Annotated in this window: 33 protein-coding genes and 3 pseudogenes; 18 read left to right on the forward strand and 18 right to left on the reverse strand. The window is 48.9% G+C overall.

What is annotated here, in order from left to right:
• The first annotated feature begins 205 nt into the window (after window positions 1-205).
• The 7 genes from IC229_RS30875 to IC229_RS30905 all read left to right on the forward strand — a co-directional run bounded on the left by IC229_RS30875 (window position 206) and on the right by IC229_RS30905 (window position 6,157).
• A complete protein-coding gene (locus IC229_RS30875; RefSeq protein ID WP_190892166.1) occupies window positions 206-1,696 on the forward strand; it encodes a hypothetical protein in 1,491 nt (496 codons plus the stop codon).
• A gap of 170 nt (window positions 1,697-1,866) precedes the next feature.
• Entirely contained in the window at window positions 1,867-2,394 is a 528-nt protein-coding gene (locus IC229_RS30880; RefSeq protein WP_190892168.1) for a hypothetical protein, read from the forward strand.
• Window positions 2,395-2,412: 18 nt separating this feature from the next.
• Entirely contained in the window at window positions 2,413-3,192 is a 780-nt protein-coding gene (locus tag IC229_RS30885; RefSeq protein ID WP_190892170.1) for a DUF4440 domain-containing protein, read from the forward strand.
• A 22-nt stretch (window positions 3,193-3,214) separates the two neighbouring features.
• On the forward strand, window positions 3,215-3,970 hold the full coding sequence (locus IC229_RS30890) for a DUF4440 domain-containing protein (RefSeq protein WP_190892172.1): 756 nt from the start codon (window positions 3,215-3,217) through the stop codon (window positions 3,968-3,970).
• Between the two features lie 142 nt (window positions 3,971-4,112).
• On the forward strand, window positions 4,113-4,505 hold the full coding sequence (locus IC229_RS30895) for an NHL domain-containing protein (RefSeq protein WP_190892174.1): 393 nt from the start codon (window positions 4,113-4,115) through the stop codon (window positions 4,503-4,505).
• Window positions 4,471-5,433: a putative Ig domain-containing protein gene (locus IC229_RS30900; protein ID WP_190892176.1), complete on the forward strand. Its 963-nt coding sequence runs from the start codon at window positions 4,471-4,473 to the stop codon at window positions 5,431-5,433. The genes IC229_RS30895 and IC229_RS30900 overlap by 35 nt, the downstream gene beginning before the upstream one ends.
• Window positions 5,423-6,157 carry a putative Ig domain-containing protein gene (locus IC229_RS30905; RefSeq protein ID WP_190892177.1) on the forward strand — a complete coding sequence of 245 codons (735 nt, stop codon included), beginning with the start codon at window positions 5,423-5,425 and terminating at the stop codon, window positions 6,155-6,157. Before IC229_RS30900 ends, IC229_RS30905 begins: the two co-directional genes overlap by 11 nt.
• A 348-nt stretch (window positions 6,158-6,505) precedes the next feature.
• On the opposite strand, the gene IC229_RS30910 is transcribed toward IC229_RS30905, so the two are convergent.
• The gene (locus IC229_RS30910) at window positions 6,506-6,766 is read right to left on the reverse strand and encodes a hypothetical protein (RefSeq protein ID WP_190892179.1); all 261 of its coding nucleotides are present in this window, start codon (window positions 6,764-6,766) and stop codon (window positions 6,506-6,508) included.
• Between the two features lie 79 nt (window positions 6,767-6,845).
• Here IC229_RS30910 and IC229_RS30915 point away from each other — a divergent pair, with 79 nt between their 5' ends.
• The gene (locus tag IC229_RS30915) at window positions 6,846-8,783 is read left to right on the forward strand and encodes an ATP-binding protein (protein ID WP_190892180.1); all 1,938 of its coding nucleotides are present in this window, start codon (window positions 6,846-6,848) and stop codon (window positions 8,781-8,783) included.
• Between the two features lie 172 nt (window positions 8,784-8,955).
• Here IC229_RS30915 and IC229_RS30920 read toward each other — a convergent pair whose 3' ends face one another.
• From IC229_RS30920 to IC229_RS30935, 4 genes and pseudogenes are all read right to left on the reverse strand, one after another.
• Window positions 8,956-9,366, reverse strand: coding sequence for a formylglycine-generating enzyme family protein (locus tag IC229_RS30920; RefSeq protein ID WP_190892182.1), 411 nt, complete (start codon window positions 9,364-9,366; stop codon window positions 8,956-8,958).
• Window positions 9,288-9,620, reverse strand: a pseudogene (locus IC229_RS36210) (SUMF1/EgtB/PvdO family nonheme iron enzyme); the annotation flags it as partial. The gene IC229_RS30920 and the pseudogene IC229_RS36210, both read right to left, overlap by 79 nt.
• 682 nt (window positions 9,621-10,302) lie before the next feature.
• Window positions 10,303-10,647, reverse strand: a complete 345-nt coding sequence (locus IC229_RS30930) for a hypothetical protein (RefSeq protein ID WP_190892184.1) — start codon at window positions 10,645-10,647, stop codon at window positions 10,303-10,305.
• A 52-nt stretch (window positions 10,648-10,699) separates the two neighbouring features.
• Complete coding sequence (locus IC229_RS30935) at window positions 10,700-11,929, reverse strand: exo-beta-N-acetylmuramidase NamZ family protein (RefSeq protein ID WP_190892186.1); 1,230 nt, start codon at window positions 11,927-11,929, stop codon at window positions 10,700-10,702.
• Window positions 11,930-12,774: 845 nt separating this feature from the next.
• Here IC229_RS30935 and IC229_RS30940 point away from each other — a divergent pair.
• The 4 genes from IC229_RS30940 (at window position 12,775) to IC229_RS30955 (ending at window position 16,973) form a co-directional block, all read left to right on the forward strand.
• Window positions 12,775-14,103, forward strand: coding sequence for a family 1 glycosylhydrolase (locus IC229_RS30940; RefSeq protein WP_223834289.1), 1,329 nt, complete (start codon window positions 12,775-12,777; stop codon window positions 14,101-14,103).
• A gap of 184 nt (window positions 14,104-14,287) precedes the next feature.
• A complete protein-coding gene (locus IC229_RS30945; RefSeq protein WP_190892188.1) occupies window positions 14,288-15,592 on the forward strand; it encodes a sensor histidine kinase in 1,305 nt (434 codons plus the stop codon).
• A 121-nt stretch (window positions 15,593-15,713) separates the two neighbouring features.
• Complete coding sequence (locus IC229_RS30950; protein ID WP_190892189.1) at window positions 15,714-16,130, forward strand: response regulator; 417 nt, start codon at window positions 15,714-15,716, stop codon at window positions 16,128-16,130.
• Between the two features lie 60 nt (window positions 16,131-16,190).
• The gene (locus IC229_RS30955; RefSeq protein WP_190892191.1) at window positions 16,191-16,973 is read left to right on the forward strand and encodes a LytTR family transcriptional regulator DNA-binding domain-containing protein; all 783 of its coding nucleotides are present in this window, start codon (window positions 16,191-16,193) and stop codon (window positions 16,971-16,973) included.
• A 15-nt stretch (window positions 16,974-16,988) separates the two neighbouring features.
• Here IC229_RS30955 and IC229_RS30960 read toward each other — a convergent pair whose 3' ends face one another.
• Entirely contained in the window at window positions 16,989-17,477 is a 489-nt protein-coding gene (locus tag IC229_RS30960; RefSeq protein ID WP_190892193.1) for a response regulator, read from the reverse strand.
• Window positions 17,478-17,713: 236 nt separating this feature from the next.
• On the opposite strand from IC229_RS30960, the gene IC229_RS30965 reads away from it, so the two are divergent.
• Both IC229_RS30965 and IC229_RS30970 read left to right on the forward strand, forming a co-directional pair.
• Entirely contained in the window at window positions 17,714-18,946 is a 1,233-nt protein-coding gene (locus IC229_RS30965) for a glycosyltransferase family 1 protein (protein ID WP_223834290.1), read from the forward strand.
• Window positions 18,947-19,009: 63 nt separating this feature from the next.
• A complete protein-coding gene (locus tag IC229_RS30970; protein WP_190892195.1) occupies window positions 19,010-19,738 on the forward strand; it encodes a DUF72 domain-containing protein in 729 nt (242 codons plus the stop codon).
• Window positions 19,739-19,946: 208 nt separating this feature from the next.
• Here the strand turns inward: IC229_RS30970 and IC229_RS30975 are convergent, their stop codons facing one another.
• From IC229_RS30975 to IC229_RS31020, 11 genes are all read right to left on the reverse strand, one after another.
• Window positions 19,947-20,606: a DUF6766 family protein gene (locus IC229_RS30975; protein WP_190892228.1), complete on the reverse strand. Its 660-nt coding sequence runs from the start codon at window positions 20,604-20,606 to the stop codon at window positions 19,947-19,949.
• Window positions 20,607-20,625: 19 nt separating this feature from the next.
• Complete coding sequence (gene glf, locus IC229_RS30980; RefSeq protein ID WP_190892197.1) at window positions 20,626-21,747, reverse strand: UDP-galactopyranose mutase; 1,122 nt, start codon at window positions 21,745-21,747, stop codon at window positions 20,626-20,628.
• Window positions 21,748-22,053: 306 nt separating this feature from the next.
• The gene (locus tag IC229_RS30985) at window positions 22,054-22,299 is read right to left on the reverse strand and encodes a hypothetical protein (protein WP_190892199.1); all 246 of its coding nucleotides are present in this window, start codon (window positions 22,297-22,299) and stop codon (window positions 22,054-22,056) included.
• Between the two features lie 38 nt (window positions 22,300-22,337).
• Window positions 22,338-22,859, reverse strand: coding sequence for a hypothetical protein (locus IC229_RS30990; protein WP_190892201.1), 522 nt, complete (start codon window positions 22,857-22,859; stop codon window positions 22,338-22,340).
• 12 nt (window positions 22,860-22,871) lie between these two features.
• Complete coding sequence (locus IC229_RS30995) at window positions 22,872-24,023, reverse strand: zinc-dependent alcohol dehydrogenase (RefSeq protein ID WP_190892203.1); 1,152 nt, start codon at window positions 24,021-24,023, stop codon at window positions 22,872-22,874.
• 36 nt (window positions 24,024-24,059) lie between these two features.
• A complete protein-coding gene (locus IC229_RS31000; RefSeq protein ID WP_190892205.1) occupies window positions 24,060-24,407 on the reverse strand; it encodes a hypothetical protein in 348 nt (115 codons plus the stop codon).
• A gap of 201 nt (window positions 24,408-24,608) precedes the next feature.
• The gene (locus IC229_RS31005) at window positions 24,609-26,444 is read right to left on the reverse strand and encodes a glycoside hydrolase family 2 protein (RefSeq protein ID WP_190892207.1); all 1,836 of its coding nucleotides are present in this window, start codon (window positions 26,442-26,444) and stop codon (window positions 24,609-24,611) included.
• A 218-nt stretch (window positions 26,445-26,662) separates the two neighbouring features.
• The gene (locus IC229_RS31010; protein WP_223834295.1) at window positions 26,663-27,151 is read right to left on the reverse strand and encodes an NUDIX hydrolase; all 489 of its coding nucleotides are present in this window, start codon (window positions 27,149-27,151) and stop codon (window positions 26,663-26,665) included.
• Window positions 27,043-27,342 carry a hypothetical protein gene (locus IC229_RS35515; protein WP_223834292.1) on the reverse strand — a complete coding sequence of 100 codons (300 nt, stop codon included), beginning with the start codon at window positions 27,340-27,342 and terminating at the stop codon, window positions 27,043-27,045. Before IC229_RS35515 ends, IC229_RS31010 begins: the two co-directional genes overlap by 109 nt.
• Window positions 27,339-27,857 (reverse strand): DUF2231 domain-containing protein, encoded by a 519-nt coding sequence (locus IC229_RS31015; RefSeq protein ID WP_190892209.1) that lies wholly within the window; start codon window positions 27,855-27,857, stop codon window positions 27,339-27,341. Before IC229_RS31015 ends, IC229_RS35515 begins: the two co-directional genes overlap by 4 nt.
• 482 nt (window positions 27,858-28,339) lie before the next feature.
• Entirely contained in the window at window positions 28,340-28,801 is a 462-nt protein-coding gene (locus tag IC229_RS31020; protein WP_190892216.1) for an SgcJ/EcaC family oxidoreductase, read from the reverse strand.
• A gap of 465 nt (window positions 28,802-29,266) precedes the next feature.
• Here IC229_RS31020 and IC229_RS31025 point away from each other — a divergent pair, with 465 nt between their 5' ends.
• Together IC229_RS31025 and IC229_RS31030 are read left to right on the forward strand one after the other, a co-directional pair.
• Window positions 29,267-33,412, forward strand: a complete 4,146-nt coding sequence (locus IC229_RS31025) for a hybrid sensor histidine kinase/response regulator transcription factor (RefSeq protein WP_190892218.1) — start codon at window positions 29,267-29,269, stop codon at window positions 33,410-33,412.
• Between the two features lie 387 nt (window positions 33,413-33,799).
• Window positions 33,800-43,912 carry a choice-of-anchor Q domain-containing protein gene (locus IC229_RS31030; RefSeq protein WP_190892220.1) on the forward strand — a complete coding sequence of 3,371 codons (10,113 nt, stop codon included), beginning with the start codon at window positions 33,800-33,802 and terminating at the stop codon, window positions 43,910-43,912.
• Window positions 43,913-44,119: 207 nt separating this feature from the next.
• Here the strand turns inward: IC229_RS31030 and tnpA are convergent.
• A pseudogene (gene tnpA, locus IC229_RS31035) lies at window positions 44,120-44,626 on the reverse strand (IS200/IS605 family transposase).
• Window positions 44,627-44,752: 126 nt separating this feature from the next.
• Between tnpA and IC229_RS36325 the strand changes: the two are divergent.
• Window positions 44,753-45,658 (forward strand): annotated as a pseudogene (locus IC229_RS36325) (IS982 family transposase).
• 46 nt (window positions 45,659-45,704) lie between these two features.
• Entirely contained in the window at window positions 45,705-45,890 is a 186-nt protein-coding gene (locus IC229_RS36215; RefSeq protein WP_190892224.1) for an IS3 family transposase, read from the forward strand.
• The last annotated feature ends 174 nt before the right edge of the window (window positions 45,891-46,064 follow it).

The following is a 46,064-nucleotide window of genomic DNA, read 5'->3' on the forward strand; positions in this document are numbered from 1 at the left end:
GTGAGTGTAATTTTGAGCATGGCAGAGGAGATGAAAGGTCCTCTAAAATACACTAAAATATTTGCTTAACCCCTTAAAAATATAACTGTGGCCCACTTTTTGGTCGATTAATAGAAAGAAAACTAAAATCTACTAAATACCTTATGACGTATGTGGTAATAAAATGTAAATTCGTTCATTCCTAGTCCTTTACATATAGATAGGTATGGCTCCAGAATCACCGCTCGATAAAGATGCGATCCTACTGGTGGCGCTACGACATGAACTGGTTATCAAGCTGCAGGAAGACTGGGATGTTCTGTGGAAACCCAGGGGCCACGGGGATTCCTTTTCGACGATAGCCAATCTGCCCAATCAAGCCCGGTTCCTAAGCCAACTCTTCGAGGATATTTATGACACGTTGACGAATCACTTTGAGAGCCGGGCCGCTGCCAATGATTACATGATCGATCATGAACGAACCTTAGCCCGGTTCCTTTCTGAATCCTACACCAAAGGCTTTTCCCTGAAGACCCGCAATACCATTGCTACGTATGTAGGCTATCGGGACTACGCTGATTTTGTCCGGCAGTATCGCGAGACGCATGAGCCACCGCCTTCTGTCACGGTCGTGTCGCTGTTACCCGTGCCGATACGTCGCGAACTCGTTCACCTGCCCAGGTATGCAACGACTCATCGACCGTGGAAGCCGCTCTCGCTCCGACGAAAATTGTTTTGGTGGGTTGTTCTAAGCGTGCTACTACTGGCATGGTTCATTTGGGGGTATCAGCAGTATCGTCAGCTACGTTACCTGACGGCTTCCGAAACAGCAGCGGTTGTTTTTCGGGAAGTGGGTCGTAACGCCCCGACGAACCCTTGCTGGGTACGTTTTGAGTACGATTTTTCAGCATTAGGGCTTGATTCACTTATGTTGCATTATGGCGGCTCTTTGGGAGCAGAGGAGGAAAGCCAGCGGTCTATTACCCGGCCCAAAGGAAATCTCAGTGTGGCCTTTTATAAAGGCGGCATTAAGCTAATGACACTACGTCATCGAGACCAAATCATCAAACGCATCATTGTCATGGTGCCAAGTGATAACTGGGGTTGCTTCGTGGGTGGACCAGACTGGACACATCCCGATTTTACTCCTCGCCAATACTACCGGGATAATTGTTTGTTCGTCAATCCAGACATAAGCATTATTGACCCTAAGATACGCTCGTATTTTATGACCCACCTCTACAAGGCGCACCACTGGTCGATTGACATGGACAGCCTGACAGCGGAGTGTCGGATACAGAACAAACCTGATGCCTTTGGTATCAGTTGCTTTGATACCCGATTGACCTTTGCTGACACGAAAGTAAATCAGTTTGCTATTGAGTTTCGCCGTCCGGGATGCCTGGAATTTACCACGCAATCAGGCGATACGCTTCTGCCACAACCCTTGCCTGACCGCAAAGCCTTTGAGGTAAGTTTCCCTAAGATTCTGGACCGTTTTTACAACGTTAAAGTGGTTCTGGCCAACGGCGTCGCAACAACGTATATGGATGGTAAGTTAGTCTCTCGCAACCCATACCGCCACTCGTTTAATCACTTGCGTCAACTCGAAGTTAAATTTAAAGGCTCAGGCAAAATAGACTTCTTCCGCCTGACCAACTCCTACACGGGCCAGCCAGTTTATACTGACGACTTCGGCGGACCTGCCGTTGACTAGTTTTATTTCCTTCCTGTCATCCTTGTCATAACGGCTGTCATAGTTGTCAGGGCTTATCCTGCACAAATTAGGCCATATGACAAAAATCGATCAATCTAAATCAGGTAATTGCCCACAAGTATTCTTTCGCTTAGTGAACTGATTTTTAATCCATTAACCATATCTTATGTATGAAAAAATACTTATTTTACTTTTTGGTATTTAGTGGGCTGCAATTCTCTGTATCTGCCCAGCCTAAACCCGATCTACCCAAACTTACCGAGGCCCAGAAAGCAGAGACACTCGCTTTCAATAGTACGGCTGTTCATGCCGGAAGTATCGCGTATGCGAAATCAATGGGCAAAACACCTAAGGAATATGGCCGGGCGATTGGAAAGTTATTTATCCCATCCTGGAAACAGGGCGCTAAATCTGGCCAGGAATTACGGGGGCTTGTCGAGCATATGAATAGTGTTGCTCAGGCTTTTAACTGCCCCTTTAAACTCACTAGCTGGTCAGCCAGGGAAGCTATTATCAGGCGCGGTAAGTTGCTTCAAGACCCACGAACGGCTAGTCTGTTTACCAGTCTGGGCGTCACGGCTCAGGACATGGAAGCCTGGAATGAAGGGGTTATGGGCGAAATCTCAACCAGCCTCGGCTATTCTCTGTCACAACGGCAAGAAGGGAAGGACGTAGTGGTTACTGTGAAAAAGTTATAAGTGTTAACCATTTGTAGCATGAATAAACGGGTTCCCCTTTTTCTGTTTTTTGTCTGTTCAGTCGGACAATCTTACGCTCAGACTTCGCCGGCTTCCGCTTCTTTATCTCCAGACCAACAAACCATTTTACAACTCGAACGTGAACTGGTCAATGCTTATAATACCGCTGACGCAAAAACGTATGAACGGTTACTGGCCGACGATATGGCTGTCTACATTACTAATTCAGGACGGGTTCGCACTAAACAGCGCCTGCTGGCTGGCTTAACTACAGTAACCCCAGACGATAAATGTGAGATTATGGACATGAGCGTCAACGTATGGGATAATTCGGCGGTAACCTCAGGAATTTTAATCTATACGCCTAAGAATCAAAAAGGTGCAGCAACCAGGTATTCCCGGGTGACAAATATGTTTCTGAAACGGCCAGGCGGATGGCAATTAGTGGCTGCTCACTTTACGCCTATGCTATGGTGGCAAGTGCGACCACCGGAAGATAAGCAACTAATTGTACTGAAAGCACTGGATTGCAGCCAGGAATCGGCATTACGTTCGCCGGTCGAGGTTGACGTGCGGGCGTATATGAAAACCACCAATTTGACTGATAAGCCGATTTCTTCGCAATGGATTACGTATGACGGAAAGCGAGATTCTACTCAAAAGGTCACCATTGAACCCGGTCAGTCGCGGGATGTCTATACGTTTCTGAATAATGCCTTTATCGTGACGGACACTGATGGCAAATGCCTGGCTATTTATAAAGCCCAGAAAGAACCGGGTCTTATGGCAGTTAAATAAAACCTTCACAATAATACCTACTATGAGAAAACAACTCCTCATGCTGCTGATTTTAAGCCCGCTAACCCTAACTCTATACGCTCAGACATCACCCGCATCGACCAGTCAGACGTCTTCTGATGCAGAAGTTATTGAGCAACTTGAGAAAGATTTAATAAAAGCCTATAATACAGGAGATACCCAAATAATCGAACGTATCGTGGCTAATGATGCTACGCGAGGGTTGAACAAAACGGCATTGATTCTTCACAAAAAACCCTACGATGCAGACGCTTTTGAGATGGGACGCCCTGTGGTGAGTGTGTGGGAGAACACAGCCGTTGCAACGGGCACGATGACTGTTTCGTCCAAAGAGCCAAACCAGACAACGTCTCGATACTATCGTGTTACCGATACGTTTATTAAGCGAAAAAATACCTGGCAACTCGTAGCAAGCAGCCGGGCAGAGGTTTCCGTGTGGCAAACGCGTGAAATGAAAAATACGGAATTAACTGACTTGACGGCCCTGGATTGCAGTGGTGAAGCAACAGCGAAGTCATTGAATAGTAACACTGCGGCTTTTATCAAGTTCACAAATGGTACGTCCAAGCCAATAACTATTCGGTGGATTAACCGGGAAGGGAAACCAGACCCCCGCTTTACCTGGACGTTGACTCCCGGTAATTCGTATCCTATGCAAACGTATCTGACTCATCCGTTCATCGTTACGGACGAGATTGGCAAATGTCTGGGCCTTTATACCGCAAAAAAGGAACCTGGTTTAGTAGTTGTTAAATAAAGCGTCAACTCTTTTTCACGGTTTAAAAAGTTGCTTTGGGGATCAATGATAACCTTCCTGGGTCTTCGGCCAAATTCTAGTTAAAAAAAACAGATGATTTTTCTGGGCGGCCTATGCTCGGTCCGCCAACTATTTCCTTTTTATGAACCGAATTCTCCGTAACTACCCGTTCTGTAGGTATTGCATTAGCGCTCTTTTGGTGTGCATATGGATCGCCCTGCCTTTTCAGCTTCCTGCCCAAATTATTCGTACCGTGGCAGGCTCTGATTCGAACGGAGATGGTGGTCCGGCGCCGGATGCTAATCTATATTTCCCTAGTGGCGTAACAGTGGATGGCGATGGTAATCTCTACATTGCCGATAAGAATAACAATCGAATCCGCAAAGTGGGATTAGATGGCGTCATAAGTACGGTAGCGGGTACGGGTATGCCAGACTATAATGGCGATGGAATACCGGCCACCCCTGCCCAGTTGAACTCTTCTTACGGTATGGCGGTGGATGGTAATGGGAGGTGGCAGCGCATATCTCTTTAGTGGCCCAGGTCTGGGAAGTCAGTCGGGCAACGTAGCAGTGGTGAATCAGGCGGGGAATTACTCGGTGACAGCAACGGGCGCCAACGGCTGCACGGCTACTCAAAACACAGTAGTCGCTTCTAATATAGTAGTCCCTACAGCAACCCTGTCGGCCAGTGGCACCTTAACCTGCGCTCAGAACAGCATTACGTTGACCGCTGGGGGTGGCAATATGTATAGTTTCGGTGGGCCGGGTGTAGTGAGTCAGTCCGGTAACGTAGCAGTAGTCAACGTAGCAGGTAGCTACTCAGTAACGGCTATAGGCACGAACGGCTGTACCGCTATCCAGACCACTACCGTAAGTAGCAATACTACGTCCTCCCCTCTCAGTCTAACAGTGAATGTACCCTTAAGCTGCTCCACAAGTAGTGTAACCTTGACGGCCACATCCGGTTTCAGTAGTTACGTCTTTAGCAGTGGGGCCAGCCAGCAAGGTGGCCCCGGAGGAAATACAGCTACTGTCAATGTCGCTGGAGTATATGGAGTAACCGCCATCAACTCGTCAGGTTGTTCTTCCACGGCTACTATAGCGGTCAACTCTCAGAATTGCCCTCCTTCCGTGGCGACTCCCATCGGTCCTCAGGTGGGGACTATTAATCAGGCAGTTTCGTTGACAATTCCAGCCAATACGTTTACTGATGCCGAAACACCCAATAATTTGACGTTGTCGGTCAGTGGGTTACCGAGCGGCTTAAGTTTCAGTGCTCCAGCCACTATCTCCGGTATGCCTTCGACAACGGTAGGCTCCCCCTTCAGTGTGACGGTGAGTGCGACTGATCCGAGCGGACTGTCGAGCAGCACTAGCTTTCAGTTAACGATACGTCCTGCTTCCTCTAGCATTTACCATTACGGGAGTAACCCTGTTAAGTTGCTCGGCTGTGGCTCCTGATCGGCGGCTCATTCAGGTTAATCCAATCTATAGTGGCGTCAATGGCCAGCCCATCAGTTTCTCGGTGGTCAATGAACAGATTGCCACGACCAATCCAGGTCCCTACCAACTAAGTTTATACACCGACAACCCGGTGATTGTGCTGAAAGCCAGCCAACAGGGGACGCCGGGAGAGGTTAGCTTCAACTATAACTGGCTGTTTGCCTGCTCTGGACCCAACAACCCTCCCACCGTCGCGAATCCGATTAGTCCGCAGTCGGCCACGGTGAATCAGTCATTCAGTTTCGTGATTCCGACCAATATATTCACCGATGCCGAAACCCCCAGTAGTCTAACGTTTACAGTTAGTGGTCTACCGGCGGGGTTGAGTTTTGTCTCACCGACGACCATTACGGGTACACCTTCAACAACAGTGGGTTCACCCTTCAGTGTAACGGCACGAGCAATAGACCCGGGCGGATTGTCTGCGTATGCAATTTTCCAGTTAAGTGTGAGTCCTACCACAGGTAATTGTTCAAATATGGTCAGCGTGAAAGTCGGCAATTGGAATGATGCGACTGTCTGGTCGTGTAGTAGGGTTCCTATAAGTTCAGATGTGGTAACGTTGAATCATGCGGTAACGTTGCCGGGAAGTTATCAGGGGCAGGCGTTACGAGTGCGTTACAATTCGGGAGGGCGACTCTTGTTTAGTATAGGAGGTCGGCTACGATTGGCAGGGATTTAGAGCAGAACATGAGTTGGAGCATACCTAACTTGAACGTACTTCAAAGTGTAAATTCTTTCATGGCTGTTTCAATGCATAATTCCCTGTTCAATCCGCTAATTACTATGCGTTTCGAATAGGTATTGTTCTGGTTTACAATTCGTCCCGGAGCATCACCGTCGAGAGCCAGGAAGGACAGGGTACTATTTTCACGGCTGTTACGTTGCTCGCCGAAGTTTTTTGTCAGCCAAACCAATCACTTTCCAAAAAATACTATTGGCGCTGCTACGTTTCCATTAGCGCACAGGAAAATTATGCTTATGACAGGCTGGAAAGGAGTATATGAGACTGGTAATCAGTTTCGTATATTTACTGAATTTGTCCGTATTTTGCTTCTTTACTCGCCTGCCGGTTCATGGAATCATTTATCTTCACTTTGCTGCTGTTGTCGGTGGTTCCATTGGTAGCCGTACCCACCGATTGGCAGATGCTGTTGAAATTCGAATAAAAGCAATGGCACGGGCATTCCAGACTCGGTAAAGGCCGGAATCTTCCAGCCTTTTTCACTACCAGACTAGTAGGAGAAGGAACAGCATTGGACCTGTCATTGTGCCATGATATCGTCGCCACATGGAGGCAGAAACAAGAGATGGAGAATGCGCCAAAATGATTGTATGCGTGCCGTTGCTGGCTTAAACCAATTCTATCTATGACCCCCTCTCTATTCGATAGTGAATTCTACCGGCTTCATCCGGTTACCATCGCAGCAATGGCCGAGTTCACGCTCTCTTTTCTTATCCTGGTTTACTTCCTAAGCCTGCGGGGAAAGACCCGAGACACGTGGCTGATGGTAGGGTACGTGGGTCTTGCCCTGATGATCTACCTGATTGACATTGGCGTGACGACCAGTAGGCCACCCCTATACGCCTACTTCAGAGCGAGTCATGCGATCTTATTTGCGATATGGACACTCTTCTGGACTTGGTGCGCTTACACCTATCAAGACTACCCGTTACGACGCGAAGCGATCAGCGTAATCCTTATTGTGGGATGTGTACTGGCTGGGCTAATCGCTATCAGAGTGGCATCTGGCCTGTCTATCCGCAACTATTTTTCCTTCGCGAGTTTGTATTATATGAGTATGGGATTACAGGCCTGGACCATCGTTGTGTTGGTAAGAAGGTCCGTCAACGCTTCCAAACGTTGGGATAATTCTTCGGGAAGGAAAGGGAATCATCTGCGCACACCTGTTGGTCAGCCGGCTCAATCCCAGCGGGCATTCGCCCTTTTAATCGCCTTCTGGGTTGGCTTTATGGTATGTTCATTTCTCATAAGCGACGAGGGTTCTGCATTTACCTATCACATTAGCCAACTGGTGTTATTGCTGGGCGTGCTGGTGGTCCACGTCACGCACGCCAGCGAAATAACCACCTTCCAGGTGAAGTTGGTCGCCCTACCGCTTACGACCATTCTGATTCTGCTCGGAATACTTCCCTTCCTGCTCTACGGCACCACATCGCCTGAGAGTGACTGGGGCGTTACCAATGTGGAAGTGCAACCAAAACTGCGCGTATTTATGTGGTTAATTCCCGGCTCGGCCCTGTTCACGCTGGTGGCCTTTATTCTGTTTTATCGAGTCGGATTGCTTAAACCACTTGCATTGCTAGTAGAGGGCGTCCAACGCATCGAAGAAGGAGACCTTCAGGCACGAGTACCCGTTCAAAGCCGGGATGAGATCGGCTTTCTGGCACAAAGCCTGAACAAAATGGCTCTTTCCTTACAAGCCGCGCAGGAGGAGCTGGAGAGAAGGGTTGCTGAACGCACAACCGAACTTCAGCATTCGCTCGAAAACCTGCGCGCCACCCAAACCCAACTTATCCAGCGCGAGAAAATGGCGAGTTTAGGCGAGTTAACGGCGGGCATCGCTCACGAAATCCAAAATCCGCTCAACTTTGTCAACAACTTTTCCGAAGTCAGTGCCGAACTATTGAGTGAATTAAAAGACGAACTCGAACGTGGCGATCTTACTGAAGCCAGAGCCATCAGTGACGACCTTACTCAAAACCTCCAGAAAATCAGCCAGCACGGGGGCCGGGCTTCGGCTATTGTCAAGGGCATGTTGGAACATAGCCGCACGGCCACCGGCGAACGGCAGCCTACCAATCTAAATGCGTTGGCCGATGAGTATCTGCGGCTGGCTTATCAGGGATTTCGGGCCAAAGATAAGCTCTTCAATTGTGAGCTGGTCACCCACTTTGATTTGACTTTACCCACAGCAGACGTAGTACCGCAAGAAATCGGGCGGGTATTGCTGAACCTCTTCAATAACGCCTTTTATGCCGTTTTGCAGAATCAGAAAACAGTGCGAGCTAATTATCAACCCACACCCACCGTCAGCCTCAGCACGCAACGTAGCGAATCGGGTATTGAAATTCGCATCAAAGACAACGGCACGGGTATTCCTGAGTCCATAAAAGCTAAGATATTCCAGCCTTTTTTCACCACTAAGCCCACAGGAGAAGGAACGGGCCTGGGTTTATCGCTCTCGTATGATATTGTGACCAAGGGTCATAACGGGTCATTGCTAGTAGAAAGCCAGACAGGACAGGGAACACAGTTTGTGCTTCAATTACCGGCTAAGAGTTAAGCGAATAAGCTAATAAACGTAGTCGCAAGAAACGCCTTATCATTGGAGCAGACACAGAAACGCTCTTTCGTCACACAGGAAGGTTTATTGATATTGAGCCAAAGACCGTTTACTGGCTAACTGGCTTGCTATTATTTTCGTCCTTTACTTCCCAAAGGACGAAAAGGCAGCATTACGGCATGACAAACACGCGAAAGCCTGTATAACTATAACGGCCATCCGGCCTGGAAAAACCCCGGTATGCGCATCGGCAAGTCTGAATACTGAGATTGTAAGAACCGCCCCGAAGCACTCGCTTGGACGGAGTACTCTCAACAATCTTATCAGTACACCATTCGAGCACGTTGCCTAACATATCCTGTAAGCCCCAGGTGTTGGCTTTAAACTGTCCTACGGGAGCGGTAAAAGCATAGCCGTCATCAAACCCGAACAGCCCGTTGCTTGCAGACTCGCCTAATTTTACCCGCAGATCCTCATCGGGTACGTTGGCGTAGCCCTTCAGACTCAGTGAGTCATCGCCGGTAAAAAAACGAGTCGTGGTGCCCACCCGGCAGGCATACTCCCACTCCGCTTCGATGGGCAAGGCGCCAATTTACCCGTTTTTTTACTGAGCCACTCGCAAAATTTTGTGGCATCGTTCCAACTCACGTTGCCAACCGGATAAGTGGCCAATTGAGGCCAGCCCGGATTCCGCCAGGTGTATTGAGGGAACAACCCCTCAAATTTATGTTTATCAGTATTAAACCCGTGCCCACCCCGCCAGGCAGGCCGTAGTTCTTTTTCCGCATCGGTCAGATACCCCTCCTCTAAGATGAACTCCTGAAATTGCCCGAAGGTTACGCTCGTTCGGCCAGGTGAAACCCATTCTCGATACGGATTTACTTTTGTGACTTTTCGTTGTCATCCGCTAGTGGATTGGAGGCTGGTGAGCTCATGAGAAACTGCCTTGGCTCGATCCAGATACAATCAATCGTCTGATTGTTTTTAAAGGGGGATGGTCAGTGATTTTGGCTGAACATTGTTCTGTTGTGCCGTAGCGAAGCGGATAGATACAATCAGGATCAACATGATCGATTTAATGTGCATCCTGAATAGTGATTAACCAAGTTGGTAATCTATCCCGTTCAATAAGTGGCTATTTGTCAAGAAGGCATCAACCGACTATATATAATTGATCATTCCAGAAGAAAACGCTCTATCGACTCAAATGGGAACATTTTCTGCGAATGGGTAACTGCCAGTTACAGGATCAAATTCGAGTAATCGATCTAGCAGGTGAAGTCGCGACTAGCACACCCGACGTTTTCTCCTGCTAAATTCACGCCAGTTCACCATCTCTCCCCCAATCAGTATGCCAACCTGGGGCTGGCTAGACAGTCAGTCTTTTACCGGACAAAAAGCCAAGAAATATGCATCTGATACAAGATAAGAGGGCCAGAAAAGACGCTTGTCAATTCCCGTTCAGTTTCAAACTACTGCTCATGCTTACGATCAACCGCCCACTTGCGCTATAAACCACTCACTTGGCCAGTCCCTGATAACTGGTCGGCAAACTCACCACATGGTTTACCGTTACTACTTCCATTGCCACCGGCAATCGCCCGCACGTCCACACACTTCTATCATTCCAACTACCCGTTTTTACGGCAGACATCGAAACACAATTACTCACCAGGCGAATGCGTTGGTTATTCGTATCAGCAATGTAGAGATTGCCGTTAACGTCAAACGCCAACCCTCCAGGCGAATTTAACTGGGTGGAGGTAGCAGGACCCCCATCTCCATTATAACCACCAGTGCCAGTATTCCTTCTACCTAATCTGGAACAAATACAAGTAGTAAATTCTCCGATTGATCCCAGCAAATCGCTAACAGATTAACGGGTTAGACCTCTCCAGTTTAGAAAAGACAACTGATTAATCCGGATATAAAAGATACTTGGCCCGTATACCTTTAAACTTTTGCAAGCCTGGCTCCCAGCTTTTCCTGATGTCAGCTTCAGAAACGCCCGCTATGATCTGCTTTCTGAGTTGATCGGTGCCAATGCGCAAATCAAAGGCGGATACATCCTTGCTTCGACCCGGTGCAAAGAAATTGGCTTTGTCCGGATAAGCCTTATAGAGTTCAATTACCCAGGATAAATTAAGCTGACGGCTCTTGCGCAACTTGTTTATATCATAGTTACGAAGGTCCAGACCATAACAAACAGAGTCCCGGTGATTGGGCCGTTCACTCATACCGGGAATACTAACCGGTTTGTAGGAAAACGAATACTTGCCTTTTAAAGCAGGCGCTCCCAAGATCGTAAAGGGCATGTAAGTGCCCCGGCCTTCATTGATGGCGGTTCCTTCAAACATACATAAGCTCGGGAAAAGCAGCACCGCTTGCTGGGAGTTTAAGTTGGGGGAGGGTTGTATGGGTAGTACATAGGCCATGTCATGCGTGTAATTGGCCACTTTGATAATCTTTATATTGCATGGTTTCTTTAGATACCCTTCCCCGTTAAGATACTGGGCAAACTCGCCGATGGTCATGCCATGGGTCATGGGTATATAATGAATCCCGATTACTGATTTAAATTTATCATCCGTCATCACCGGCCCGTCTACTACATAGGCATTCGGATTGGGCCGGTCAAGAATGAGCAATTCTTTGTTGGTTTCTGAACAAGCTTCCATGACATACTCGAGCGTATTGATATTGGTATAGTATCGGCAGCCTACATCCTGAATATCAAATACCATCAGATCGATATCCGCCAGCTGTGCTGGGGTTGGTTTCTCATTTTTGCCGTACAAGGAGATGATTGGAATACCGGTTTTGGCATCTTTCTCATTGCTTACTGCAGCACCATTACTGGCATTGCCTCTAAATCCATGCTCGGGTCCGAACACTTTGACAATATTGATCCCAAGGCTCAATAAACTGTCGACACTGCTTTTCTTGCCGATCATCGAACTCTGATTGGCCACCAGGCCAATTCGTTTTCCTTTTAGATACGGCACATATTGTTGTGTCCGGTCGGCCCCTGTACTAATTCCTTTCTCATTGGATGTAGTATGGATTGAGGAGGCAAGTTGGGTGGGCCTTTTACTGAGGCTAATGGTCAGTAGTGTTACCAAAAGTAAGACAGTCAATCGTATCATTTTAGCAAGTGTATATTTTCGCTATTGTTCCTGGTGCTAGGTCGGATGACTCCAGGCCAGCAGGGCTAATTTAGTTGAATTAACTGAAGTATCATCCATATATATTGCTGCAGCTTGTCTACTACTCAACCAAAGTTGCCGACTAAAAATATGGTTACCTTTTAGGCAGATGATACAACCGACGACCGGCAAGCGGGAGTTTATTAAATTCAAACGGATCGAAGCCAGACTTTGTAATACCTATGTTGGGATATTAAATACGTTACAGGGTGAACGGCGAAATTACTATCTGCTAAGTGTTATGGATGTTTATACCCGCAAAATTCTAGACTGGGTCTTCCAGGACAGTACTCGTCAAATGTGTCCAGCACATATACGTCCCGGGGAAATGCCTGGACGGTGAAAGGCTGCTCGGCTATTAACGTAGTGATATAGCGAAGTAGAGGAGCCTCGCCCTTCGGCAGTTCGATCGTAACGACGTACTGACCCAATGGTTCTTCTACCTGGCGTACTGAATCTGGCTGGGACTTTGTTAGGCTGACAGCCAACTGATTGCTCCCTTCAAGAGCTGTACCACTTAGAGTTAGCCTGGTCCCGACTGCTACGTTCCTTCCGAACTTAGGTCATTGTTAACAGTAAATCGCAAGCGGGTGGAAGCAACGTATCAACTATAGGAAGTTCCAGTGAAGCAGCTAACCTGGCAGTCAGGTACCGTTCCCTCATTTTAGTAAAGACTTAGTTAGCCGGTTGGCTACACAAGCAGTATAAGTTATCAGATTCGTTTACGCCGAAAACCGATTAGTCGATAAACGTATGTCCTGGAATTTTACCTGAACCTATTTTTTATGATTTACCCAATGAACGTAAATCGATTACGACCACCGGCTCACTCTTTGAATCTGGAGATTTGGGGTGGTATCGAATGCACGGTAAATCGGGTAAATGACCAGTATCAGGATCAGGTAAAACGTAGCGGACATCACAACCGGATAGAGGATATCGACTGCATAGCTGACTTGGGTATCAGCGTGTTACGTTATCCTGTTCTATGGGAACGGACTGCCCCTGAACACCCTGAGCATTTGGACTGGCGTTGGGCCGATGAGCGGTTAAACCGGTTACGAGACGTAGCAATCAGGCCAATTGTCGGTTTGGTTCACCATGGTTGTGGTCCTCACTATGCTACCTTCGACAGCCCGGCTTTTGCGCCTGAGTTAGCGCGTTATGCCCGACGTGTTGCGGAACGGTATCCCTGGGTGATGGACTATACGCCCGTGAATGAGCCGTTAACAACAGCCCGTTTTGCTGGCTTGTATGGACACTGGTACCCACACAGCCGGTCTGATAAAGGATTTGTGCGGTTGCTTCTCCGGCAGGTTCAGGCAACGATTCAGGCGATGGCCCAAATCCGGATCGTTCAGCCGGGAGCGCGATTGATTCAGACCGACGATTTAAGTTATGTGCATAGTACACCCGGCGTTCGGTATCAGGCCGATTTTGAAAATGAACGGCGCTTTCTGACCTGGGATTTGCTTTGCGGGTATGTCACACCAGACCATGCTCTCTGGAATTACTTGCTGGAGTCGGGAGCTACTGAAGCGGAGTTACGGGCCTTCGTTGAAAACCCTTGTCCGCCATCGGTAATTGGTGCCAATCACTACGTTACCAGCGAACGCTTCCTGGATGAGTATACCGCAGGATACCCTGACTGGATACGGAGCACAAATGGAACGCACGAGTATGTTGATACAGAAGTCGTTCGGGCGGCTCCTGAACAGCGACTCGGAATAGGAAAACTGTTGATGCAGGTCTGGGAACGGTATAAACTACCAATCGTGGTGACCGAAGCCCACCTGGGAGATTGTGTGGAAGAGCAAAAACGCTGGCTGGGTGAGGTATGGCAGCAATCGCAGGAGGCTAAGTTGGCCGGTGCAGATGTACAGGCTGTTACAATCTGGGCGTTATTCGGTTTATACGATTGGCACTGCCTATTGACGCGTCAGGAAAATCATTACGAACCTGGTGCTTTCAACGTCAGTAGCGGCCGGGCAATCCCTACGGACCTGGTTGAGATGATCGTTCAACTGGCCAAGGGAAGACCAGCTGACGAATTGATTCCATCGGGAGAAGGCTGGTGGCAGATGGAGCAGGAATCGCTCCAGTTAATCTCTTAGTAAATCCATTATGTCTTGAAAATCAACTCATTGCTCTAATTTTTATGATGTATAAGTTGGATTTAACTCGTAAGTCGATAAAGATAATTAATTGAATATCTGAGATTTACTTTCGACCAGACAGGTTGTATTCTTTTTTCATAAAAGCAAACAATCGGTGTTAAAGTCGGCATGTATACGTATTATGGAATCCTTGAACACTGACAGCTCTCCACCTTTATCGGCCCTCGTTTTCTATTTGTTCGCGCAACGGGAAACCATCCTGAACAACTGGCGAACGGCTTGTCAGGAAGATGCTACGTTAAGCAAAGGCCTTTCATTAAGTCGTGAAGAATTTAATAACTTACTTCCGCTGATTTTAGATATTCTGGAGGCACGACTGCTTGGAAAACCACCTGAGGCCGAACCATCCCTGACGGCTCAGGCGCATGGACTGCATCGCTGGCAAAAATCGTTTTCCCTGATTGATACGATGCGGGAAATAGCTTACTTAACGCAAATACTGTACAATGAGCTGAAGATCTATCAGGGCCTTTTCCCCCAAACAGATGCGCAAATTCTCCTGAATGTCAATCAGCAGGTTTCCCTGATTATGCAGGAGGCCATGGAGGGTAGTGTCGTCAAATATGACGAGCTGCAACGGCTGGAAGCCGCTCAACGGTCATCTGCCCTTCAGCAGGTTGTGGATAAAATGACCGTTTTATCCGAAGAACGGACCAATATGCTGCGGACGTCTGCTCATGACCTGCATGGGGGGCTAGGCATTATCAATGGAGCCGCTTATATGCTCAAGCTGGAGGGATTATCGGAAGAGCAGCGAGAGCAGTACGTGGATATGTTAAACCGGAATCTGGCGAGTGTTGAGGTGATGCTGACGAGTTTAATGAACCTCTCCCGACTGGAAGCAGGTGAAGAAAAACGTCAGGTTGAGTCTTTGGACGTAGCGCCCCTCCTGCGTGAGATGGTCCAGAGCGGACAGGCACTGGCTACTGAACGAAAACTGATACTCAGAGCCGATGGTCCTGCTTCGCTACGTGTTGAAACCGATCCTGTTAAGCTACAACGTATTGTGCAGAATCTGTTGCTGAACGCGTTAAAATACACCTCCAATGGATTTATTTCGATTTCCTGGGCATTAGAGACTGATGCCCGCTGGATCGTGAGTATTCAGGATTCAGGACCGGGTTTGCCTCCCACACTAGCGGGTGTATTTGGTGATCAATTAAAGCCAACCGTCGAAGCGACCAGTGTGATGTCCGTTGATGTAGCAGAGCCCGTAACTGTTTTGCCGATTAACGTACCAACCATTCCCCCGCCTGAACAACTAAGTGAATTAAGCTACCAGACGAATCAGGGTGAAGGTATCGGGTTACAGATTGTGAAGCGATTGTGTGAACTGTTAGATGCCAACATGGAAATCGAAAGTATTACGGGCCGGGGGACTTTATTTCGTATTCGGTTACCAATACGTTATACTACCAGTACTTAAGTGTCGGCATATCGGGATGCATTCTGAGAACTGGTCCTGGGTTACCTGCTCTTGCCAACAAAAATGGCTTCATCACCCTATCTAGCTAAACCTGTTTTTAACTGAAAGTTAAATCAACGTAATGAAGCCATTAATTTATGTAATCGATAATGAAACGGACTACCTCCAACTGGTTCAGTACGTATTCGTTGAATTCTTACCTGATTATGCAGTTTCTCTGTTTTCCAGCGGTGAGACTATGCTGAGCAGCTTGCAGACAAGTCTGGAACAGCCAGCATTGCTGTTACTTGATCTACATATGCCCGGTATGAGTGGCCAGCAGACATTATCCCATCTTAAGGCCCGACAGGACTGGAAACCGATTCCGGTGGTCATGGTAACCAGTGCAACAGCCAAGGGAGAAATTCAGGCCTGTTACGAGGCTGGCGCCAATTCCTGTCTGGCGAAACCCATGAACATAGACGCTATGAAGACGTTGTTTAAACAGGTATGTGCCTATTGGGTTGATACCAAGGGTCATAATACCCTGCCTGGTTGAAAAATCCAATCGATTGAGTTTTCAACAACTGCTTATTCAATTGTAATTAATGAAACAAACGTGTTACTGATTCACCAACTTCTTGAACAGCCATCTTTACTGGCCTACTTTATTGGAGCAGATAATTATGCCTGGCTTCAGTTTCGCAGTGGCGAACGACGATTACTGGCCAAACCCCTAGTTTATTTTGAGAAACGATTACCAACGTTTATTCGCATTCACAAAACAGCCCTGATTAACCCGACTTGTATTGCCACTGTAAAACAGCCTCCCCGCCCCAAAATGGCAGGGTCAGTGCGGTTGGTAGATGGTACCGAACTACCCGTGAGTCGTCGACGATGGAAAGAGGTGATTCAATTATTACAAAGTCAGGGTAACGCGATCGATAGTGTTAAATCATCGGTGTCTACCCGATCCAATCTGGCTCAGGAACAGGTGACACCGCTACTGGTACAGGTAATTATGAAGGGTGATACGTTGCTGCTGGCTGAGCAATGCCTTCGTCAACTAGACGTCCCGTTTACATTGCAATCGTCAATAGCGGGTGCAGAACTGGCCTCTGCCCTGCTGCTTAGGCCAACAGGTAAGTGGCCTAAGTTAATTATTATTGATTCCAGAATGAACCGGGCCGATAGCATAGTGACTGTACAAACGCTCAAAGGTCATGGCCGGTTGCGGGCAATTCCGGTGATTTATCTGATACCACCGTCGGAAAATATGATGCAGGCCTACCAATTGGACGCTAATTCGGTGGTCGTTGTTCCAGACGATCCAAGTTCACTGGTTCGAATCCTCAATAAGATAGTCGATTATTGGTTGAAGATCGTTCAGTTAGTCGACTGACCAAATCGCTTTCGATTAAAATAAAGAAATATCAATTCTGGGTAGAGTGACCGTTTCCCACCAATACGTGCGCAGACTTTGAAAATAACGAAGCCAATCGGTCGACAGGCGGGGTTTAACCAGATACGATGAGCAGCCACGCTGGTAGGCTTCAGCAACATCAGTCTGGCTGTTCGATTGACTTAACAGCACAACCGGGATTTTACCCATAGCCGCAGGCATCGCTTTAATTTGTTCGAGCAGTCGCCAGCCATTCTGGCGATCGGGCAGGTATAGATCCAGTAAAATTAGTTTGGGATAATTCCACTCTTCGATGCGACACTGATTGAGAAAGCGAAGCGCTTCAGCTTCAGAGGAAACGATTGCGGTCTTGACTTCGGGTAAGCACTGCTCAATCGACTCCTTCATTAAAATTCCATGATCCTGATTATCCTCAATAATTAACAGGCTGGCATTTCTAAAATTATCTTGAAGGGATGTGTTACTCGGTAACTGACTTTTCATGAACGTTGATTGGGTATGACATCATCCAAAAGTACAACATAAAGTAACTAAAAACTAGAGACTTACTTAGTAAATTGATGGGTTTTACGTTAATCTGCTCCTTTTTAAGAAGTTCCGTTCCCTCACTTGCAAATTAGATATGGCCGTTAAAGTTCTGGCCAATGGGTTGTAGGTATATAAGATCTCTACTCAACTAAATCGGCTACTATCGCTGATCAACCCCGACGCTTGCAACTATGAATTCTACGTCTGAACTACGATCGACATTACATACAACCCAGTCTGTACAACATGAATGGCTAACGCGAAAGTCTACCTCCACGTCAATAAATGGCTCCGACTCCGCCCAGGGATTTACGGATCTGCTTTGTTTTGCGCACCTGCGCTGGAATTTTGTCTATCAGCGGCCACAGCACCTCCTGAGCAGGGCAGCTAACCAGTGTCGGGTTTGGTATATTGAAGAACCAATCTGGCAGGATGCCTTATCGCTTGAGATTAAGAAAGTAGCTGAAAATCTTACTGTTGTGGTGCCTTACCTGCCCCAAGGTATTGATGAACAAACCGCCATCCGACTTCAACGGCAATTGATCGATCAATTGATCGATCAGCAAACGATAACCGACTATGTCACCTGGTACTATACGCCAATGGCATTTCCTTTTACCGATCACCTTCGCCCGAAGGTTGTCCTGTACGACTGCATGGATGAACTTTCGGCCTTTCTGGGGGCATCTCCACAATTACTTGAGCAGGAACAACGTCTCTTAAACAGGGCTGATGTCGTTTTTACGGGTGGGTACAGTCTTTATGAAGCCAAGAAAAAGCGTCATTCAGCCGTTTATGCCTTCCCGAGCTGTATCGACTATACGCATTTCTGTCCTGCCAATTCGACGAACTCGCTGGCCGGTTTAGACGATCCAGCCGATCAGGCATCCATTGGCTACCCACGGATTGGTTATAGTGGCGTTATCGATGAGCGTCTGGACCTGTCCTTACTACGTGAGTTGGCCAATCGTCGGCCCGATTGGCAATTTGTCCTGTTAGGCCCGGTCGTTAAAATAGACCCGGCAACCCTGCCAACTGGTCCCAATCTGCATTATCTGGGTATGAAGGAGTACAAAACGTTACCCGCTTATTTCAGTAACTGGCAGGTCGCCATGATGCCGTTCGCGATTAATAAATCAACGCAGTTTATTAGTCCGACCAAAACGCCGGAATACTTGGCGGCAGGATTACCAGTCGTCTCCACGCCAATCCGCGACGTAGTGAAGACCTATGAGAAGTGGAGTCGGGTAACGATCGCCGATACGGTATCTGCCTTTGAGCAGGGCATATTGGCAAGCCTGAATCAGTCGGTGGGTGACGATGAACCCGAACTCGATCAATTTCTACGTACCCAGTCCTGGGATCAAACCTGGCGGCAAATGCACGCTATTTTAAACAAAGAGACTTCGTATGTACTACGTTGAAAATAAAAACTAGCTTGCCACATTTTGCCAGATAAGTAGGAGTTTTGCAGCAACTAAGCCTACATGAACAACCACATACAAATTGGCACCTGTGGACTAAATGGGCCTAAAAAAGCCTATGCCGAATTATTTTCGAGTGTAGAGGTCCAGCTTACGTTTTATCAACCACCCCGGCTGGCTACGCTGGAACGGTGGCGTAATGAAGTGCCGGTTGACTTCGAGTTTACAATGAAAGCCTGGCAACTCATTACGCACCCGGCAAAAAGTCCAACGTATAAACGATTAAAACGAACGTTATCAGACTCTGAACGTACCGAAGCGGGATACTTCAGACCCACTTCGATTGTCGATGAAGCCTGGGAATTCACGCTGGCCTGCGCCCAGACGCTACGTGCGAAAACGATTCTGTTTCAATGCCCGGCTAGTTTTACGCAAACACCTGAGCATATCGCCGATCTGGTTCAGTTCTTTTCGCGTATTGAACGTAGTGGCTTAAATTGCTGTTGGGAGCCGCGTGGATTTTGGGATAAAGAGGTCGTCAAAACCTTGTGTGAAGACCTTGATCTTTGGCATGTTGTCGATCCGTTTGTGCAGTCGACGATGACGCCGGAACGGTGTTACTTTCGGCTGCATGGTCGTCAGGGATGGCGGTATCAGTATGAAGCTGATGAGCTAGCTGACTTGGTAGAGCTATTACCAGAAGAAGAAACCGGATACGTGTTCTTCAATAATATTCACATGAAGCAGGACGCTTTGCTCTTTAAACAGATACGCAAAACCACTTCTGAATAAGCGGTGCCAATGAACCCTGTTACGTTACTGGAATAGGCAGAAGTGCTACGTAATCTGGCGGATTTGAAGAAAAATTTATACAGGTACACGTAGTAACAAACGTCCCTGTTGATTACGGGAAACCTTGCTGATCAAGTTGAATGGGGGCTTCTCAACAAATAGCAAAAGCTTTTTCTCGTAACGTTTAAGCGGATTATCGTGTAGACGATTATTCACCGGTTTCATCATGTGAGGCATCCACCGGTTTGGATTCAGGTGAGCCTTTCTGACGTAGATAAATAGACAGCACAACGATGGAGAGCACCGATAGAAACTCACTTTGCCAGTTTTGTAGCGACTGAAACCAGAATTCAGACGTACCCATAAACTGCCAAAACGTTAGTAATTCGCTTTTCCCTTTCAGCGTCTGTTCGGTGTTATACTGCTTAAGGCCTCCGAGCGCGTGTAGCCAGAACGAAACTACGAACAGTAAAAAGAAAGCAATACTGAGCGAATTCTGATACAGCTTCAGCACCCAGCCTCCCCGCCGAACGGGCCAGGGCGCTCCTTTTCGCTTTGGTGAAGGCTCCCGGTCGACTTCTTCGGGTTCCGAGAGGCTTTTGGATTCGGAAGAGCCTTTCTGATACAGTGAAACAGTCAGGAGGACGTAGAGTCCCATCTGTAAAAATTCACTTTCCCAGTTTTCGAAGACGGATTCGATGCAATGGCCACTGGTCAAGTAAGTTGGCAACGTAATAGAAGGCTGGCCGTAGTCGCTCAACTCGTCGTTAAACTCGTGCCAGCCTACGATGATCTGACCGCCTAAGGTTACGACGGTCAGGAAAATAAATACGAGAGAAAGACTGTTCTCGCGCAGAAATTTTTTCATCATAAAAAAATAAAATGGTTCAACTCTGTACTACGTCATGCAGTGAATCAGCCCCTACCAATTTTTTGTATAGCGTCAAGGCCTGAGCCACAACCTGATCCATATTATAGTATCGATACGTGCCTAATCGCCCTACAAAATGAACGTTTTCCAGTTCGTCTGCCAACTGCTTATACCGGCGATAAAGATCCGCATTTTCGGCTCGTGGAACGGGGTAGTAAGGGTCGCCTTCGTCCTGTGGATATTCGAACGTAAGACTGGTTTTTGGGTGTTCCTGTCCGGTTAATTTCTTGTACTCGGTGATGCGCGTATAGGCATGATCGTTCGGATAATTGACCACGGACACAGGTTGATAATCAGGAATGTCCAGCGTCTGATGATCAAACCGCAATGACCGATAAGGAAGTTTGCCATAGCAGAAATCAAAGTACTCATCGACTGGCCCCGTATAGATCAACTGATCAAACGATAGCTGGTCTTTTACCTGATTAAAGTCGGTACTCAGCATCTGGTGGATGTTGGGATGAGCCACCATTTTTTCAAACAACCTGGTGTAGCCATCCAGGGGCATGTACTGAAACTCGTCGGTGAAATAGCGATCATCCTGATTGGTACGGGTTGGAATGCGCGAGGTCACCATTTTGTCCAATTCCGACGGATCAACACCCCACTGCTTGCGGGTATAGCCCCTAAAGAACTTTTCGTATAAATCACGGCCTACCTGACTGACAACCACATCTTCAGACGTCCGAATATCATCCACCGGCTCACCAACAGACTTAAAATATTCGGCTAGTTCTTCGGAGGTAAAATCAAAGCCATACAGTTTATTAACCGTATCGAGATTAATAGGAATGGGAAGTAACTGTCCATTTACTGATGCCAGCACCCGGTGTTCATAGGGACGCCACTTGGTAAACTGCGACAGATAAGCAAATACGTCAGGCGAATTTGTGTGAAAGATGTGTGGGCCGTATTGGTGAATCAAAATGCCATCTTCGTTGAGACAATCATAAGCGTTACCACCAATATGATGGCGTTTATCAATCAGGAGCACTGTCTTTCCAGCCTGAGTGGCTAATCGTTCGGCTAATACACTTCCGGCAAAACCGGCACCAACAATGGCAAAATCGTACGTCATAAATAGAAATTAAAAGAATGCTTGTATTTTTTTAGAATTAACAGTAGGCATTAGGTAACGGCTCCTGTACCGTGTTCTCCTGTGAGGAAACGGCCCTGATAGGCTCTTTGTTACTGAGAATTAAACTAGCTTTGTGGCAAGCATTCGTCGAAATTTTCATCCCTACCCCTACCGCTGGCTTTTGTTGACAGAGATTGAAAGTCTGTTCAGGCAGCAACTTTTGTTAAGCGGCTTTAATAAAAGATAACAAAAAAGCCGCGTCAGTTCAACTGGTCGCGACTTTTTTGTTATTGAAGCAGGTAGCCGCTAATCACTTCCTTCTACTTTGACCAGTTTATTATATAGACCCAGCAGCAGAAAGGGAGCTGCCCACTGACCGACAAATAAACTCGTTTTACGGTCGCTGGTAGCCTGTAAATAAGCCGAAACGCCCATGGAAGCCAAGGCAGCCCACAGAAATAAATCGGAAGGAAGTTTAGCGGTCTGCTTTTCAATAGCTTTGGCTACAGGCCCTTCTTTGTGTTCTGGATTGGATGAGTCTGATGATTTCATAGAATTTGAGAATTAAGATGAGAAAATATTTCCAGCGTTTACGCTTTGTGTGGGCGTTTCTTTCTGGATAAGAAGGCAAATACAGTAGCGGTTACCACAACGCCAATCAACGCCTGCCTAAGTAAGCCTTGCCGATTGTATTTCCAGTCGGCTTTCATGCCCTTCTCGGCAAAAATATTGGGAACACGACTTTGCTTTAAGTCATCGATGATGCCTTCCACTACGTTGACTCTGTCGGCAATCAGCAAGGGCAACCAGTGGCCATACTCCGATTCACTGAATCGAAAGGCAAACCGGCGAATATGCCCACTAAGCCCTGAGGGCGGAACGGATGTACCAAATACCGCACTCACATTGGGTCGCTCGTTCGAATGAAGTACTTCTATATCAACGGGTTGTTGTGATGGTCGCTCCCAGGTATACCCCTTTTGCTCAACCGGTACGCCGTCGCGATCGGTACGGTTTTTAATTGGGTAAGTAGGATCATTTTTCGGATCGGCATCGATGCCCCAACCCAGAATATGCGAATAGTCCTTTGGTTTTGTTTCTATCGTTTCCATGATACGTTGGGTTTAGCCTTTAGCCGAAGGGATGAGAACGGGTTTGATGCAATTATCCAGCTTGTTGGCAAAGATGTTATAGGCCTCGGCTACTTCTTCCAGCGGCACCCGATGGGTAATCATGGCTTTCGGATTAAGAATACCATTCTGTATGTGCTCGATCAGCCGAGGTAGCAGTCGTTTTACCGAAGCCTGATTCGCCCGGATGGTAATGCCTTTGTTCACTACGTTGCCAATCGGGACCAGGTTATCGGTAGGGCCATACACGCCCACAATCGAGACGATTCCGCCTTTTTTAACCGAGTTGATCGCCCAGTGAAGCGCCGTTGCTGAACCGGCCTGTATCAATAACTTTCGACCCGTAATCGTTTGCAGGGCGCTACCTTCTGCTTCGGCGCCCACGGCGTCGATACAGACATCGGCCCCCAGCCAATCGGTTATCTTCTTGATAAACAATACCGGATCGTCCATTTCTTTAAAATTGTAGGCTTCACAGGGGGCGTAGTTGCGGACAAACTCAAGCCGGTAGTCCACATGATCAATAACAATAACACGACCCGCACCAAACAACCAGGCGCAACGGGCGGCCATAATGCCCACCGGACCTGCGCCAAACACTACAACCGTATCGCCGGGTTGAATACCACCCATTTCAGCCGCCTGGTAGCCGGTTGGTACTACGTCGGTCAGCAAAACGGCATCGTCGGGGTCCATTTCCGGCGGAATAACCGTAGGCCCAAAATTGGCATAGGGCACCCGGACGAATTCAGCCTGCCCGCCATCATATCCACCGGCGGTATGCGAATACCCAAAAATGCCTCCTACCGCCGTGGCCTGTGGATTTGATTCATGACAATTACCGTATAAACCCTGCTGGCAAAAAGTACATTTGCCACAGGCAATATTGAAGGGAACTAGTACCTGATCGCCCACCTTCACCTTGTGGACCTCTGGGCCAATTTCCTCAACCACCCCGATAAACTCATGGCCGAACGTCATTCCAACCCGGGTATCAGGTACGTTGCCGTTGTATAAGTGCAGATCTGAACCACAAATACAGGACCGTGTAACCCGCACGATGGCATCTTCCGGATGCTTAATAGTCGGCATGGGTTTGTGATCGATACGGACCCGCCGAGGGCCCCGGTAATTCATAGCTAACATAGATGTTGTGTGTATTACGTGTGATACGTTTCCAGATTACTGCCGACCGGTTGATTTACTGGTGGGTTTCATAGCATTGATACCTTCTTTTCTGTCACGTTGTGTATTATGACTACCCGGTGAAATTTTGCCAGCGGCCGTGGCCGTTACGTCCGATTCTGCGCCGACTCTCGAAGGTGGAATGGGTTTGTTTGACCCCGGTCTACGCTTGGTTTTATTGTCTTTCGAGTAAGGAACGCCATTGCCTTGTGTCAGACCTGTGTTGGCTTTTCGGGCCTGATTTACGGGACCAGCCCCGGCTTGTCCTTTGCCAGCTCCATCTGACTGAGCCTGAATGCGTCCTGCCAGTAAAAGCAGGGGAATAATTAATAGGATCGTTTTCATGCGTTGAGTTATCTGGTAAGCTAACTGGATGTATGATTAGTAAAGAACTATTCATACTACGTAGTGACCCGTTACCAGCTAGAGAAGTAAGGCAACGGTTACTGCGTCGATACGTTTGGGTGAATCAACGGGAGACAGGAAATCGGGGGGGGCTAACTAACGTGAAAAGAACGTAGCACACAGATATTCCATATATCGGCATCAGTTCGGCTCAGAATCAGCGGAGTTCAGCAAACCCGCCGTTACCGTTAACGTACCGGTTTGGGGATCAATCAGGCCGTTACGTTCGTCTTCAATGTCGGTTGCCTGCGTGTACATATCACCGGCAACAGGATACTGACGGAGTTGTTGTTTAAATAAGCGAATCTGTTCCGTACGATCCTGGGGTTGGTTAGGCCCACCGTAGTTGGCAAACCCAAAGCCACCCCATTCGCTGATGAGTAAGGGAACCTGACCACGGTAAAAAAACGGGTCGCCCACCACCAATGGGAAAGCTGCTACGTCGGTCAATTCACCCTTGGTCAGTCGATCCAGCAGTAGTTTCCATTGATCTAAATCGGGTGTATAGAGGTGAGCCGTCAGCAGGTCCGACTTCAGGCGACCTTCAAACGAAATATGCTGCCAGCCATCATTATCTACGATCAGATACTGTGGATAAGCCAGTTTCATGTAATGATACATATCCATAATGTACTGACGCGTATCCGCATTGGTGGCAATATCCTGAGCGCCCCAGTCTTCATTGTACAAACTCCAGATAACTACCGATGGATGCGTACAGATCAGAGACACCATCCGCAACAGTTCGGACCGGTGATTCTGACGGCTGCGGGGCGTTGAACTATGGGGGCTGGGAACTTCTACCCAGAGCAATAGCCCCAGCTTGTCGGCCAGGTTATAAATGCGGGGATCAACGCCCGCAATGTGAACCCGTACCAGGTTACAGCCTAATGCTTTCATGGCTTCCATATGGGCTTTCATTTCCTCGTAGGTTGCCGTACCTGGCTGATAAAGAATACCATCCAGATAAATCCGCTTATTATTCAGACAGATGTAGCGCCCCCTGGTTTCAATCTTGCGCAGACCAAAGCGGGTTTCGATCTGCGCGACATACCCCTCCGAATCAATAAGCTGCGCGATCAGTTTATAACGTACCGGCGACTCTGGCGACCAGAGCTGGGCTCCTTTCAGATCAACTACTACCCGTTGTTGTTTCTGGCCTACTTCGAGTCGCAGGGGAAAATCGGACGTAGCCAACGGTTCCCACGCATGAAGATCAAAGACCTGAAGACGTAGCGTGTAGTCGCCTGGATCATGAATGCGCGTCGTTACGCTGAAACGTACCAGCTGATCATCATTTTCACTGACAACCTCTAACCGGGAACGTAGCCGATTCCGCTCGACGGTTTCTAACCACACACTTCGTACGGCTCCTGTATACGTCTGATACCAAATGCCACCCCGTTTATAGACATGGGATTCCTGCTTGCCTCTGGGAATTTCGGCGTCCATTGTGTCGGCGATACGTACCGTTAACCGATTTGTTGGGCGAAGATATTCTTCCGGTAATTCGTAGGAAAAGGACGTGTATTCACCGAAATGAATTTCTTCATCTTCGATCGTACGGAGTGGGTAACCATTAAGCCAAACCCGGGTTTCATATCCACAAGCGCCAAAGGTGAGCTGAATCATTGACCGGCTGGTGGATTCGCTGCGATCCGGCAATAAAAACTCCCGTTCGTACCAGGCGACCACTTTATCCTGCCAGCCGGTAGGTATTGATTGATCTTTGCCCTCCGCCAGATGCGATTCTATGGAACCTGGCCAATGCGCTGTTCGTATGAATGTATGCCGAACGTACCACTGCTGATGAAGCCCCACATCGTTGGAATCTAGCGCAAATTTCCATTCTCCATCCAGTAGCATATAATTGTTCGGTCGAAGAACCGCTCTGGGAAGCAAATTCTCTGGTTCGGAACCTTTGTCGGTATTGGGCCGACTGGCAGAAAAGCTGGTATTCGGGCGTTTTGTCTCCATATATGCAGTAAAAAATTAGGCTTTTAATGCTGAACGTATTCGTCTCAAACAATGAGATATATTTAGTCGAAAGCTGGCACTCCTATTTATAGTTAATGCATTTAGCGGCTTTAGATAGCTATGAGCATCCAAAAAAATTTCGGTACACTACTGATAAAAAGTGGCAGTTATTGAACGTAACGAACCTAACAATACCTCTTCAAGTCAATACACGTTCCTTATAATTGACGCATCAACCCGTAATCGCCAACTTGTTTCAGATATAGCAAATGGGCCAGGATGCCATGCAGGTTGGCGATACGTTGCTGGGCTTCGGGGAACGTAGCGATGCTTAGTTGGGTATGCTCATTCTCACCTTCTTCTCCTGTCGATCGGCCGTCCAAAGCGTTGATCTCGGCTACTGGCATCCGGTGTTCGTAATAGAAGAAATGAAGGCATTCATCACTGGTGGACGTAGCGGAAAATAAGGGGCGGCTGAATAGAGGCTTTACGTCGGACATATTGATTGGCAGGCCCGTTTCTTCGCCTAATTCCCGAACCGCTGTTTCCACAGGAGAGAAGTCTTTCTCATCGACCATCCCGGCGAGGTGCTCATACGTTAACGACCCGTCGCAGGTACGTCGCTGACGAACCAGGAGAACGTATTTTTCCTTTGCTGATCGATTAAAACAACCAGCACGGAAACCGCATCGCCCTTCAGAAAACAGATTGGGTTTAGCCTGGCGCCTTCAGGGGTCAAAGCGTCGATCTTCATGAGCGCATACAAAACATGTCCGTCTTTCTCGGCCCGATGGACATATATTGGGTCAATTTCGTTTATGGTTACTTTATTTTCTACCAGGTGGCGATGCCAGTTTTGGTATATCGCCGTTTTAGTCAGCGGTTTTATAACACTCATGCCTGATGTGGTAGATGGCTGGTCGATGGATTTGCGGCTGGATGCCCAGAAAGTAAATTAGGCGCATTCAGATTCGCGTTATCATCGATGCCCACGCCCAGCCGATCAACTAACTCACCACCCAGCCAACCGGTTAGAGCTGTCAGCATAAATGCCAGGCCGGAACTGATCAGGGCCAGTGCTGGTGGTTGGTAGCCAGGCTCGCCCGTGCGCCAGAGCCAGCTTGCCCCAAACAGTAGTAAAACCACTACGTTGCCTACCCCATGAAACAAACCGATACGTTTGACGCGTGTATAGGCCGGGATAGCTAACCAGTCAATCCAGCCAGGAATGGCAGCAGCAAAGCCTGATATAAGCCCGGCAGTTATCATCCAGTAAGCGACTAAAACCATTTTCTGGTTTTTGTTTAACAGATACACCCCGTCGAAGATGACGGATGTAGCCAGCAAGCCTAATGGAAAAACCACCAGAATCGGGTGGGCTGCGTGTCCAGCCAGTTTTGCTTTGCTCTCCATACGTTTGCGTTTATTGAGCCTAACTGGACGTCAATGCTATCCGTTTTACTAGTCGACAGGATAATTAGGGAAAGGGGAATTCTACTGTCAGGCAATAAAAAAATCAGGCCGCCCGATAAGTCTAAAGTGGACGTACTGGCTGTTACCACTCCTCATCGTAGCTGTAAACTAGTGAACAAGTAAAGTGAAGATGCAGAAAGCAATACTTGGGTTACGTACGGGTTGACTTAATTAGCAACAAGCGTTCTAGCTAATGAAAACACTTTTCGATCAATGGCCATATTGCAAGTTGAGTTTGGCTTATTAAATGCCCCATTTAAGGTACAGGGTATATGAACTTTTCTTCGTCTCAGGCAGGAGGGTATTCTGTGATTAGACTTTTTACATTTCTAGACAAATATTACTTAGCTTCATGTCCAGTAAAAGGTAGCAAATTCAATATGGACTGTATTCTTAAAAATAATCCATTTAATAGCCTGCTGTTAAGGTGTACTAATAACGGTATTATGGTCTTGAGCTAAAAGCCATTTCCCTTTCCGTTTAACGAATACATAGGTTTTTATTTGTCGCTCATTCTTATGCTTAACCCCATCAGGGGTAATATAGTCATCCATTTGATGGACAACATCTCCGATAGAAACATCCGGTGTAAGAAAACGAATGGCCATACTTTCTATCTTCATCGTAACGCCTTTCAAAAATGTTTGATGAACTGAGCGCACTAAGTTTAGCACATTATCCCGCCCCTTGTCTATACCACCTCCCGGATTGATATGTCCCCAATCGGGAGTTGTGTAAGTAGGGGCGTGTTTAAAACTGCCATCGTTAAAATCCTGTTGAAATAAGCGAATGACCGCTTCGACAGACGCCTTATCTTGGGCCGTTTGGCCTACACAAATCACGGATACAAAAGATGCCGTTAGGAGTAGGAAATAAGATCTCATGGTGAACGTTTTGCTGCGGGATGAGTGCGAATATGTTAGCCAAAGTACAAAACTTCGGGCTAAATACCGTTTTCAGTAATCGCCCAATTATGAAGCAGATGCATGAATGCTACGTCGTCTCAAGTAGGAGGCTTTCCTGAGATCGTGCAACTATTGGCTACGTAACCATCTTAAGTTGGCAAGCGAATCATATAAAGCCGTGACCAGCACATTTTGCGGGCGCTTCAAAATTATCATTGATTTTCTGGTCAAGAACGACAAAAATGATCTTCCAGTAAAAAGGTACGTACTAGAATAGACAGTAAACTTTACTGATACCATCAGCATTGGCAGTCTTTTTGCACTAAATCTATACTGAGAATGGTTCCACACTCAGTGGTGCAGAATTCCGGCTGGAATTTCTACTGGATTTGATAGGTATATATTGAGTTGGCGTTTGTACCATTGCGCCCAAATTTCCTTTTAATGCGCTTATTCTGTTTCCTTTGGATGCTGCTTCCGCTGGCGTTGTTGGCGCAACCGTCTCATTGGACGGACAAAGGGTGGCAGGCGCTTACTATTTCCGACGGGCTTTCGCAGGGCATGATCTTCGATCTTAAGCAGGATCAGAAGGGGTTTATCTGGGTAGCCACCAAAGATGGATTGAATCGATACGATGGTCATAATGTCAAAGTCTTCTCCTATGATCCCTACAACCAATTTAGTATTTCCGATAATGCCTGCTCCTCGTTACTCATCGACCGGAAGGGAAGGCTTTGGGTGGGGACGTTCAACAAAGGACTGAACCTGTACGATGACAAAACGCAGCGATTCTACCATATCGCTATCAGTAGCCAGGCGTCTGCCAATGCCAATAACGTTGAAATTCAGGTATTGACCGAAGATCCCGAAGGGAATATCTGGGTAGGAACCAATGTAGGTAAATCCTTCAAGATTGAATTACCGGCATCACTTCAGCAGGGTTTTCCAGAAGAGGCCAACTTCACGAGTCAGGTTCGGATTCAGTCGTTTAGGTTGGGTATCGATCGGGCGAAACAGGATCATTTGCCTTTCAGTTTCAACGCCAATGGGCAGGCGCTAACAGGGTCGAGTCATGGCCTCTATTCGTTTAACTGGCGTAAACCCAGCTCGTTCGCAAAACGAAATCTGTTTTCTTTGGAGGCTATTGTTTTGTATGATCTCTACGAAGATCCGCAACAGGATTTTCTCCTTGTAAGCACCCACAATCACATCAAAGCATGGCATCAAGGGGCCGTTAAGGCAATTGACGTACCCGGAACAACGACTAAAGGAGCCCAGATCGAACGTATCGACAAAAACACCCTGGCCATTTGGACGGTCAGCTATCTGTGGCTACTGTCGGCCAACGAATTATTCTCCAGAGACAGCCTACGTGTTCAGGATGCATTTGTTACGTTCCCCCCCGATTTATACGCCGTTACGTCCATCCTCAGGGATAAGACAGGTAACATCTGGGCGGGCACTAGTGGCTATGGACTTCGTAAGTTTAATCCTCAGGTCAAGCAGTTTCACGCCTACTTGCCTAAAATAAGTCTTTCTCAGCTCTACGTTGATAAACAGGGACGTAGCTACGTCCGCCATCAATATGCGTATAGCCTACTGAACCGGGAAACGAATCGGCTTGTCCCGTTTCTGGACGAAAACCTTCCGGAGGCTGACCGGCGACAGCGCTTTTTTATACAGGATCGGCAGGGATTCTTCTGGGTTTCGAATACCAATTTCCAGACGCACGAACAGTTTCTGCTCAAATTTTCCAGTAACTGGCAATTGCTTAAGAAATATCCCATGCCTGTTGGGACAGAGTTTGGCTTTTGGGGAAATCAGACACTAGAAGATTCTTCCGGGTATCTGTGGCTTGGGGCTATGATGGGGAAACTAGTTCGATTTGACCCAAAATCCGAATCGTTTACCGTTTTCAGTTATCAGGCGTCACCCGAAACGGAAACCTATGCACTTGTGCAGGAATCCGATAGCTCTTTCTGGATTGGTACGCAGCAAGGCCTGATTAAAGCCAGCCATCTGGCGACTAAACCAACCTTCACGTACTATAAAAACTCGGCAACCAACCGGCAGAGTTTGAGCAACGATTTCGTGCTTTGTCTGGCCAATGACCCCAACGAACCCGATCGCTATTTGTGGATAGGGACAAAAGGGGGCGGGTTAGATCGGCTGGATAAGCAAACCGGACATTTCGAGCATTTCACCGAAGTTCAGGGGCTGCCTAACAAAGTGGTTTATGGTATTCTGAGCGATCCGTTTCATCATCTCTGGTTAAGTACCAATCGGGGTTTATCGCAGTTTAATCCGCAGACGAAGCAGTTTCGCAATTATACGCGAGCCGACGGGCTTCAGGACGATGAGTTCAATACAAGTTCCTTTTTCAAAGCCGCTTCGGGCGAATTGTTGTTTGGTGGAGTCAATGGGCTGAGTACTTTTCAGCCGTCAAAATTCTCCGGGATGGGTAAAAAACCACCCTTGGTGAATATTATCGGGGTAAAAGTCAACAATAAACCGGTAGAGGTCAGGGATGCCGCTCAGCTACTGACGCAAGGAATTGAATATACCCGGCAACTCGACCTGGCGCATGACCAGAATCTGCTTACGTTCGAGTTTAGCGCGATGGATTACACCAATTCAGCCAACAACCGATACCGCTATCGACTGGCGGGTATTGACCGCGAGTGGGTGGAAGCGGGCACTAATCGGTTTGCCAATTACGCGCAATTACCCGATGGAAGTTATACGCTTCAGGTGATGGGTTCTGCGGATGGCGAAAACTGGAGCAAACCTGTCGAATTACAGATTCGGGTGCATCCGCCCGTTTACCGAACCTGGTGGGCCTATCTGTTCTACACCTTGGTTCTGCTGGCAGTCGGATGGCAGCTGTACCGATTCCAGACGCAGCGGTTGTTGCTGGAACAACAGGTTGATTTTGAACAGAAAGAAGCCAGTCGATTAGTCGAGTTAGATGCCCTGAAAACTCAGTTTTTCACCAATATCTCGCACGAATTCAGAACACCACTCACCTTGATTCTAGGACCACTGAATGATTTGAGAAAACGGTTTCGGACGGAAAAGCAAGTAACGCTGACAGAACCGACGGTGGTGCTTATGGAGCAAAATAGCAATCGACTCCTGAGCCTGATAAACCAGCTACTTGATCTAAGTAAACTCGAAGCAGGCCAGCTCAAGGCAGAGCCTCAGCCGGGCGACATTGCCGGATTCTTCCGAACGCTGGCCAGTTCGTTTATTTCTTTGGCAGAAAGTCGGGGTGTTACGTTCCATTTCTCTCAGAACCAGGATGTTGTTTTAGCCAGCTTTGATCATGACAAGTGCGAAAAAATCGTAACGAATCTGCTCTCGAATGCCTTTAAGTTTACTCCTGAAGGCCAGCAGGTCCGCATGCAGGTTCATTATCCCGAATCAGATGGTGCTACGTTGCAATTGACGGTTGCTGATACCGGAATCGGAATTGCCCCCAAAGACCTGTCCCATATCTTCGAGCGCTTTTATCAGCGGTCTGCTGACGTAGTGAATAGCCAATCAAAACGATATTTTGAAGGAACAGGCATCGGTCTGGCATTGGTATATGAACTGACTCAGGTGTTAAATGGGAAGATTGAAGTCGTTAGCACCGAAGATATTGGAACAACCTTTACTGTTACGTTGCCATTGGTCAACATTGATACGTTTACTGCTGCTACGTCGTGGTCTGCGAAGGAGATGAACGTAGCAGTTCTCAGTCAGCCTATCGTGCAGTCCTCAACAATTGAGTTATCCGAAAACAGCGCCGACAATATTCTGCTGATCATCGACGACAATGCCGACATCCGGGCTTACGTACGTAGCATTTTTGAAACGGATTACCAGATTCTTGAAGCCGTCGACGGGCTGGATGGGCTGGAAAAGGCGACTGCTACGTTACCCGACCTGATCATTTGTGATCTGATGATGCCCCGTCTGGATGGATTTGGGTTTTGTCGCAAACTCAAAACGCAGGAAGCAACCAGCCATATTCCCGTAGTGATGCTCACGGCTAAAGCTACGGTTGAAGATCGGATTGAAGGGTTCGAACTGGGCGCTGACGACTACCTGACCAAGCCCTTCAACCGAGACGAAATTCAGGCGCGGGTACGTAACCTGATTCTACAACGGCAACGTTTGTATAAACACTTTGCTACCCAAAATCCTGCTCCAGTAACTGCTCTTTCTACCCCTGAGCCTACCACTTCAGAACTTCCCCTGCCCGAGCAAAAGTTTCTTAACCAACTACGGGCAGTGGTCATGGAGCACATCGATCAGGCTGATTTTACGGTCGAAGCGCTGGCCGAAGCCGTCAATATGAACCGGGTTCAGCTCTATCGTAAACTGAAAGCCATTATCAACTCGACGGCAACTGATTTTATACGGGACATCCGACTGGAGCAGGCAGCCGTCCAACTTCAGTCAGGAACCGAAACGGTAAGCCAGATTGCCTACAGTGTTGGGTTTGATAGCTTATCATATTTTTCTAAAGTGTTTCAGGAACGCTATCAAGTTCCTCCTTCGAAATATGGCCGAATGAATCCTGGTCAGGTTGCAGACAACTAACGTGAGTCATGGTTATCTGTCAAGGTAAGTATTTAATTAATAGATCATTATCGAGTTTTTGTCATCCTGACGCAGGAAGGATCTTAGGGTTTCCTAAATAGAATGTCAGGAAACTTTAAGGCCCTTCCTGCGTCAGGATGACAAAAACTTGATAAGCATGATTCACTCTATTTACTCCCTTCTATAGAATAGTTGTCATTTTGCAAAAACTGGTAATTTGAATAGCTAATTTGTTGTCGAAAACTCACAAATAAGCTCTTTTTGTTTCTCTGTAACGAGAGAGCTAAAGATTGTAACGAGCGAGTTAAAGAATAATCAGGCGAATCGGGTATTTGCCAGGGCGATTTTACCCCGGTAAATACCCTCTTATTTTTCCTGATTACTCGCATGAAAAATTACTACGTACTTCGTCATTTTTTGCCATTGGGTCTGCCCTCGACTGGACTGATCCGCCAACTTGTTCTCCTCTTGTGTCTGCTGATAGGTTCCATTCGTTTCGGCTATGCTCAGAACTATGTGTGGGCCAAACGTATGGGGGGGGCAGAGTTTGCATCAGGCATTTCAGTAGCGGTGGATGGCTCGGGCAATGCTTACACGACCGGCTCTTTTGCTGGTACGGTTGATTTTGACCCCGGTGCGGGGGTAGCCAACCTAACCTCGGCGGGCAATTTCGACATCTTTGTGAGTAAACTGGATGCCTCGGGTAACTTCGTATGGGCCAAGCAGATGGGCAGTACTGGTCCTGATCAGGGCAGCTCGATTAAGGTGGATGCATCGGGCAATGTTTACACCACTGGTTCTTTTTCTGGTACAGTTGATTTTAATCCCGGTTCGGGAACAGCCAACCTGACTGCGGCAGACGTTAGTGACATCTTTGTAAGTAAACTCGATGCCTCGGGCAACTTCGTGTGGGCAAAAGCGATGGGCGGCTCCGGTAATGATGTCGGTAACTCGATTGCGGTGGATGGTTCGGGCAATGTTTACACGACCGGCTCTTTTGCTGGTACGGCTGATTTTGACCCCGGTGCAGGTGTTTACTCTTTATCAACGGTGGGCAGTGCTGACATCTTCGTGAGTAAGCTCAATGCCTCAGGCAACTTCATATGGGCCAAAGCGATGGGCGGCTCCAATTATGATGTAAGCAACTCAGTTGCGGTAGATGGTTCAGGTAATGTCTACACCACTGGGTCCTTTGCTGGTACGGCTGATTTTGACCCTGGCTCAGGAGTAGTCAACCTGACCTCCCCAGGTACGTTTACGGATAACATCTTTGTGAGCAAGCTTGATGTTTCGGGCAACTTCGTATGGGCTAAACAAATGGGTGGTTCTACTCAGGATAAAGGTAGGTCGATTGCGGTGGATGGTTCGGGCAATATTTACACCACTGGCTCTTTTATAGGTACGGCTGATTTTGACCCCGGCTCAGGAGTAGTCAACCTCACTTCGGTAACGTCTGCGCCTGACATCTTTGTGAGTAAGCTCGATGCTTCAGGCAACTTCGTATGGGCTAAAGCGATGGGCGGCTCCTCCTTAGAAGTAGGTAACTCAATTGCGGTAGATGGGTCGGGCAATGTTTATACAACCGGTGGTTTTCAGGGCACGGTTGATTTTGATCCCGGATCAGGGGTAGTCAATCTGGTATCGGAAGGTCCGGCCATCTTTGTGAGTAAACTCGATGCTACAGGCAGCTTTGTATCGGCCAGACGTATGGGGGGAAGCACCAATGATGCTGCTCAGGGCTATTCAATCGCGATAGACGGATTGGGTACTATCTACACTACTGGTTATTTTTCTGGTACGGTTGATTTTGACCCCGGTTCAGGAACCGCCAATCTGACCTCCACCGGTACTCAGGAAATATTTGTGAGTAAACTGAGCCAGGCACAACCACCGCAACTCGTTACCTCGGCGAGTCCCAACCAGGTTTGTGTGGGTAATTCGGTAGCTCTGTCGGTCACCGCAACGGGTGGCACCAGCCCATACTCCTACACGTGGGTAGCACCGACGGGCGCAACCCTTTCAGCCACGAATACTGCGTCGGTATCGGCCACGCTTACGCTTTCCGGGGTGAAAACCTTTACCGTAACGGTAGCTGGGGCAAATGGCGCATCGAGCACCCAGCCGGTCAACGTAACAGTCAATACGTTAAGCCCCGATTATCAACCGCTGGTCGATCTTTACACTAGTACAGGAGGGGCAAACTGGACCAATCGCACCGGCTGGCTCAGTGGCTGCGATCCCTGCACTGGCAACGGCGGCAGTCCCTGGGCCGGTGTCGTCTGTAGCAATGGTCGGGTGGTCCGGCTCAACATGGACAGTAATAACATGATTGGCAGCTTACCCGCCAGTATGAGTGCCTTAACCCAGCTAGTCAACCTCCAAGTACCGAATAATCAGTTGACGGGCGGTATTGATGCGCTCAGAAATCTGGCTAATCTGGTCGATATCAATCTGTATAACAATCATTTCTCGGGTCCGTTACCCTCCTTTACCGCCATGACCAGTCTGCAGATACTGGTAGCACACGGCGGCAATCAGTTCAGTGGGTCAATCCCGGCCAGCTTAGGAACGGCGGCCATGCAAACGATCAATCTGGCGGACAACCAATTGAGTGGCTGTTTCCCCAGTAGTTTGAGTGTGGTTTGTGGCCGGTCAGTGGATTTTTCGGGTAATTCAGGTTTGCCAGGGGGTGGTAACTTTGCTACGTTCTGTCAGGTGCCAATGGCCAGTGCCAGCACCTCTACCCCAAACGTAACAGTGGGTCAGACGGTGAGCCTGAGTGCTACAGGAGGAACGTATTATAACTGGCGCGGCCCATCAAGTTATACAGCCAACGTAGCAAATCCCAGCTTTGTATCCAACAGTACGGCCCAGAGCGGAGTATATTCGGTAACGGTGAGCAACGGAAGCTGTACGGGTAATCCCACCGCCAGTGTGGGAATAACGGTCAATCCATGTCCTTTTACCACTTACAGCGTTACCAACACGGCCGATGCGGGAGCCGGGAGTTTGCGCCAAGCCATGCTCGATGTGATGGCCAGCACCTGTCCCGGTCCGTTCACCATTACGGCCAGCGTGAGCGGCACGATTAACCTGGCCAGCGTACTGCCCGAAATTGTTGATGATGTAAGCTTCATCGGGCCGGGAGCCAGCAATCTCACCATCCGCCGAAGCTCAGGCGGTAACTACCGCATTTTTACTATACCCAATACTAATACCGTCAGTTTTGATGGGCTCACCATTGCCGATGGTTTCGCCAGTTCGAACACTGGCGGGGGAATCCAAAACAACGGCACGCTGACCCTATCCAACTGCATATTGAGGAATAATAAGGCTGGACCTTACGGAGGGGGCGTGCATAACATGGGTGGAGCTAGTCTAACGGTCACTAACTGTCGCTTTGAGAGAAACTCAGCAGTGCAGGGCGCGGGTGGCATACTGCATCATGGTTCATTATTGAGTATTACCAATAGCACCTTCATCGCTAACGCAGGGAATACAGGGGGTGGCTTATTTATAGGTTTTAATAGTTCTAATACTACAGTTAACAATTGTTTATTTGTTGATAATTCGGCCCTTTTTGGCGGAGGGATGTCATTCGTAACACTCGTTACGGTAACCAACTGTACGTTCACTGGCAATGATGGAGGAGGAATTGATGCGTACACGGGTTCGGGATTATTTACGAACACTACGATCAGCCTGAACAAAAACTATCCTACAGCCTATAATTCAGGGGCAGGAATCAGTGTTTATAATAGTGTTACCGTCACGCTCAAAAACTGTATCATCGCGGGTAACATCGATTCTGATGGGACAACCCCCAAGGACATCGTTAATGAAGGTACGATCAGTGCTTCTACCTACAATGTGATCGGCACGGGCGGTTCGGGTGGGCTGACCACTGGTGTCAACAACAACATCGTAGGGGTCAACGCCCTGCTGGCTCCGCTGGGTAATTATGGGGGCACCACCCAAACCCATGCCCTGCTGCCGGGCAGCCCCGCCATCAACGCTGGTACGGCCAGCGGTGCCCCCACCGCTGATGCGCGTGGCATCAGTCGGGTTGGGGTTACCGACATCGGTTCGTTCGAGTCACGGGGTTTTTCAATGGCTTTAACGAGTGGTAACAATCAGAGTGCTACGGTCGGTACAGCATTTGCCAACCCATTAGTCGTTACGGTGAGTAGCGCCAACAGCGAGCCGGTGGCGGGCGGTGTTGTTACGTTCACGGGTCCGGGTTCGGGAGCCAGCATCAATCCGGTTTCGATTACGGCCAGTATTGCAAGCGCCATCGCTTCTGCTTCGGTAACGGCCAATGCTACGTCGGGTAGTCCCTATAACGTAACGGCCGGTGCTAATGGTGCTACGCCAAACCGCACCTTCAACCTTACCAATACGCTCGCTGCGCCCACTATCGCCGGTTTTGCCGCCAGCCCCAATGTAGTTTGCGTGCTGGGTAGCCCCGTTACGTTCACGGCGACAGTAGGCAACGTAACGGGTAGCTACGTTTATACGCTGACCAATGGTAGTTCCACTACGATGGGCACTACGTCCAATACGTCGTTCAGTCAGAGTCTGACGGCCAGCGGGTCGGGCCTACAGACATTCACGCTCATCGTCAATACTAACAGCCAGACGATCCGGGCCACTACCAACGTAACGGTATCATCGGCCTCAATCAGTTACGTTACCCAAACCGGAGCGGGGGTGCAGAACGGTAGTTCGTGGGCCAATGCCTACCCTGGTACGATGCTCCAGACAGCCATCAACTCGGCTTCCTCGTGTGGTGGACAGGTATGGGTAGCCGCTGGCGTCTACAAACCCACTACCGGTTCCGACCGCAACGCCAGCTTCTCGATGCGCAATAATGTAACCATTTACGGCGGCTTCCCGGCCACGGGCAGCCCCACGTTTGCGCAGCGGGGAATTGTGGACCCCATTACCGGAAATCCATCCAGCAGCACCCTCTCGGGCGAAATAGGTGACTTTAACAGCCGAACCGACAATTCACTCCATGTGATCAACAACCCCGCCAGCCTGAGCTTAGATGCCTCCGCCGTGCTGGATGGTTTTGTCATCACGGCTGGATACACCCCTAACGATGGAGCAGGGATGTACAACGACGGGAGCGGAAGCGGCAACCGCTGTAATCCCACGCTGCGTAACTGTAGCTTTGTCAACAATCAGGCTAACGAAGGAGGAGGCATCTACGCCAACGGTTCAGGGGGAGGGCAAAGCAATCCGCAATTGACCAATTGTAGTTTTAGCCAGAACACAGCACAAAGTGGAGCAGGTATCTACGCCAATGGTTCAGATGAGGGACAGAGCGTCCCCCAGTTGACCAATTGCGACTTTATCAGCAACACAGGAAGTTTGGCAGGTGGAGGGCTTTATCTGAGTCGGTACAATAGCCTGCCGAGGGCACTGTATTTAACCAACTGCCGCTTCCTGAATAATGTCGGTGGTACGAGTAGTAGAGGAGCGGGAGTCCAGGATAGTGGGAGTGATATATCGCCTGTGGTGGTAACTGGCTGCCTCTTCGAGAACAACAGCGCGACCGAAGGCGGTGCGTTTAATTCTGCTGAGCTTACCCAGGCCCAGTTTATTGATTGTACATTCCGAAGAAACTCGGCGGATTTCGGTGGTGCTTTAGAAATCGCCAGCCCCACAAGCTGCACCTTCCTCAACTGTAATTTCGAGGCTAATCGTGCAGGCGCTATTCATACGGTGATCCGTGGCCAGCTTCAACTGACTAACTGTACCTTTGATGGCAATTCGGCGCGGGGCGGGGGAGCCATCGAGACGGATGCTTTAACGACGCTGACCCATTGCCGTTTTCAGAGTAATACAGCGACTGGAGGTAGTGGTGGGGCCATCTCAGCGACTGGAGCGCTGACGCTGACCCAGTGCCTTTTTCAAAACAACTCGGCTTCTGTTACGGGCGGAGCCATCGCCACATCTAATCTGTTGCTGACCAATTGCAGTTTTCAGAACAACTCGGCTTCATTTGGTGGTGGAGCCATCGATGCTAATGCAGGGACGCTGCTCAACTGTGTGCTGTTCAACAATGGCACACCTGCCAACGCGTTGTCCGGTGCTTTTGCGGCCAGATACACACTCTTTGAGCAGGGCATGACGGGCTACACCAGCGGACCAGGCAACCTCACCACCACCGTCTCGCCCTTCATCTCGACTACGTCAGCGGCTCTCAATGCCTGCGCGCTAGCCATCAACGCGGCTGATCCCGCTACCACCTCGGCCACAGTGGGTAACACTGATCTGGCGGGAAACCCCCGCTTCTTCAACGCCCTGGACATGGGGGCCTACGAGTTTCAGGGCAACCCGGGTAACCTGGTGCTGAACAATCCCTCGGTCAACACCGGTACAATAGGTGTAGCTTTTAGCCAGTCTTTCACCGCATCGGGCGGCACTTCGCCTTATAGTTTCTCACTGGCCAGCGGCACGTTGCCAACGGGCCTGAGCTTGTCCGCAGCGGGCGTCTTGTCGGGCACTGCTACCCAGAGCGGCAGTTTCTCCATCACCGTGCGGGCTATCGATGCCAATGGATGTGTGGGTGTGGGAGCTACCTATACCCTGGTGGTGAATCCGGCTAGCCCCACTATCTCCGGCTTTACAGCCAGTCCCAATGTAGTTTGTTCAGGTAGCCTCGTTACGTTCACGGCGACAGTGGGCAACGTAACGGGTAGTTATACTTACACGCTCACCAACGGCAGTTCTACTTCTATCGCCGGTAGTACGTCCAGTACCGCTTTCAGTCAGACGCTGACGGCTGGCGGTTTGGGCGTCCAGAGCTTCACCTTGCTGGTGAGCAATGGTGGTCAGCCAGCATCGGCCGTAACCAGTCTGACGGTAGGTCAGTCCGGTGTAACACGTCTATATGTGAAAGCCAATGCCACAGGGGCAAACACAGGACTGAACTGGAATGATGCGTTTCCTGATTTAAACTCAGCCCTGCACTATGCCTGCATAGGAAGTCTGACTGAAATCTGGATAGCCAGAGGGAAATACACGCCAGCTACGGGTACCTTTTTCCTGCACCCTGACGTAGCCATTTACGGAGGCTTTGAAGGAACCGAGATGGAGCTGAGTCAGCGGCCGCTCATCAACCTGAGCCATCCGTCCTCTACCACGCTTTCGGGGGATATAGACAATGACAATACCTTAGCCAATAATGCTCAGATTATTATTTACAATACCCTGCGGCTGACCAACACGGCCATTCTGGATGGAGCGATCATCACGGGGCCAAGGTCTGGCACGCAGTCGGCCGCTATCCATAATAATAGTGATGGTAACCCTGCTAATGGTCTGGTAGGCACTGAGTGTAGCCCTGTATACCGTAATCTTTTGTTTACAGGATTTGCCTGTGATGGTGATATATTTGGCAATGCCTGTACAGGTCAATTTGTTCAGAACATAGCTGTCAATGGAGGAGTTACCAATCCCAGCTTCGTTAACTGTGTGTTCCGGGATAATCAGGGAGATGGCTACAATAGTGGTACGATCTATAACCTGTCGCTTGCTAATTCGCAATCCACATTGAAGCCCCAATTTATCAACTGTGTGATCGCCAATCATACGGGTGGAGCGTTCATGTACAACGCTGGAATCGCATCACCTCAGTTTATCAATTGCTCGTTTCTGAATCTGCCAAATGGATTAGTTGATAACAACATTAATCAACCTAATGGATCTTCGGAGATTCAACTAACGAACTCGGTATTGTGGAACGCGGGCGGGGCCAACACGTTTAAAAACTCCGTTGCGAATACAACGCTTACTGTCACGGCCACCTATAACCTGCTGGACCAGGCAATCACGGGCTACACCAGCGGACCGGGCAACCTGACAACCACCAGTTCGCCGTATGTATCGGCCAGCGACCTTACTCTGCCAACAAATTCGCCTGCCATCAATGCGGGTAACCCGGCCAGCATGACGGTTGTCAGTGCCCCTTACTCCGCTACCGGCCTGCCCAAAATGGATGCATCGGCTAATCCACGTATCGTCGGAAGTCGGGTCGATATGGGCGCATTGGAAGTACAAAATCCACCCCCGCCAACGCCGACCATTACAGGATTTGCTGCCAGTGCTAGCGCTGTTTGTACAGGTAGTCCGATCACGTTTACGGCCACGATAGGCAACGTAACGGGAAGCTACAATTATACCCTTACCAATGGCACTTCTACCACAACCGCTACGTCCAGTAATACCGCGCTGAGCCAGAGTCTGGTGACTTTAAGTGCCAGCAATCAAAGCTTTACATTGACGGTAAGCAGTGCTGGTCAATCGGCCAGCGCCCTGACTAACGTAACCATAAACGGGTTTCCTGTCGCTACGTTAACCAACAATGGTCCCATCAGTTGCACGATGACTTCGGTAACGCTGACGGCTTCGGGCGGTACGTCGTATACCTTCACCAATAGCAGTGGCGTAGTGGGTACACCCGGTACGTCCAATACCGTTGTGGTGGCAAATGCTGGAAGTTACTCGGTAAGCGTAGCTAACGCCGGTGGTTGCGTAAGTACTACGTCCACCCTCGTTAGCAGTCAAACCAACGTACCCACGGTGAATATCAATCCTAGCAGCGCTACGTTGACCTGCACGAATCCGGTAGTTAGCCTGAGTGCGGTGGGGAATGGTACGTATCGATGGAACACGGGGGCCACTACGTCGGTGATCAGTGCTACGTCAGCCGGGCCGTATTCGGTTACGTTGACGGGAGCGAATGGATGCACCGCCAGCGCGTCGGCCAGCGTAGTACAGGATAATACGCCCCCTTCGGTGAGTATTAGTCCTGGGTCTGCTACGTTGAGTTGCGCTACGTCTTCCGTTAGTCTGTCGGCGGTGGGTAGTGGTACGTACCGCTGGAGTACGGGAGCGACTACACCCACCATCAGCGTCTCTACGGCTGGTCCTTATTCAGTAACCTTAACTGCGGCAAACGGCTGTTCCGCTTCTGCTTCCACCACCATCTTCCTTGATAATACCCCACCAACGGTTAGCATCACTCCCAGCAGCGCTACGTTAACCTGTACCAGTCCGCTGGTTAGCTTGTCGGCGATTGGTACGGGTTCGTTACGTTGGAACACGGGGGCCACTACGTCGGTGATCAGTGCTACGTCAGCCGGACCGTATTCCGTTACGTTGACGGGGGCTAATGGATGCACCGTCAGCGCGTCGGCCAACGTAGTACAGGATAACACGCCCCCTTCGGTCAGTATTATTCCTGGGTCTGCTACGTTGAGCTGCGCTGCGTCTTCCGTTAGCCTGTCGGCGGTGGGGAGTGGTACGTACCGATGGAGTACCGGAGCTACTACTCAAGTTATTAGTGCTACGTCGGCAAATACCTACTCCGTTACGTTGACGGGGGCGAATGGTTGTACGGATATGGCCAGTATTAATGTTACGTATCAGAATTGTGCGCCTACGCTGGCCAATGCCATTCCCAACCAGTCGGCCATCGTGGGCCAGGCCTTCAGTTACACCATACCCGCCAGTACGTTCACCGATGCTGAAACGCCCAGTAACCTTACCCTTTCGGTAATAGGGCTGCCGGCAGGACTGAGTTTCGTGGCTCCCAACGTCATCACCGGTACGCCGTCTACCACCCTGGGTTCGCCCTTTAGTGTCACGGTGATTGCTACCGACCCGGGTGGTTTATCCGCTAGTACCAGTTTTAGCCTGAGTGTACAGCCCGGTCCCAATAGCTTTGCCATCACTAATGTCACGCTGCTCAACTGTGATCACCTCTCGTACTATGCCCGCCGGATTGATTTCTCTACCGCTTATAGCGGTACCAATGGCCAGCCCATTAGTGTCTCCGTAGTTAATGAACTCACCGCTACCACGAATACGGGGCCTTATTCATTAACGGTTTACACCGACAATCCGGAAATTCTGCTTCGTGCTCGTCAACAAGGCACACCGGGTGAAGCTACCTACAGCTTCCGGTGGCTGGAAGGCTGTTTCAACGGGCCGCCAATTGTTCTCAATAGCATTCCGCCCCATTCGGTCACGCTTGGCCAGGCATTTAGTTACACCCTCCCGGCCAACACGTTTACCGACGCCGAGACACCGAATAGCCTGAGTCTGTCGGTGGTGGGTTTGCCAGCGGGGGTAAGTTTTGTGGCTCCTGCTACGTTAATGGGTACGCCTTCAACAACTGTCAGCCCTTTCTATAGCGTGACGGTTATCGCCACTGATCCGGGTGGACAATCCGTGTCAACGATCTTACCCTTAAGTGTGGAAATTCCGGGCGGTTGCGCGAACATGTACACCCTGAAGGCTGGAGATTGGAATGACACGAGTTTATGGTCGTGCGGACGGGTACCACTCATCACCGACGTAGTGACTATCAATCATGCGGTGAGTTTGCCCGCCAGTTATCAGGCACAGGCATTTCGGATTATCTACAGCGCAACGGGGCGATTAGTGTTTGGTACCAGTAGTCGGTTGCGGCTGGGGGGTAATTAGTGTGGCAACATCCCCATGTCATAAAATCGGTTTTTGACTTTGTGACATGGGGATGACTGCTTTCATTTAGGGGTGTTGCAACTGCCAGGTTTGCCGATAAGGTGCGTGGCTCACGATCGGACTGCTCTGCAGGTCGCATTTCCTCATTAAACAACCACCCGCTCAGCAGGTGGATTTGTTAAAAAGGAGCGGGCAGAGCCCGCGGGCTTACTCATCAGGAGACCCAAATAAATCAAAATCAATACTTTGAGTTTCCTCTTTGCGATCCTCTGTTTCTTGATATTTTACGTACCGACGAATATGATCTTCATTAATTCCCACTGTGTTGACAAAATAGCCCCGTGACCAGAAGTGGTTGCCCCAGTAAGGCTTCTTCCGCTCCGGCGGCCCGGTTCAACTGAGGATAGCTCTTGAAAAGCTTGATGGCCAGTTTGCCTTTCAAAGTACCCATTAACTCCGAAACCGATACGCGCGGTGGAATGCTCACCACCCAATGAACATGATCAGCCTGCACATTCAGTTCGATCACTTCACAACCTTTCCACCGCGCGGGCGGCCCCGTCACTCAGTAAGCGGATGTCATGCTCAACCAGATCTTTGACCAGACCCGTCAACACCGCGACGGCGGCCCGGCCGAAAGCGATATTTCGGTGTCCAGACGATGTGGTAGTCACATTTCCAGACGACATGAGATTGTTTCTTATACTTACTCATGTTGTAAAGCTAACCAAAAGGCGTAGCCCTCAGTACATCACCACCGCCCAAGGCGGTGGGTTTTCGAGTTTCACTAAAAAAGCATGGTTTGAATAGTTTTGAGTCGCCAAACCTAAACTACCGACCATGCTCCACTTCGACACCGACGATCTACATGATGTTTTCGTGTATGCAATGATAGACGACTATTTCAAGACTTGCAACCACGCTACCCCTACTGGTGCTGCCGCCAACGGGCAACCACCCAAATTGACCGATGCTGAACCGGGCCGCCGGAGTGGTATTGTTTGTCTTCATAATTGGCTGTCTGGACTACGGAGCTAACTGCCAACAATCCAGGCGCGCCATGAAACGCGCTCCTAACATCACCCACAAACTCAGTCGCTCCTAATTTAACCGTCGACTCCATAAGTTGCAGGACCGTTTGTGCGAGCTTCTGGACCTGCTGAGCCAGTGGGCTAAAACGGAAAATACTCAGTTTGCTATTGACTCCTGCCCCTTACCTGTCTGTAAAAACATGGCTCCGGCCACCCGGTCGCATCAGCCGTTGCCAGTTAGCCCAGAGCGAAGCCTTTCGGGGCTATAACGCCAGCAAGCGTGAGTATTTTTATGGCTACAAAGTACACCTGATCACAGCGGCTGATGGGCGTATCGTCGAATTCGAACGGTCCGCCGTCGCGGTTTACACCAGGCAGTGTCCATGACCAGATCGCCTTTGACCTACTAAACTTTGAGTTATTTACCGGCAGTATAGTTTATGCCGCTAAAGCCTATAACCATTATGTTCAAGAAGATTTGCTGGCTCAGCCCGCCGGGATTGCTTTTGAACCCATCCGACGTAGTAACTCCCGTCAGGCAGACAATGATTACTGCACTAATTGGTTACGCAAGCAGGCTCGGCGTCATGTCGAAACGGACATCAGTCAGTTGGTGAGTCATTGGCCCAGGCGTATTCATGCCGTGACGGCGAAAGGCTTTCTGCTCAAAGTGGTGGGCTTTGTCATGGCTCACAACATTTTGTTCTATTTCTAACCACACAACTTAGGTTACATTTGATCAATCCGATAGTAATCAAGTCATGACCACAGCCATCGACAAAATCTTTTGGGAGAACTCACGACGCTATGGCAGCCGTCGTATACAGGAAGCCCTAAAAGAACAAAGCCTACATGCTGGTCGTCATCGGATTCGTCGCTTAAAGCAAGAGCAAGGTTGGCGAGCTATTCAGCCTCGTAGTCGCTTCGGCGATCCGATTCGTGCCTAAAACGACTGACTCCCGGCATGGCTTAACGGCTTGTGCGAATCGGTTGATTGAGTTGGGTAAGCCCACTGCTCCTAACCAAGCTTGGGTCGGGGACATCAGTGCGCCATGAAGACGCAGTTTTTTTTGAAGACTGCGTTGGCTGATTGTTGACCGGCAGTTGTAATACTGCCCGCC

It is taken from the genome of Spirosoma profusum (assembly GCF_014699005.1).
In the GTDB taxonomy this organism is placed as follows: Bacteria; Bacteroidota; Bacteroidia; order Cytophagales; family Spirosomataceae; genus Spirosoma; species Spirosoma profusum.

What these genes read in the sequence shown, in the direction of transcription:
- IC229_RS30895 (WP_190892174.1), top strand. Translation starts at nt 4,113, where the DNA reads ATGAACCGAATTCTCCGTAACTACCCGTTCTGTAGGTATTGCATTAGC.
- IC229_RS30875 (WP_190892166.1), top strand. Translation starts at nt 206, where the DNA reads ATGGCTCCAGAATCACCGCTCGATAAAGATGCGATCCTACTGGTGGCG.
- IC229_RS30935 (WP_190892186.1), bottom strand. Translation starts at nt 11,929, where the DNA reads ATGATACGATTGACTGTCTTACTTTTGGTAACACTACTGACCATTAGC.
- IC229_RS30960 (WP_190892193.1), bottom strand. Translation starts at nt 17,477, where the DNA reads ATGAAAAGTCAGTTACCGAGTAACACATCCCTTCAAGATAATTTTAGA.
- IC229_RS31030 (WP_190892220.1), top strand. Translation starts at nt 33,800, where the DNA reads ATGAAAAATTACTACGTACTTCGTCATTTTTTGCCATTGGGTCTGCCC.
- IC229_RS30915 (WP_190892180.1), top strand. Translation starts at nt 6,846, where the DNA reads ATGACCCCCTCTCTATTCGATAGTGAATTCTACCGGCTTCATCCGGTT.
- IC229_RS30890 (WP_190892172.1), top strand. Translation starts at nt 3,215, where the DNA reads ATGAGAAAACAACTCCTCATGCTGCTGATTTTAAGCCCGCTAACCCTA.
- IC229_RS30985 (WP_190892199.1), bottom strand. Translation starts at nt 22,299, where the DNA reads ATGAAATCATCAGACTCATCCAATCCAGAACACAAAGAAGGGCCTGTA.
- IC229_RS30970 (WP_190892195.1), top strand. Translation starts at nt 19,010, where the DNA reads ATGAACAACCACATACAAATTGGCACCTGTGGACTAAATGGGCCTAAA.
- IC229_RS31025 (WP_190892218.1), top strand. Translation starts at nt 29,267, where the DNA reads ATGCGCTTATTCTGTTTCCTTTGGATGCTGCTTCCGCTGGCGTTGTTG.
- IC229_RS31020 (WP_190892216.1), bottom strand. Translation starts at nt 28,801, where the DNA reads ATGAGATCTTATTTCCTACTCCTAACGGCATCTTTTGTATCCGTGATT.
- IC229_RS30950 (WP_190892189.1), top strand. Translation starts at nt 15,714, where the DNA reads ATGAAGCCATTAATTTATGTAATCGATAATGAAACGGACTACCTCCAA.
- IC229_RS30975 (WP_190892228.1), bottom strand. Translation starts at nt 20,606, where the DNA reads ATGAAAAAATTTCTGCGCGAGAACAGTCTTTCTCTCGTATTTATTTTC.
- IC229_RS31000 (WP_190892205.1), bottom strand. Translation starts at nt 24,407, where the DNA reads ATGAAAACGATCCTATTAATTATTCCCCTGCTTTTACTGGCAGGACGC.
- glf (WP_190892197.1), bottom strand. Translation starts at nt 21,747, where the DNA reads ATGACGTACGATTTTGCCATTGTTGGTGCCGGTTTTGCCGGAAGTGTA.
- IC229_RS35515 (WP_223834292.1), bottom strand. Translation starts at nt 27,342, where the DNA reads ATGAGTGTTATAAAACCGCTGACTAAAACGGCGATATACCAAAACTGG.
- IC229_RS30880 (WP_190892168.1), top strand. Translation starts at nt 1,867, where the DNA reads ATGAAAAAATACTTATTTTACTTTTTGGTATTTAGTGGGCTGCAATTC.
- IC229_RS30900 (WP_190892176.1), top strand. Translation starts at nt 4,471, where the DNA reads ATGGTAATGGGAGGTGGCAGCGCATATCTCTTTAGTGGCCCAGGTCTG.
- IC229_RS30965 (WP_223834290.1), top strand. Translation starts at nt 17,714, where the DNA reads ATGAATTCTACGTCTGAACTACGATCGACATTACATACAACCCAGTCT.
- IC229_RS30945 (WP_190892188.1), top strand. Translation starts at nt 14,288, where the DNA reads ATGGAATCCTTGAACACTGACAGCTCTCCACCTTTATCGGCCCTCGTT.
- IC229_RS31005 (WP_190892207.1), bottom strand. Translation starts at nt 26,444, where the DNA reads ATGGAGACAAAACGCCCGAATACCAGCTTTTCTGCCAGTCGGCCCAAT.
- IC229_RS30990 (WP_190892201.1), bottom strand. Translation starts at nt 22,859, where the DNA reads ATGGAAACGATAGAAACAAAACCAAAGGACTATTCGCATATTCTGGGT.
- IC229_RS31015 (WP_190892209.1), bottom strand. Translation starts at nt 27,857, where the DNA reads ATGGAGAGCAAAGCAAAACTGGCTGGACACGCAGCCCACCCGATTCTG.
- IC229_RS36215 (WP_190892224.1), top strand. Translation starts at nt 45,705, where the DNA reads ATGACCACAGCCATCGACAAAATCTTTTGGGAGAACTCACGACGCTAT.
- IC229_RS30885 (WP_190892170.1), top strand. Translation starts at nt 2,413, where the DNA reads ATGAATAAACGGGTTCCCCTTTTTCTGTTTTTTGTCTGTTCAGTCGGA.
- IC229_RS30940 (WP_223834289.1), top strand. Translation starts at nt 12,775, where the DNA reads ATGATTTACCCAATGAACGTAAATCGATTACGACCACCGGCTCACTCT.
- IC229_RS30995 (WP_190892203.1), bottom strand. Translation starts at nt 24,023, where the DNA reads ATGTTAGCTATGAATTACCGGGGCCCTCGGCGGGTCCGTATCGATCAC.